We start from the raw sequence: 56,059 nt of genomic DNA on the forward strand, positions 1-56,059 counted from the left end.
ATGTCGGCGGCCATTCCTATGGCTCCATTTATCCAGGGCCGATCGGCGCTGTGCTGACACCGCTCTTGGAAGGCTACGATGACCATAAAGATCTGCCTTATGCTTCGAGTCTTTGTGCCGCCTGTACAGACGCCTGTCCCGTGAAAATCCCGCTGCACGAGCTGTTGATTGAACACCGGAAAGTAATCACCGAACAGGAAAAAATGACGACACTGCCGGAACGATTCGCTATGAAAGGGTTCGGCATGCTTGCCAGTTCTCCGGCGCTTTTCCATATGGCAGAACAGGCCGCTCCGGCGATGATGTCCCCGTTCTCTAAAAATGGAAAAATAGAAAAGGGGCCGGGCCCGTTAAAAGACTGGACGAATGCCAGGGATTTCCCGGTACCGGAAAAAGAAACGTTTCGCAAATGGTTTAAAAGCCGGGAGAAGGAGGAGTCGTAATGGCAAAAGGAACGGTACAGAACCAGGAGACTTTTCTTCAGAACATTGCAGACAAATTGGGCAGGGAACGCCGCTCTACCGGGGTAACGCGTCCTGACTATAAACACAGCCCGCAATACGATATCCTTCGCGGGGCGACGACAAAAGAGATGGTGGACGTGTTAAAAGACCAGTGCCTTGCCATTCATACCGATGTAAAGGAAACGAATAAAGCCGGATTGGAAAAGGCACTCGAAGAAGTAATGGAAGAATATGAAGTGGATAAGGCCGTGGCCTGGGATGACCCCAGGTTTATAGAATACGGCCTGGAAACGTTCCTGCAGCGTCCTAATATGACGATCTGGGGAAGCGGACCGGATGAGGATAATATCCGTATCACCGAACAGGCAGAGGCAGGCATTACTTTTTCAGATTATACGCTGGCGGAATCCGGTACTGTCGTGTTAATGAACGGCGGAGGAAGAGGCCAGTCGGTCAGCCTGCTTCCAACGTATTATATTGCTATTATTCCCTATAGTACGATTGTACCGAGAATAACCCAGGCTGCCGGAGAAATTCACCGGCGTGTAGAAAATGGGGAACGCATCCCTTCCTGTATAAATTTCGTATCGGGACCAAGCAACAGCGCCGATATCGAAATGAATCTTGTCGTTGGCGTCCATGGACCGGTTCGTGCCTGCTATATATTGGTCGATGATATGTAGAACAGCATTTTTTCTGTGATATACTTTTGAGTAACCAACAGAAAAGGGAGTAAGGGCGGATGGCATTTAAGCAGATAGAAACGAAAAAAATATCGGAAATCGTACGGGCGCAGATTGAAGAAATGATCAAGCGCGGCGACGTGCAGCCCGGCGAAAAGCTGGATTCGGTAGTTCAGCTTGCCAGTCAGTTCCAGGTCAGCCGTTCAGCCGTCCGGGAGGCGCTGAGCGCGCTCCGGGCGGTCGGTATTGTAACAATTAAGCAGGGAGACGGCACGTTTGTAAATAAGTATGATTTCTCAGGCGTAGTCGATCCCATGAAAGCAGAGCGCATCATCTCCAAAAAAGAAATGATGGAACTGTTTGAAATTCGCAAGATCATAGAAGTAGGAGCGGCTGAGCTTGCCAGCCTGAATAGAAAAGAAGAACATCTGAAGTCGCTCGAAGCGGCATTGGATGGAATGAAGCGGGCTTCCGGCGGAGAGAATCTCGGCGAAAAAGCAGATATGGCCTTTCATCTGGCCCTTGCTTCCGGTACCGGTAATACGATTATGATAGATATGATGCACCAGCTCTCTGACACGCTTCAAAAAACAATGTTCGAAACCCGTAGAATCTGGCTGTATTCAGAGAAAAAAACATTACAGCGTCTCTATGAAGAGCATGAAAATATTTACGAGGCGGTCAAAAGCGGGGACGCGGCGGCGGCCCGCGAAAAAATGCTGGAGCATTTAACGAATGTAGAATCGACCATGATCCAGGGAATAAAAAAAGAATAAATTAAAGAGCAGGAGTTCTCAGTTGAGGCTCCTGTTTTTATTTAGTGAAATAATTACGTTTTAACGCTGATGGGAGTAGGGAAAAGGACCTGTAGTGAAGAGGTGAAAAGGGATTGTATACTGTATGGAAAGAAATGAAAGACAATGTTACCGCTGTGCTGCCGGTAACCATAGTGGTAATTATCCTGCAGCTGGTAGTATTATCGGTTGATTGGGCAGGAATGATTCAGTTCATGATTGGGGCGGCGATGGTAATCATAGGACTGGGTCTTTTTTTGGCAGGAGCAAAAATTGGCTTAATCCCGATCGGTGAAGACGTTGGAGCTATTCTGCCGGAGAAATTTTCACCGGTATGGATTGTGGTTTCCGGCTTTGTGCTCGGGTTCGTTGTAACGGTGGCTGAGCCGGATGTACGGATTTTAGCTACACAGATCGAAGATGCGGGAGCAGAATTTGTGTCCGAACCCGTATTAATTGGAACGATTGCTTTAGGGGTTGGTTTTTTTGTGGCGCTTGCTTTTTTGCGTAAGCTGCTGCAGATTCCGCTTTTATACATGCTGATTCCCGCTTATATTACGGTATTTATCGTTTCGTTATTTGTACCGGAAGAGTTTATTGCAATCGCATTTGATGCCGGCGGAGTAACAACAGGACCAATTACCGTACCATTTATTATTGCGCTGAGCGTGGGTATTACTGCGGTAGCCCAGGGCGACAAAGAAGGAACAGCTTCAGACAGTTTCGGCCTGGTGGCGATGGCTTCTATAGGTCCAATTCTCTCTGTTCTGCTGTTAGGGGTATTTTTCTATGAATGAGAACATGATGATATTTGATGGATTTTTGGAAGAAATAGTAGAGGTATTGGGAGCATTGGCGCCGCTGCTTGGTATCTTGATTCTTTTTATGATTTTCTTATTGCGAATTGATTTTCGGAAAGTAGTCCGGGTAATGATTGGAATTCTTCTGGCGGTTGTAGGCTTCAGCTTATTTCTGCAGGGGGTTAATATAGCCTTTCTCCCGGCAGGCCAGGACGTTGGTTCTGAAATGGCATCCGGCGATTATAAATACTGGCTGATTCCAACAGGCTTTCTGCTTGGTTTTGTAGCTACTTCCGCGGAACCGGCTGTCCGAGTGCTGACGTATGAAGTAGAAGAGGAGACAGGTGGTTCTATACGTGGAAAAGTCCTCCTGCTTACGCTTTCTATTGGTGTCGGACTTCTTGTGGCAGTAGCCATGACGCAGATTCTGATAGGGTTTCCATTGTGGTGGATACTTCTGCCGGGATATATCCTTGCTTTAGGCCTCGCCTTTGTAACGGATAAACGCTTTGTATCGATTGCTTTTGATTCAGGAGGAGTTGCGACCGGACCGATGACCGTTACTTTTATTCTCGCCATGGCAATCAGCGTTGCCGGTGAACTGGGAGATGGAGAAAGTGCGGTAATGGAAGGATTTGGTTTAGTGGCGCTCGTTGCGCTGGCTCCAATTCTGGCAGTTATTGTATTAGGTATCCTATTTAAACAAAAGAACGGACAGGAGGATAATGAAAATGAATCCAACTAATATGGAGCTTGTAACGGTGATTGTACCGAAAGGCAAAGCATCGAAGGTGATTAAAAGTGCCAAAAAAGCCGGTGCGGAAGGAGCGACCGTTTTTCACGGCAGAGGATCCGGCGTACATGAAGGCACAAAGAGACTCGGTATTAATATCGAGCCTGAAAAAGAAATTGTGCTTATCATCGTGCCTGAATCGATCCGCCGGGATGTGGTGGATTCGGTTACCGAGGCAGTGGATATGAATAAGAATGGTACAGGAATAGGATTTGTCGTGAACGTATCGGAGATGTTTGGGGTAAACCATAAAATTAAAGGCACGGAATAAAAAAGACGAACCCGGTTTATATCGGGTTCGTCTTTTTTATTTAAGAAGCTTCAGCAATTTTGTCTTCTTTTTTCAATTTCTTGTTAGTAACGACAATTTGTTTGATGTACCAGGCCAGGACGAGAAGCGTCAGAGTGCCTCCAATCAGCATGGAAGTCTGGTAAGGCATGCCAAGCCCTTCAGGTGCGTAGAAAATGTAGGTGCAGACAACAGCGGTCATGAACATGGCCGGTATGCCGCAGATCCAGTGAAATTTCCCGGATTTAAGCAGGTACATGCAGGCTGTCCAGAGCATTACCGTAGCGACAAGCTGATTTGTCCATCCTACGTATCTCCATAAAAAGGTGTAGTCGATCAGCGATAAAAAGATAGTAGGGATAACGACGGGAATCGTCAGCAGGATCAATGCCTTTCTTCCTTTTGTCTGGAAAAAGCGGCTTAATAACTCTGCAAGCATCATCCGCGAGGAGCGGAGTGCTGTGTCTCCTGTTGTAATCGGAAGAATGATCACTCCGAGTATGGCAAGAATACCGCCGAGTCCGCCAAGCAGAGAAATGGATATTTCGTTAACGGCCCCTGCAGGACCTCCGTTGGCAAGAGCCGCACCGAGTCCGTCGGTTCCGCCGAAGAAGGTCATACCGGCAGCCGCCCAGATAAGCGCAATAATCCCTTCGGCAATCATCGCACCGAAGAAAATCTTCCTGCCCTCTGATTCCTTTTTCATCGTTCTTGCAATAATCGGGCTCTGCGTACTGTGAAACCCGGAAATGGCGCCGCAGGAAATGGTAACCATAAGCAGCGGCCACAACGGCAGGTTATCCGGATGAAGATTGGAGAAGGTTAGATTCGGAATCGGCTGGCTGGAAAACACAAGAGCGCCGGCTATAGAAACGGCCATAAAGATAAGAATGCCGCCAAGTACAGGATAAATTTTTCCGATAATACGGTTAACCGGAAGCACAGAAGCAAAAAAGAAATAAACAAATATAATAGCAATCGCCATGCCGAATGTAAGCGGAGAAAGCTCAGCAATCAGCTGTGCGGGACCTGCAATAAAAGCAGCTGCTACTAAAATCATTAAACAGATGCTTACGATATTAATGCCCACCTGCATCGGTTTTCCGAGATACTTTCCGACGAGCGTTGGATACTGGGCGCCGTTATTCCGCATCGAAAGCATGCCTGAGAAATAGTCATGCACGGCTCCTGCGAAAATGCATCCGATTACAATCCAGATAAAGGCGACAGGGCCATACAGTGCGCCCAGCAGAGCCCCGAAAATCGGGCCGAGGCCGGCAATATTTAAAAGCTGGATTAAGCTGCCTTTCCACCAGCTGAGCGGTGCATAATCGGAATCATCGGGATTTTCGTAAGCCGGGGTCTGTTTATTATTATCGATCCCGAAGACTTTTTCGACAAATGAAGCATAAAAAATATACCCTGCGATAAGCAAGGCAATAGACACAAAGAATGTAATCATGACGACAAGCCTCCAGACAATAGAATGCACAATTCCTTTGCTTTGATAAAGGATAAAAGTGTTCGTCAAAAATTCTAACAACTTCCCTGTCTCGGCGCAAGGGTATTTTGACAAAAAAATTAGAAAATTCAGGAAAACGCTTCCTTTTTTATTTATAGAAATGCCTGAAACAGGTTTATATTGCTTTAGAATCGTGAATAAATAGTTAATTGGAAAGGCTGCCGGAGCAGACCTCAAGGAAGGAAGTTAAGCGATGGACAGTCTAGTGTTTACCATTATTTCCTGTCTTTTTTTTATGGGAGTTATTGCTGTTTATTCTTACTTAAAAACTAAGAATCAGGTGAATAGTTCCGATGGTTATTTCCTGGCTGGACGAGGATTGACGGGAGGATTTATCGCAGGCTCTCTTTTATTAACTAATCTTTCGGCCGAGCAGCTGATCGGACTGAACGGACAGGCATACAGCGCCAACATGTCCAATATGGCCTGGGAGGTAACGGCGGCATTTTCCGTAGTTATTCTTGCGCTGGTCCTGCTGCCAAGGTATTTAGGCGGGGCTTTCTCCACGCTTCCGGGTTTCCTGAGCAGCCGGTTTGACGACGGAGTCCGCCGCTACGTGGTCGTTTTATTTATGCTCGGGTACGGCTTTGTGACGATTCCTTCGGTGCTGTATTCAGGAGCAATTGCTGTGCTCCAGCTGTTTGATCTGCCTGGTTTAATGGGGATTTCCATTGAGCAGGCTGTATGGATTATGGTCTGGATGATTGGATTAATCGGGGCGGCCTACGCTATTTTTGGAGGATTAAAGGCTGTGGCCATTTCGGATACACTCAATGGCATTGGACTGCTTCTCGTTGGCTTGATCGTTCCTGTTATTGGATTAATCAGTCTCGGCAGCGGTAGTTTTTTAGATGGGATTTATACAATGACGACAACACATCCGGAAAAGCTGAACGCGATCGGTTCAAGTGATGATGCCATTCCGTTTGGGACGATCTTCACCGGGATGATATTTATGAATCTTTTTTATTGGGGGACCAACCAATACGTTATTCAAAGAACGCTTGGAGCCAAAAGCCTGGCAGAAGGGCAGAAAGGGGCGCTTTTAACCGGATTTTATAAGCTGTTGGTGCCCTTGATGATGATGATACCGGGCGTCATTGCCTTTCATTTGTACGGCGCACAGCTGGAGCCGATTGATTTAGCCTACCCGACGATTGTAGCGAACCTGCTGCCGGGCTTTCTTTCTGGCTTTTTCCTGGCTATGCTTCTTGGAGCCGTGTTTTCCAGTTTTAATTCTCTGTTAAACAGCGCCTCCACGATGTTTGCCTATGACATTTATAAAGCGGGTATTAATCCGCAGGCGACAGACACCCAGATGATCCGGGTAAGCAAATGGTTTGGAACCATACTGGCGCTTGTTTCCTTTTTTGTCGCACCGATGCTCATGAATGCACCGGATGGGCTGTGGAATATCATAAGAGAATTCACCGGTTTTTTTAACATCCCTATTATTACGATTGTGCTTGTTGGCATATTTACGAAAAGGGTGCCTGCAATTGGCGCTAAAATTGTTATTATTTTTCATGTGATCGCGTACTATTTTCTTTTGTGGGGGCTGCCGACATTTTTTGGGGTGGTGGTTCCTCTCAATTTTGTTCATATATCTGCGATACTCTTTGTTATTGAAACAGGAATTATGCTGGCGGCGGGTTGGATTCGTCCGTTGGAAAAGGAACACGAATTCTATGCTAACGAAAAAGTAGATATGACTCCCTGGAAGTACAGCCTGCCTGTAACAATTCTTCTTTTCAGTTTGGTTATACTAGCTTATCTTGTGTTTTCGCCGATTGGCGCAGCCTATGCAGGAGGCGTCGTATCCGGCTGGTTTTTCCCTGCGGTTGGGGGGCTGATGCTTGTAACAGTGGTTCTTTACGTGAAGGCTCTGCAGAGCTGGAGGGAAAAGTATGAAGACTTCGTCTATGTGACACACGAAAAGGCGGTCGAGCGGACGCTGGAACGTGAAAAAGAAGAGCGGTTAGGCTGACGGCTGTGATTAGGGCATCGTCAGCGCATTGGCAGCGGCAAGAAGAAAGCAGATGAAGAAAAAAAGGCTGATCTTCTTAAAAAAACGGGCTTCTTTATCCTGGCCGGCTTCTTTCATCCGGCTGGATCGAAATAAATAAGTCAGCGTGAAAAGCAGCGAAACAGAAACGGCAAGCGCCGTAAGGTCCTGTATGATCACAGCAATTAATGAAGCAGCTGCTGCGATGATCATGCCCAGCAGCCAAAGGGTTTCAAGTGATGGATTCATCGACTTTCCTCCTTTTTGAAAGTTTGTGTTTAGCATATCGGGATAGAGGGAATCTGTCTACTACGTGAATAGACTGGACAATTTCCTTTTCTTCGTGTATAATAAAAGATTCTCATATGCGAAGAAAAAATATATAATGTGAAAATATAAAGTTTTATAGATATTTGGCATTCAACCTAAGGTTTATGATAGAAACACCTTAATCACCTGGATCGGCTAAAGAGCCGTAAGAATGTAAGAGAAGGTAGGGCTTACATTGTTTAAGAAGTTTTACTGAACGATAATGGTGAATTTAACCGCGGCAGCACATTATATACAGCAAAGCAGTAATCAACAGCCTTACTGCTTGAGCAACTCTATTTTAAAATGGAAATTTTATTCTATTCGCAGCACAAAGGCGCCCCTACAGTGGATAACCACTCGGGGGCGCCTTTTCCAATGGAGCAAAGACAGGATATATAAATGTGCGGAAACGGCGCGTTTAATCAAGCCGTTTCCGCTTTTTATTGTCCAGCTGCAACGGCTGAACGCTTGGGGATTCTTCCCATTCCTCTTCGGAAGCAGGCTTCCTGCGAGAATGGTCCAGAACCCGGCGCGTTTAATCAAGCCGTTTCCGCTTTTATTTTAATAGTTAACGGATTCTTTTTCGGCTTCTGCGGCTGCCTGCAGAGCATCACGGTCTGTCAGGGACTGTTCGGATTCTTTGTCGAAAAAGTGTACTTTATTCATATCAATCGCGACTTTTAATCTGTCTCCAACGGATACATTGTCTCTGGAGTCGACGCGGGCGATAACTTCCTGGCCGCCCAGGTTGCTGTACAGGATCACGTCTGCTCCGTTCATTTCCGCTACTTCTACAGGAAGGTGGAACGTGGAATCCGGGAAGGAGTCCGTAAACAGAACTTCGGAATGAATGTCTTCCGGACGAATACCGAGTACAAGCTCTTTATCTATAAAGCCACCCTGGCGGATTTTCTTCATGGTGCCTTCCGGAACCGTAAGAACCGTTTCGTCGATGTGGAATTTATTATCCACGAGCTTACCTTCAAGGAAGTTCATCGCAGGAGAGCCGATGAAGCCGGCAACAAACATATTCACCGGGTGATCGTACACGTGCTTTGGTGAACCGACCTGCTGGACAAAGCCGTCTTTCATAATAACGATACGGGTGGCCATCGTCATCGCTTCTGTCTGGTCGTGAGTTACATAAATGGTAGTGGACTGCAGGCGCTTATGAAGCTTGATGATTTCTGCTCTCATCTGTACCCGGAGCTTTGCATCGAGGTTGGAAAGCGGCTCATCCATCAAGAACACTTTCGGATCTCTTACAATGGCACGGCCCAGGGCAACACGCTGGCGCTGACCGCCTGATAACGCTTTTGGTTTTCTTTTTAAGTATTCCTGCAGCCCGAGAATGGATGCCGCGTTTTGAACGCGCTTATCGATTTCTTCTTTTTTGAATTTTTTAAGCTTCAGGCCGAATGCCATATTATCGTATACGCTCATGTGTGGATACAAGGCGTAGTTTTGGAATACCATCGCGATATCGCGGTCTTTCGGAGGCAGGTCGTTTACTTTTACGTCATCTATAACGAGGTCTCCCTCTGAAATGTCCTCAAGTCCGGCAATCATGCGGAGGGTAGTGGACTTTCCACAGCCGGAAGGACCGACAAATACAATAAATTCTTTATCCTCAATATTTAAATTAAAATCCGTTACGGCGTTTGAGTCGCCTCCGTCGTAGCTTTTATAGATATTTTTTAAGTCAATCGTAGCCATGTATATGTTCCCCTTTCGGTTATGTGTGATAGGTTTTATTGTAAGCGTTATCTTTTAGTAAATATACAGGCAACTTTCACAAAAATAAACATAAAGCCTTCGTCATTTTGACGAAGGCTCAACGGATAGCATCAGCGAACATGGTTTTGATAACGTAGTAATAGGCCGCTGCATTAGGGAAATAACGAACATCCACGCCGGTCATAGAAGTAAGTTTATCGATGCGGTACTGCAGCGTGTTGCGGTGAAGGTGCAGGGTCTTTGCAGTAAGACTTATGTTCATATTCGATAAGAAAAAATGATACAGCGTATAAATGGTTTCCGGATCGGCCTCCAACCGTGCAAATAAGTAAGTGGCTGCTATACGCTTGTAGGATTCAGACAATCCGGGAAAGACAAACATTAGATGTTCGGCCATTTTAAATCCCCGGTAGGAAGGAAACAGGCGCTGATAGGCGGAAAATAAATGCGTTTCAAACTCGTACAGCTCGACCAGATTCTCCGTATAGTGGAGGTAGCGCCCTACATACAGCTTCATATCGGTAAGGAGGTCGCTTGTCATAATTTCTGCTAGTTCGACCGGGTGAAACCCGCTGTATTCAAACGGTTCCCGGCTCATAAGAATCACGAGGACCTGCCTGCTGCTGATTTCAAGAATAGTAAACGACTGCTGGAAATAGGAATCGACAATGATATGGATGTCCTGCCGGGACGATGCAATATCTTTTCCTTCTATATGTAGAAATTGAAAATAACTGAACGTTTCCAGATCTTTAGGGAGGCTGGTGCCGGCTCTTTTTAAATAAGATTCCCAGCTGTCTGCAGGAATATCCGGAGCTGCCGGTTCATCCGAAGCAAGAAAAAACTCCAGTATCTCAAGCTCCCGTCTTGTCAGGGAGCCGGGCTCTACCGCAACCCTGTCGCCGTCATCAAGCGTGAAAAATACATAGTCTCCTGCCTGCTCGTGGGGAATATCTGACGTGTGCTGAATGTTGGGAATGATAGATTTTAATTCTGCAAACATAATAGGACTCCTTTATATGTAATACCCTCAGTGTAGCGTATGCAGAAATAAAAGGAAATGTGTGATTACCCCTCTCCATGCGGTACAATAACACATTTCAGCCCATCTTTTCCAAGCGCAGCCTGAAATCCAGCTTTGGTTTCAGAAAGAGGAAATGTGTGGGTGACAAACTTGTCAAAAGGAAGCCGGCGTTCGTTGATCCACTGAACCGCTTCGAAATGACAGGCCCGGGATGCTCCGTGGGTTCCGCATACATTCAGCTCTTTATACAAAATCAGGTTGGTATTCAGCCCGCCCGATGCTCCTTTCGGAAGACCGGCAAAGAACAGCACATTGCCAAGCGTTTTTGCAATCGTGAGCGCTTCCTGCTGCACCGAAGGGGAAGGGGCCGTCACGATGACGGTATCGCAGCCATAGCCGCCGGTTTCTGCATTAATTCGCTGCTCTACATCCTCAGCAGCTGGATCGAGGCAGAGGTCCGCGCCGAGATCCAGCGCGAACCGGCGTCTCGGGGCAGAGCGCTGGACCGCAATAACTCTTTCGGCTCCCATCTTTTTCAACGCCGCAATAAACATACATCCGATGGCGCCGGCGCCGTAAACGACGACGGTCTGTCCGGCGGCGGCTTTCACTTTTTTCAGTCCGCTTAACACACAGGCGAACGGTTCGGACAAGCTGGCTTCTACAAAAGAAATGCCCGGGGCTGTCCGCTGGATCGATCCCCGCTCCACGAAAGCTCTCGGCAGAAGCATATACTCCGCAAATCCCCCGTCTATCTGGTAACCAATCGATTCCCCAAGCCGGCAGTGATGCCCTAAATCCTGAAGGCAGTACAGGCACGTTCCACAGGGGATGTGGGCACCGAGTGTTACGGTATCTCCTTTTTTCCAGAGAGCCGCTTCGCTGCCGTTTTCTATAATTTCCCCGGCTATTTCATGGCCGGTTATACGTGGAAAGCTTACCCGTTTGTCCCCATTTTTATAAATCCGCAGATCTGATCCGCAGATTCCGACGGCACCGACTTTTAACAATACTTCATGCGGCCCGGGCCGGGGGATCTCTGTCTGTCTGTGCGTTAACGTTTCTTTGTCCGTTAAGTATATGGCATTCATCATATCCGGCTGTCCTCCTTTTTGAACTGAAGCGACTCCCGCATAAAGCGGCGGACCGTCTCGATTTCTGCCGAAGTTCTTGCCGGCTCCCAATGAAAACGGCTGGCAAATACCGAAGCTGCGTCTTCCAGCGAAGAAGCTGCTTTATCAGGATCAAACAGCACGAGGCTCGTGCGGCGCTCAAAGAAATCCATAAGCGTACATGCTGATTCATGTTCAATCGTATAAGCGGCTTCCCCTTTGATCAAATGGCCATCTGCTTCCTGAATCGATTGAAGGACTTTTTCGGCGTTCCGACCGTAGCGGTAGAAGTATTCCTCCACTGTCCGGGGGGAAAGGTCTGCTGCGGCATGAGAGGATTTCAACTCCTGCAGGCACGATTCAAAATGAAAGTCACTGCCGAAAGCGCCGCCGGTTAATGGAATATCTGCTGTGCGGGAAGACGACGCCAGCAAATTTCCCTTTTTGCAGATAAATTCAAGCACCCGTTCCGCCATTTTTCGGTATCCGGTTAGTTTGCCGCCGGCAATCGTGACAAGGCCGGAATCGGAATAAAAAATATCGTCATGACGGGATAGTTCCGCCGGCGGCATCCCTTTTTCCCCGATAAGAGGACGGACGCCCGCCCAGCTTGAAATAATATCGTCCACGGATAAAGAAAGGGAAGGAAAGGCAGTATGCAGACAGGACAGCAGATAGTCCACTTCCACCCGCTCCACTAGAATGTGTTCGATGTCCTCTTCATATAAAGATTCCGTGGAGCCGACGTAAGTGCAGCCGTCTCTTGGAATGACGGCAATCATTCGGCCTTTATGCTGAAAATAAATCGACTCTGCCACAGGAAGCCGGTCGTGGGGAAAAACAATATGAATGCCTTTGGCCAGCACCATATGTTTTCCTGTAACGGGCGCATCTTTGATTCTTACCTTATCAACCCAGGGGCCGGCCGCATTCACAATAAAATCCGCATAAATGGTATAAGAGCAGCCGGTTTCCATATCTACAGCTTTTATACCGATCGCTTTTCCTGTTTCATCTTTTATGAGTTCTTCCATTGAAACGTAGTTAGCGGCAAGGGCCCCGTGCTCTGCTGCTGTTTTGACGACTTCCAGCGTCAGGCGGCTGTCATCTGTACGGTATTCCACATAATGGCCGCTTCCTTTCACTAATTTAGGGTTAAGGAGCGGTTCTGTTTTGAGTGTCTTTCGGCGCGGCAGCACCTCATGGCGTTCATCGTCAGATACGCCTGCCAGCTGGTCATAGACGGTAAGGCCTAGCTTCAGGGTAGGCAGCGTGAAAGATTCATTTTTAAGCAGCGGAAACAGCATCCGGATCGGGCGCACGAGATGCCTGGCGTTGCGGTACACAATATCCCGCTCCCTCCCGGTTTCTTTAATAACAGCAAAATCAAGCTGCTGCAGGTATTTTAATCCGCCGTGAATCAGCTTGCCTGACTTGCTGCTCGTTCCGGAAGCAAAGTCTTTTTTTTCGATCAGTCCGGTGCGCAGGCCCCGGGAAGCCGCGTCCAGTGCAATTCCGCTTCCTGTAATTCCTCCTCCGATAATTAAAATATTCAACGGCTTTTCAGCCATGTGCTCCAATAGGGACTGCCGGCTGAGAGCAGAAAAATCAGATGGTGTCATAACGTCCTCCTTTTACAATTGTTCTACCACTGTTCATATGAAAGAAAGTTTACGCTAATAATATAGCGCTTTCATTTTAACGTCAACAATATTTATTTTTAAAAGTAACTTATTAGACAATTGAAATAAGTTTTTGTTGACAAAAAGAGAAAATCTCCTTACGATGTTTACAAACGTAACAATATAGAACAATTGTAATAAAGGAGATGGGTTCAGATGACGGATTGGGCAGCGCAGCAACCGGAAGAGGTATTAAAAGACTGGCTCAGGCAGATGCATCTTATTCGTTTTTTTGATGAAAAAGTAGATGAGTTTTTTGCCAAGGGAATGATTCACGGGACCACTCATCTATGCGTCGGACAGGAAGCGTCAGCGGTAGGGGCCTGTGCTCCGCTGCAGGAAGACGACATGATTACAAGCACGCACCGCGGCCACGGCCACTGCATTGCGAAAGGCGCAGAGCCGGACCGGATGATGGCCGAGCTGTTTGGACGGGTAACCGGCTACTGCAAAGGCAAGGGCGGATCGATGCACATTGCTGATGTGGAGAAAGGAAATCTCGGGGCAAACGGCATTGTCGGCGGAGGTATCCCGCTTGCAGTGGGTGCTGCACTGACGTCGCAGATGAAAAAACAGGGCAAGGTAGCCGTATGTTTCTTCGGGGACGGAGCGACAAATGAAGGAAGCTTTCATGAATCGTTGAATCTTGCTTCCATCTGGAAGCTGCCGGTCGTGTTTGTCTGCGAAAATAATCAGTACGGTATGTCCGGCCCGGTAAAGGACATGGTCAATATTGAAGACATTGCCGAACGCGGCGCATCCTACGGCATTCCCGGAAAAGTAGTGGACGGCAACAACCTGCTCGAAATGGCGAATGTGATGGAAGAAGCCGTCACCCAGGCGAGATCGGGAAGCGGTCCGGTACTGATTGAAGCGAAAACTTACCGCTGGAAAGGCCACTCCAAGAGTGATGCCAAAAAATACCGCACACGGGAAGAAGAAAAAGACTGGCGCATCAATAAAGATCCAATCAAACGCTTTGAAGAATGGCTTCTGGAAGAAGGCAGGCTGACGAAAGAAGAAGCAGATTCGATCAGGCAGTCCGCGCTGGAGGAGATCAACCGGGCAGTTGAATTTGCAGAAAACAGCGAAGAGCCATCCATGGATACGATTCTGGAAGATGTCTACGCTTAATTATAAGGAGGGTGTGTCGTGAGAGAGATAACGTACGCAGAAGCAGTTCGGGAAGGATTAAGCCAGCGCATGCGGGAAGACAGTGACGTCTTTGTGCTTGGAGAGGATATTGGTGTATACGGCGGAGCATTCGGCGTGACGAGGGGAATGATTGAAGAGTTTGGGCCGGAGCGGATCCGCAACACGCCGATTTCGGAGGCGGCGATTACCGGAGCGGCGGTGGGAGCGGCATTAACGGGCATGAAGCCTGTGCTGGAACTGCAGTTTTCCGATTTTATTACGATTGCGATGGATCAGCTCGTAAACCAGGCGGCGAAAGTGCGGTATATGTACGGCGGCAAAGGCCATGTGCCTATGGTCGTGCGGACGCCCTCCGGATCAGGGACAGGTGCTGCGGCCCAGCATTCCCAGAGTCTCGAAGCATGGGTGGCGCATATTCCGGGGCTGAAAGTAGTACAGCCCTCCACTGCCTACGACGCCAAAGGTTTGTTGAAAGCAGCGATGGAAGACCCGAACCCGGTCATTTTTTATGAACATAAAGTGTTGTATAAATCAAAATCGGACGTGCCGGAAGAGGAATATACGATTCCACTTGGAAAAGCGGATATCAAAAAAGAGGGCACGGATGTCACAATTATTGCGACGGCCATTATGGTCCATAAAGCGCTGGAAGCAGCCGAAGAGCTTGAGAACCGGGGAATCAGCGTGGAAGTCGTGGATCCGCGAACGCTCGTGCCGCTTGATGAAGAAACGATTGTGAATTCCGTTTCGAAAACCGGCCGGGTGATTATTGTCCACGAAGCAGTAAAGCGGGGAGGATTCGGCGGCGAAATTGCAGGAGTGATCGCAGAAAGCGAAGCGTTCGACTATCTGGATGCGCCTATCCGGCGGCTCGGAGCCCTTCCGATTCCTGTTCCCTACAATCCCGTATTGGAAAAAGCAATGATTCCTCAGGTGGAGGATATTATTAAAGCCGTGGAAGAAACGATGCGCGGAGCATAAAGGAGGGAATAAAATGGCGAAGGAAATTTTTATGCCGAAGCTGAGCAGCACGATGGAAACAGGCACGCTGCTGCAGTGGTTTAAAGAAGAAGGCGAGCAGGTGGACGTCGGAGATCCGGTATTTGAGATTATGACCGATAAGATAAATATAGAGGTAGAAGCCTATGAAGAAGGCATTCTGCTGAAAAAATATTATGGAGTGGACGACGAAATCCCGGTAAACGGTATTGTCGGCTATATTGGAAAGGCAGGCGAAGAAGTGCCTGAACAGCCCGACGGCCCGGCAGAAACGAATTCAGAGGAAGCCCCTATGGAGGCAGTGATGCCTGGTGAAGCTGAAGCTTCCTCCGGCAGCCGTGTACGGGCAACCCCTGCGGCACGAAAAGCGGCTTTGGAAACGGGCGTGGATCTATCAACGCTTAAGGGGAGCGGTCCGAATGGACGTATTCATAAAAAGGACGCAGCGGCTGCAAAACAACGGACGAAACGAATCACTCCGCTCGCAGAAAAGACAGCCGCCGATACGGGAGTCGATCTGGAAACAATCCAGGGAAGCGGTCCGAACGGGAAAATCTACCGCAAAGATGTAGAACGGCCCGAAGAGCCGGCGCCCGCTGCGGCTTCCGAAGCATACGAAGGCACCCGTCGATTTATCGGAGAGCGCATGCAGCAGAGCAGCAGCGAAATCCCCCACGTCACGCTTAATACAGAAATAGATGCTTCTGCTTTAAAGAAAATGAGGCTGGAGCTGCTGCCGGTAATCGAAAAGAAAACCGGGAAACGTCTGTCCTATAACGATATTCTTGTTAAAGCGCTCGGCGAGGTGCTGATTTCGCATCCGCAGATTAATGCGACATTTGAACAGAACAGTATTACCCGGCATCAAGAGGCGCACATCGGCATAGCGGTTGCAGCTGATATTGGACTGATGGTCCCTGTACTGCGTAATGTAGAAAAGAAAAGCCTGTCGGTTATCGTTCAGGAAAGCAAGGAGCTTGCGGCGAAAGCAAGAGACGGCCGTACCAAGCCGGATGACATGAAACAAGGTACCTTTACGATCAGTAACCTGGGCATGTATGCCGTCGATACTTTTAATCCAATCATTAATCAGCCCCAGGCAGCGATTCTCGGGGTAGGAAGAATGCAGGACAAAGTCATTGCGGTAAACGGCGCAGCGGAAGTGCGGCCGATTCTCTCCCTAAGCCTTTCGTTTGATCACCGTATTGTGGACGGGGCGCCGGCGGCTGCGTTTTTAACGGAGCTGAAAGAAAAGCTCGAATCCCCGTATGAGCTTTTAATATAGGAGGCAGAAACAAATGCAGACATACGATATTGTGATTGTTGGAGGAGGACCCGGCGGCTACACAGCTGCGTCCCGGGCGGCTGCCCTTGGGCAGAGAACCGCGTTGGTGGAAGCGGCGGACCTTGGCGGTACATGCCTGAACAGGGGGTGTATCCCTTCGAAGACGTACCTTCGTCATGCAGAAGCTTACAGGGAAGTGCTCCACGCCGGGCAGTTCGGGATTGAAACAGGTGATGTTCAGTTTTCCTATGCCTCCATGCTGGAGCGGAAAAATAACGTTATTAATACGCTTCGTAAAGGCGTGGCCTCGCTGATGAAAGCCGGAAAAATTGATGTGATTCGGGGCAGGGGCACAATTCACCCGGACTTAACCGTCAGCGTGGATGATGGCGGCACAGAAACAGTCATTCAGGGAAAGAAAATTGTTGCCGCTATGGGTTCTACTCCAGCTGTACCCCCAATTAAAGGCATCGAGCAGTCTGCTTATCATACGAGTGACACGATTTTTGAAATGGACCGCATGCCGGAGCGCCTGACGATTATCGGGGCGGGTTATATTGGTGTGGAATTTGCCAGTATTTATGCTGCATTTGGCGTTGAAGTTACGCTCGTTGAGATGGCCGACCGGATTATTCCGCTCGAAGACAGCGATGCCGGTGATGAGTTAAAGCGGACGCTGTTGGAGCAGAACGTAACGATCCTCACAAATACGGCAGTAGAAGAAATTAAAGACGGAAGCCGCACAGTGATCAATAAAGACGGCAGCCGGTCCTTGCTCGAAGCAGACGTACTGCTCGTTTCCACGGGGAGGCGCGCCAATCTGGAGGCACTGGCCGAATTGAATCTAAAAAAAGACGGCCCCTATATCCATACCAATAAAATGATGCAGACGAGCCATCCGGATATTTATGCGATTGGCGATCTGGCAGGAGGGTGGCAGCTGGCGCATGCAGCAAGTGCAGAAGGCACGATTGCAGCCGAGCACGCCTCCGGTGAAACCCCGAATATTAATATGCAGCTTATACCGAGATGTATTTATACGTATCCGGAAGTCGCTTCAGTCGGATTCAGCGAAGCGGAACTGCAAAAAGACGGACGTGTCTACAAAACGAGCAAAACACCGCTGCGAATCAATGGGAAATCGTTGACGGCCGGCAATACAAAAGGATTTATGAAGCTTTTTTCCGATGAAAAATATGGGGAGATTCTGGGTGCCGTGTTAGTTGGGCCGCACGTGACGGAAATGATTGCCGAGCCGGAAGCTTTTATGCAGCTGGAAGGAACGCTTGAAGAATGGAAGGCGATGGTTCATCCGCATCCTACACTATCAGAAAGTCTGCACGAGACGGCAGTTTCTCTGCTGAATAAACGATAAATAGAGACCAGAGTTTATTTTTGTTTTTTATTGGAACATATGTAACCAAGATGCCCAGGCTAATGATATACTGGGAAAAAGTTTGATATGTCTAATGAAAAAAGGAAGAACAACATGCTGAATTGGGAAGAACGCAGAATGATCGTGAAAGCAGCAAAGCTTTACTACGCAGAGGGGTGGACACAGGCCCAGATTGCAAAAAAAAACGGCGTGTCCCGGCCGGTCATATCAAAATTGTTGAACCGGGCAAAAGAAGAAGGAATTGTGGAAGTCTATATTAAAGATAAAACCGTACAGACAGTAGAGCTTGAGCAGAAGCTTGAAAAAAAATACGGACTGAAAGAAGTCATTGTTACAGCCGGCGCGGGATATACGCCGGAAATGGTGCTGCGCCAGCTCGGCAAAGCCGGCGCTTCCTACTTATCAAAACGTTTAACAGGTAACAAAAAAATCGGTATCTCCTGGGGGGCTTCCGTTCATGCGCTGATTTCGGAATATCCTTACGAGCGCAGGGAGAAGGCGCATGTCGTACCGCTTATTGGAGGCATGGGAAGTAATTTTGTACACCTGCACTCCAATCAGCTGAGCTTTCATTTCGCACAGAAGCTGAACACGAGCTGTTCGTATTTATACGCCCCGGCGATGGTGGAGTCCGATGACCTGAAGAACCGGCTCACCGCTTCAAAAGACATAGCAGAAGTATTGGAAGAAGGAAGAAATGTTGATATAGCAGTAGTTGGGATTGGAAATCCGGTCGTGCAGTCGACGATGGAAAAGATGGGCTACATTCACGAAAATGATATTGCCTCGTTGAAAAAATCACAGGCGGTAGGCGATATTAACTCCAGTTTTTTCGATTCACTCGGCCATAAAGTCGACCACCCGTTAAATGATCGTGTGATCGGCTTGAATTTAGAAGAAATTAAACAGATTCCTGAAGTAGTGGCCATCGTCGAAGGGGCGCATAAAATCAACAGTGTCCATGCGGCTTTAACAGGCGGCTATATTGACGTATTAATCATTGACGACAGTATGGCACAGGCTCTGGCGGAAGAATAATAAACGTCCGGTGCCTGTGGAACGGAGATTATTTTTTTAATTTTCAAAAAACCACTTGACTTAAAATTGAAAGCGCTTTATTATATTTACAAACGTAACTAACCATTACAAATGTAAATGAGGTGGCAGTATGTGGGGAACATTTATTTTCATTTTTGCCGGCATGTGGACGCTGCAGTTTTTAATGACGCAATGGCAGGTGAAGCAGTATAAGGCGAAGGTAAATAGACTGAGCGGTAAAAAAACAGGATTTCTTGGCACGGGCTACTACAAAAAGCGTTTCGGTTTTGGAGCGGTAGCCATTTTAATCAGTGATACAGAAGGGTTCATCAAAGAAGCCCACGTAATGAGAGGATTAACTATTTTTGCAAAATTCAAAGAAAAGCCGGAATGGGAAGGGCTGTCACTGGAAGAATGCCGCTTTTACCAGGGTGGAAAAGAAAAAGAACGCTTTGCCATCCAGAATGCACTTGAACTGATTATTAAAGAAAAAGCAAACAGAGACAAGGAGGAGAGAGTATGGATTTCTTAATTGCAGCAGCAGAGGGTTTTATCGGCATGTTTCAGGCCGGCGGGGATACATTTATCGGACTCGTTACAGGGATTATACCGCTTCTGATCTGCTTAATTACCGCCGTTAATGCCCTTATCAAATTTATCGGGGAAGAAAGGGTGTTCTCTTTCGCACAGAAGTGTACGAAAAATATCATCCTTCGCTACACGATCTTTCCACTGATGGCTGTATTCTTTTTAACAAACCCGATGTGCTACACATTCGGACGCTTTCTCCCGGAGCGCCAGAAGCCGGCTTTCTACGACTCATCGGTTTCCTTCGTTCATCCGATTACCGGACTCTTCCCTCACGCCAATCCAGCTGAACTGTTTGTTTATACAGGAATTGCAGCCGGCATTACACAGCTTGGATTGTCGCTTGGGCCGCTCGCGATTCGTTTTTTCATCGTTGGGATCATTGTAATGCTGCTTCGCGGCATTGTAACGGAAATTATTTCAAACAGAATGTTTAAAAACAAAGAGCGGGAAGCGGCAGAAGCACAAGCCGCCTCTTCATAATCGGAGGGATAAATCATGGCAGAATATAAAGCAGTTAAAGTATCCAAAGGACCTACAGGATGGGGAAAAGGCCTGATTATTCATCCCTCGGATGAAAAGAAATATGTTATTTCCGTTACCGGCGGCGGCATTCACCCCGTTGCCCAGGAAATAGCGGACAGAACAGGAGCAACACCGATAGACAGTTTTGCTACTTCTGTTCCAAAAGAAGAAATCGCCTGCGCCGTTATTGACTGCGGCGGTACGGCCCGAAGCGGCGTTTATCCAAGAATGGGAGTTAAAACCGTTAACACCTACGGGAACTCTCCTTCCGGCCCGCTGATGAAATTCATTAATGAAGACAATTTTGTATCGGGTGTCGGAATAAAAAACATATCCGACCTGGAAGGCTCTGAAGAAGACGCAGTTGAAGCAGATAATGAAAGAATAGAAGAGAAAGAGTCGCTTCTTAATAAAGACGTAGCAAAAAAGATAAAAGAAGAAGCAAAACAGAAGGCGGCGGTTGAACACCCGCGGAAACAAAACAAAATCAATTCCATGATTCAAAAGCTCGGCGGCGCGATGGGGAATGTAATCAGTATTTTTTATCAGGCCGGCCGGGACACGATCGACACCGTTATCAAAAATATTCTACCCTTCATGGCTTTTGTCAGTACATTAATCGGAATTATTACATTCACAGGTATTGGTGATCTGATCGCGAACTTTGTAACGCCTCTGGCCAGCAGCTTGACCGGTATGCTGATTCTATCGCTTTTGTGCTCGATTCCGCTCATTTCGCCGATGCTTGCGCCAGGGGCCGTTATTGCCCAGGTTGTTGGTGTGTTAATCGGTGTGGAAATCGGACGCGGCAATATTCCACCGGAAATGGCACTGCCTGCACTATTTGCCATTAATCCGCAGGTTGGTACAGACTTTGTCCCCGTTGGTTTAACGCTCGGAGAAGCAGAAACCGAAACAATCGAAGTCGGAGTGCCGGCTGTACTATTCTCCCGCTTAATTACGGGTCCGATTGCTGTAGTAATTGCTTACTTCTTTAGTATTGGAATGTATTGATCGAAAATAGAGGAGGAATTTAAATGAAGGAGACGGTTACGATGTCTGATTATTTTAAAGTGAAAGTAGAATATGTAGGAGAAGAAGCAGACATGATGTGGGAGGAGAAAATGGTCATTCTCTTTAACAATACCGTTCCGCAGGATTTGAAGGATATTGCCATTGTACACGATGGAGGCAGCCTGGCTGCCCCAATTGAAGAAGGCGATGTGATGATGATCGGCGACACCTCCTTTACCCTTTTGTTTGTAGGAGACAAAGCGAACGAAACGATGACCGATCTTGGTCACGCCACGTTTCATTTCAATGGTGCTGATTCTGCCGACCAGCCGGGGACCATCTGCCTGGAAGACAAAGAAATTCCTGCAATTGAGCCTGGAATGATCATTTCATTTCGAAAAAAATAAATAGAACATAAGGAGTGGACAGCAATGCTCGGAACGAATAGAAAGCTGATTGCATTAGAGCAGCAGGGGAAATCCATACGCGTAGGATTGGTCGGGGCCGGCCAGATGGGACGGGGAATGATCGCCCAGATTGAAAAAATGAAAGGCATGAAAGTAGTAATCACGGCTGATATTGCTGTCGAAAATGTTGTCAACGCCTACGAAAATGCCGGTATTAAAAAGACGAGCCTGATTGTAACCGATAACAAAAGCGAGGCAGCGGAAGCTATCCGTTCCGGACTTGTAGTGGCTACAGCGGATGCTTCGCTTGTGAGCGGGCTCGCCGACGTGGATGTCGTCGTCGATGCGACCGGCGTACCGAACGTAGGCGCGGAAATTGCCTGGAAATCGATCACAAACAAAAAGCACATTGTCATGCTGAACGTAGAAGCAGATATTACGGTAGGGCCTATCTTAAAGCAGATGGCAGATGCCGCAGGGGTAGTTTACACCGGGTCGGCAGGAGATGAACCCGGCGCGATCATGGAGCTGTTTGATTTCTCGGAAGCGCTCGGTTTTGAAACCGTCGCCCTCGGCAAAGGCAAGAACAACCCATTAAACGTGGAAGCTAATCCGGATACGGCTGCCAAAGAAGCGGCCGAGAAGAAGTCGAGCCCGAAAATGCTCGCCTCGTTCCAGGACGGCACGAAAACGATGGTGGAAATGAACGCGGTAGCCAACGCGACCGGATTTCTTCCGGATAAGCCGGGAATGCACGGCTTTCAGGGAGAAGTGAAGGACCTGCCGGCGTTTTTTGAAACAAAAGAAAACGGCGGAAAAGTATCAAAAGAAAAAGTAGTGGAATACATTAATGGCATTGCGCCCGGCGTGTTTGCAATCATCCGCTCCGAGCAGGAGGAAGTAAACGCAGAGCTGACCTATTTAAAAATGGGAGACGGCCCGAACTACGTATTGTACCGGCCGTATCACCTGACGAGCCTGGAGACACCGCTTTCGATTGCGAAAGCCTATCTCGATCACGTACCGACGATTGCTCCTTACAAAGGACGGATCGCAGAGACGGCAACCGTGGCGAAAAAAGATCTGGCGGAAGGCGATTACCTGGACTCCATTGGAGGATTTACCGTGTACGGCACGATATTGGCAGCAGATGAGTCTGATGCCATGGAAGCCCTTCCGATCGGCCTGGTGGATCGACACATAAAAATGAGAAAAGCGGTAAAAAAAGGCGAAATTATCCGTATGAGTGACATCATCCATGAAAAAGACACGACAATCTGGAAACTTCGCGAACTGCAGAATACGTTCGGCACGGTTTCTGCAGAAGAAGATGGTATAATCAAAGAAGCACCGGTAGTATAAATAAAGAGGGGATCGTCATGAAAAAGAATGTTATGATTGGTGATCTATTTTGTGAAAGCTGTAAAGAAGAAGTGCCTCACAGAATTGAATATGTGAACAATGAAATTTCGACCATAACGTGCGAAGTCTGCGACCGCAATATTCAAATTAACCGGGACATGATGAAAGAATTTTACGAAGAAATTTATGAGCGTGTGTCTTCCAAGCCTCATCGGATCACAGAAGAATACAAAGAAGACTTAAATCATTTCATTACAAGCTTTCCATTCCGCGTAGTCAGCAAACCGTACCGTTTGATTAAAGATATGAACCAGACGCACCAGATTTTAAAAGAGCACCGGGACAAGCATCCCCGCCACTGATAAAATGGGAAGCCTTTTTTCTACTATAGAAAAGAAGGCTTTTTCTTTTTGGAGAAAATGGGAACAGCATTCACATACAGCCCTGGATAGGTATATAATAAAATAGTGAAATCAAGCAGAGGAGACGATAACGCATGAGTATGCAGAAAAACGAGGAACGCCTCGAATCGCTTCAAAAAAGCTATGAACAATACAAAAGCGAAAACCTGAATTTAAATATGGCCCGGGGCAAGCCATGTCCGGAGCAGCTCGACTTGTCCAATGGCATGATGGACATTCTTTCTGCCGGCAGCAGTCTGAAAAGTACCGATGGAACAGATCTTCGAAACTATGGGGGCATTGACGGCCTGCCGGAAGCCAAAGAACTGTTCTCGCAGATTCTCGAAGTTGGGACAGATGAAATAGTAATCGGCGGCAACTCGAGTCTTGCACTGATGCATGACTCGATTGCACAGGCGATGCTGCACGGCGTGCCGGGAGGAAACGGACCCTGGTCAAAGCAGGAAAAGGTAAAATTCCTCTGTCCGAGTCCGGGGTATGACCGGCACTTTGCCATTTGTGAGCTATTTAATATAGAAATGATTATTGTTGATATGAAAGAAGGCGGCCCGGATATGGACCAGGTGGAAAAACTTGTCCGTGAAGATGAGGCAGTAAAAGGAATCTGGTGCGTGCCGAAATACAGCAACCCGACCGGTATTGTCTATTCAGATGAAGTTGTGGATCGTTTGGCTTCGATGGAAACAAAAGCCGCAGACTTCCGGATTTTCTGGGACAACGCGTATGCGATTCATCATTTAACCGATGAGCCGAAAGAAATTAAAAATCTGCTCGATGAGTGTAAAAAGCAGGGCAGCCCGAACCGGGTGCTGATGTTCAGCTCGACATCGAAAGTCACGTTTCCGGGCTCAGGCGTAGCGATGCTTGCAGCAAGCGGAGAGAATTTGGACAAGTTCCGGAAGAATATTTCTTTTCAGACGATTGGTCCGGACAAATTGAACCAAAAGCGCCATGTAGAATTCTTTAAAAACATGGATGGCCTGAAAGAGCACATGAAAAAACATGCAGCGATTATTGAGCCGAAGTTTCGCGCGGTTATAGAAATTCTCGATCAGAAGCTGGGTGGCAAAGGCATTGCATCATGGGATCGTCCGGACGGAGGTTACTTCATCAGTCTGGATACGCCGGAAGGCTGTGCAAAAGAAGTGGTAGGAATGGCTTCCGACCTTGGTGTGACGCTGACCGGAGCGGGCGCTACGTTCCCTTATAATAACGACCCGAAGGACCGGAATATCCGCATTGCACCGACGTTTCCTTCCGAAGCGGAGCTGCGTAAAGCGATTGAAGTTCTCTGCGTATGTATTGAACTGGCCAGCCTGAAAAAAACCGGTCAGGCATCGTAACTAAACCTTTTTTCCTGTTTCCAAGAGAGCGGTTGCTTTCAGCGTATGTTTACGTTACGATAATAAATATACATGAGCGGTACATCTTTTTAAACTTAATAATAGGCAGCAATAAATAGACTACAGAGCTATTTTATGAGCCGGAAAACGAGTAAATCCTACCCGTTTTCTGGCTTTTTTTCGTCTTAATGCAGAAAAGAACCCGGCTCATATTGAGGCAGCCGGGCTTCACCGCTTTTTCAGAACATAGAGGAGGAGGCAGGGACAGGATGAATTACATGATTGACCATAAGAACCAAATGATTCATAACGGCCGTTTTGCAGGGGATTACTGCGGCCTGTCGCAGATTGAAGAGGGCGACAAGGAGCATGTGAATAATCAAAAAGTAGCAGACATGCTTGTAGACGATAAAGGCTACGAGAAATGCTCGTACTGCTGTGGTTCTTTTATTCCGGGATTTATCCAGCATTCAATCGAGTCAAAAACAGAATAAAAGCATTCTGCCGGCCGTCGAGGCTGGTTTTTTTATGGAGAAAAACCAAGTTGGGATTTGCTATAATGAAAGAAAAGGAGACGGAGACATGCTCACAAACCAGCGGATACAGGAATATTTAAAAGCGTATATGCTTGATGACAGGCGCTGGATCCATCAGTGGCAGGAGCTGCCGGAAACCGAAACCGTTCCTTCCTTATTTGTTCAGAGCTTTGCGCCGGCTTCTTATGAGCGAACCGTACTGATGATCCACGGTTATTTTGACCATAGTGCGACGAACCGGCTGTTTCTTTTTTATCTGCTGGAAAAGGGATACCGTGTCCTTCTTTTCGATCTGCCGGGGCACGGCCTTTCCGGAGGAAAACGGCACGAGGTGGAGAGCTTTTCTGTCTATCAGGCTGCTTTAAGCCGGGTAATTGATACCGAAAGTGCACCTTTGTATGCCCTCGGACACAGTACAGGAGGCGGGCTGCTGGCCGAATATGTGCTGAGAGGAGGGCGGAAGCTGGAGCGGGCAGCGCTTGTGGCACCGCTCCTCCGCTCCAGTCCCTGGTGGCCGAGCCGGGCCGGTGCGCTTGTGCTGGGTCCCTTTAAACAAACACATCCCCGTAGGTTTAGAATGCACGTAGGATTTCCGGGGTTTATGGAAGAACTGGCGCAGGATCCGCTCCAGGGGGCGGCGGTCTCGTTTACGTGGGCGAGAGCATTAGTTCAATGGGAACGGTATATGCGAAGCCTTACTCCTCTGTTAAGTGAAAATGTACAGATCCTGCAGGGCAATAAGGACGAAACGATCGACTGGACGTTTAATATGCAGGCCTATCACCGGCTGTTTCCGCAGGCGGAAAAGATATTTATAGAAAAGGGAAGCCATGCTCTTTTAAATGAGCGGGAGCATATCCGTCCGATCGTCTTTCACCTGCTGCTTCGTTTTTTCGGACGGACTGTTTAATATAGTGACTATCTGCTTTTATATAGCAATAGATACAAAGAGGAGGCCGAACAGAATGCAGGAACCAGTAGGGAGCTGCTGTCAGTGCGGACGGACCGTCTATTGTATGGATGGGTTTTTAAATGGTGTTTATATAGATAACGACCTATACTGCTTTACATGCAAAAAAGAACAACCTCTCTAATGAGAAGTTGTTTAGGCTGTTGAAAAAAACAAAAAATACGTATTTTTATACAAAAACCTGGACAGGGGTGCTTTCCGCAGGCCATGCCTCAGCTAAAGAGGAAAAGAACGACCTCTTTATCTTCACCTATGGCTGTTCTGCAGGAGTCACCCCTGTTTATTTTTTCTTCTCTCCTTCTCAACAAAGTATTAACAGAATTCGAGATCATGTATAGGTATACAAGGTGAAATAGTTTCTCGATAATCTGAACAACCTCTCTAATGAGAAGTTGTTTTTTTTTGCTATGCGTTGGCGAGCTCACTTGTTTTGCCGGCTTTCATTACCATGCCGTCGAGTGTTTTCCCCATCCAGTATTCCACCTGACGGGCGAGGGCAATCATTTTATCCAAATCCACTCCGGTCGTTACTCCCATTTCTTCAAACATATGAATCATATCTTCCGAGGAGACATTTCCGACCGCTTTCGGTGCAAACGGACAGCCCCCGAGGCCGCCGACAGATGCATCAAACCGGGTGATCCCGGCTTCGTATCCGGCCAGGACATTGGCGAGGCCGAGACCGCGTGTATTATGAAAATGAAGGCCGAGCGGAATATCCTGTCCTACCGCCTTCTGAACGGAAGCGACGCGTTCTTTAACGGAAACCGGGTTAGCCATGCCGGTCGTGTCGGCAAGCACTACGCTGTCCGCGCCGGCCTTCACAAACGTCTGGGCGGCCTGAATTACCTGTTTCTCCGGTACTTCTCCTTCATAGGGACATCCAAATGAAGTGGCCAGCACGGCTGTGAAAGGACGTTCTCCCTGTATCGCTTGAAGCGCTTGGGTAAGCTCTGTTATCCCCTCTTTTGTCGTGCGTCTGGCATTTTTTTTGTTAAACGTATCGCTGACGGCAAGCGTTGCATGCAGTCGGTCAATAGACGTCTCCATAGCCCGGTCGATGCCGGAGGAGCTGAGAACCAGCCCCGCAATTTCCGTTCCTTCGCGTTTTTCCAGCTGATCGACCACCGTTTCAGCATCGGCCATCTGCGGAACCACTTTGGGATTTACAAAAGAAACAGCTTCTACCTTTCTTACACCGGCTCCGATAGCCCGTTCAATCATCTCCACTTTCTGCCCGGTAGTGAGCAGCACTTTTTCGTTTTGAATGCCGTCCCGGGGTCCGACTTCGCATAATTCAATCATCTGATCCGCCTCCTTCATAGTAGTGAAGCACGTAGTCCCTGCCGCGGAAAATGTGCTCGGTCATCGCCGCCTTTGCCCGCTCGACGTCACCGGATTCCACCGCCCGCAGGATTGTATGATGATTCTGCAGGGAGAAAAAAAGATTTTCCTCATCAAACCAGTAAAACGAACGGAACACAAGGGGCAGCACAACCACTTTGGAAATCAGCTCCCGGACGTGGTCGTTGCGGCTTGCTTCAAAAACAGCATCGTGGAATACGTGATTGGCTTTCACGATAGCATCAATCCGTGCCACGTGCTCCTGCCCTTGTTTTTCCAACGCCTTTTCATAAGCATCATTGGCCTGTTTCATTTTCTCCAGGTGGTCGTTCGTCCGGTGAATCGATGCCTGGCCGGCCGCGTAGCTTTCCAGCATGGCCCGCAGGTCATATACCTGGCGGACATCCTCTTTGGAAAACACTCTTACGCTGAAACCGCGCTTTAAAGGAGTGATCAGACCGTCAAACTCGAGCTGCTTTAACGCCTCCCGTATCGGGGTCCGGCTTACGTCCCAATCCTTTGTTAAACTTTCTTCGGTCAGCCTGTGTCCCGGCTCATACACCCCGGTCACGACAGCCTGCTTTATTTTTTCATAGACGTTCATACGCAGCACCTCTATTCCCATTGTATACAAGCGGGTAGAGAAAACCAAATATCGGCTTATTGTATACAGTGATAATAAAAAACCCTGATGCTTTATTTATACCAGTAAATAAAAGCTTGTCAATATAGGATAAATGTATTGATTTTAAATAGTTTGACAATTTAACTTGCTAGTTTGTATACAAAATGCTAGTTTATAAGAAAGAAAGCGGCTTTTGCTTGTTGTTTTTTGTAAAGGTTTACATTAAAAAAGAAGGCGGGTGCGCAGCATGGCGCAAATAGATGAAAAGACAAAATCAGAACCGCGCGGCAGTGAAGAAGCAGTACTTCCTCTGGAGGGAATCCGCGTACTGGAAATGGGAACACTGCTGGCAGGACCGTTTGCCGGCCGGCTGCTTGCCGATTTTGGCGCAGAAGTGATTAAGATTGAGCCGCCGGACAAAGCAGATCCTATGCGCAGCTGGGGAAAGAGCAAAGATGGGACAGGGCTGTGGTGGCCGATTCAGTCACGAAACAAAAAATCGATTACGCTAAATATGAGAGAAGAGGAAGGACAGAAGCTGTTCCGGCAGCTGGCAGCAGAGTCGGACATTGTAATAGAAAACTTCCGGCCCGGTACGATGGAAAAGTGGGGTGCCTCCTACGAAGAGCTGTCGGCTGAGAATCCCGGATTGATTATGATGAGAACGTCCGGATTTGGACAGACCGGTCCTTATAAAAAACGGGCAGGATTTGGCAGCGTCGGCGAAGCGATGGGAGGTCTCCGCCATGTAACCGGGTTTGAAGACCGGCCGCCTTCCCGTATCGGAATATCGATCGGTGATACGCTCGCAGCCCTTTTTGCAACAATTGGCTGCCTGACAGCGGTTCATGAGCGCCATACATCCGGTAAAGGCCAGGTGATTGATACGGCTATTTATGAGTCGGTTTTTTCTGTGATGGAGAGTATTATCCCGGATTATCTGCTGGCCGATTATGTGCGGGAGCGGATGGGTAATATTCTGCCGGGGGTAGCCCCGTCCAACATTTATTTTACAAAAGATGATACCTACATTGTCATCGGAGCGAATGCGGACGGCGTCTTCCGGCGTCTCTGTGAAGCCATGGGGGAGCCGGAACTGGCGGACCATCCCGATTATCATACACATGACGGGCGCGGCAGAAATATGAAAGCGCTGGATCTTCGGATCGAAGAGTGGACCAAGTCGCTTCCGGCGGAAGAGGCGCTGGCGGTACTTGAAGAAAAAGGCGTGCCTTCCGGAAAAATATTTTCGGCTGAAGATATTGTAGAAGATCCGCATTACAAGGCAAGAGAGATGATCGTGCCGGTGGAGCATCCGGAGCTGGGAAGCTTTCCGATGCCGGGTGTGGTTCCGAAATTAAGCCGTACCCCGGGCAAAATAAAAAAGCCCGGCGCCAGCACAATGGGAGCCGACAACGAGGAAGTATACGGCACGATTCTGGAAATAAACGAAGCAAAGCTCAAGCAGTTAAAAGACAACCGCATTATTTAATCAGCCGGGAACCGCATCCGGCTTTTGTTTTCCATATGCATGTAAGCGCTTTTATATGAGAGGAGTTAAAGACGATGCAAAAAAAGGTGAAAGAGCCGATCCGCAAGCCGTGGATCTGGATTACGATGGGACTGCTTGTCGTGTTTAATGCGCCGTGGTATCTGCCGGTAGGAAGCATGGAACCTTATATACTGGGCGTCCCTTACTGGGTGCTGATTTCCACCGCCCTTTCCCTGATACTCTGCGGCTTTTTGAGCTGGCTCTGTCTGCATGAGTGAAACATTGTCGAAGATTTGGAGGAGGAAGGCAGAGAGAGGAGCGGGCATAAATGAATCTGACGTTTTCAGGCGCGGATGGGATTATCATTCTTGTTGTCTATGCTGTGATCATGCTTTTGGTCGGCTACCTTGCCGGGCGGGGAAAGAAGCTGAATGAATCGCTCAATGATTATTATCTGGCCGGTAAAAATCTTGGGATTATCGCTCTATTTTTCACCTTGTATGCTACGCAGTACAGCGGCAACACCGTTGTTGGGTACGCGCCGAATGCGTACCGGGAAGGGTTTTCCTGGCTGCAGTCGATTCCTTTTATGACGATTATTGTCGGGGTCTACCTGATGTTTGCGCCGCGGCTGTACGCAATCTCCAAACGGGCTAACTTTATTACACCGACTGATTGGGTCACATACCGTTTCCGCAATAAGGCAGTAACGATTCTTGCTATTATTCTTATGCTCTGGGGATTGGGAAACTACTTACTTGAACAGCTTGTCGCCATCGGGCAGGCCGTGGCCGGGCTTACCGGAGGTACGATTCCCTATGAATATGCTGTTATCGGCTTTGTGTTTGTCATGCTTACGTATGAATGGCTGGGTGGAATGAAAGCCGTGGCCTTTACTGACGTTATGCAGGGCATTGTATTAATGATCGGGATTATTGTGCTGCTGGTAGGGGCGCTGACGCTTACAGGAGGCGGCTTTACGAATCTTACATCAGATATTGCGACAACAGCGCCGGAGAAAATAGGTGTCCCTGATACGATTACTTCGGTAAACTGGCTCAGCATGATTCTGCTCGTTGGATTTGGGGCCGCTATTTATCCGCACGCGGTACAGCGGATTTATTCCTCGCAGAGCGAGCGGACGCTGAAGCGTTCTTTGTCCCGAATTGCATTAATGCCGCCAATTACTACAGGATTTGTGCTGATTATTGGTATTATTGGCATTCAGCTGTTTCCAAACCTGGATACTGCGGCGTCGGAACAGCTTATCGGTCTCATGGCCAATGAAGTGGCGGCTATTAACGGCTTTTACTACTGGACGATGGTTATCTTATTCGGCGGTATTGTTGCCGCCATTGTCTCCACCGCTGACTCGGCGCTGTTAAGTTTTTCATCAATGGTATCCAACGATATTTATGGCAAATACATTAACCCGGATGCGCCGGAAAAGAAAAAAGTAAAAGTCGGAAAATTAGCAGGAATAGGCGTCATTGCCCTGCTCTTATGGATTGCCTGGAATCCGCCCGGCACATTGTACCAGATTTTTGTATTGAAATTCGAACTGCTGGTGCAGGTATTCCCGGCTTTTGTGCTGGGGCTTTACTGGAAAAGGCTCGCCGCTGTTCCGGTTTTCTGGGGCATGCTCACAGGCGCCATTATTGCGGCAGCCATGACGCTGACAGGAAACAGTACCTTTATAGGGGTGCACGGCGGCGTCATTGGACTTGCAGCTAACTTCTTTATCTGCACGGTCGGTTCCCTTCTTATACCGGCTAATCAGGCGAAACAGGATGAAGCAGAAGAAAGAAGCTCGATGAAACTGGAGGAAATCAAGTATAATGAAAAAACAGGTTCATTAGGATAGAGCCTTTCTGCTTTTAAACTGCTGTAAAGAAGGTCCTGTTTATGACATTATCACCGCTTACCGACACATCAAATGAACTCATAGGAAAAAAACCATGGATTATGCTTGGCTGGCTGCTGTTCGCGCAGATATTGGTTGCTTTTGTAGGGAGAAGTTTGTCCCCGCTCGGTGTGTTTATAGGCGAAAGCTTGTCGCTTACGAATGCCCAGATCGGTATGCTGCCGGCCGCCTTGTTTTTCGGGCAGTTTGCGGCCGCTATTCCTGCGGGAATCTATGTGGACCGGATCGGCACGAGGCCGCTTCTCCTTGCGCTGTCGCTATGCCTGGGCATCAGCCTGTTTTTAGCCTCGATGACAACGAATTTTATGATGCTGCTGCTTCTTATTGTGATCGGCGGCTTTGGCTATGGTGCGATGCACCCGACGTCCAACCGCGGCATTATTTACTGGTTTGAGCATAAAAGCCGCGGCACCGCGATGGGCATTAAGCAGATGGGGGTAACGGCAGGCTCAGGGCTGGCCGCACTTCTGCTTGTGCCGCTGGCCGGCTGGTACGGCTGGCGTCCGGTCGTTATGCTTGCGGCCCTGCTTTTGATTGGGGCCGGCCTGCTCAGCTTCTGGAAATATCGTGATACGAAAGAAGCAACAGAGATTCGAAGTAGCCCGCCGGAAAAAGGAGCAACCTTCAAGCGGCTGAAAGCGATGGGACGCAACCGTCCGCTGCTGCTCATGAGTGGAGGGGCGATGGGCATTAACGGCGCCCAGATGTGCCTGAATACGTATATGATTATTTATGCGATTCAAGTGATCGGGCTTCCGATTTACCAGGCGGGGCTGTTGCTTGTTGTCTCGGAGATTGCAGGATCGATTGGACGCATCGGTTGGGGAACGGTCAGCGACCGTTTGTTCAACGGCAACCGCCTGATCATTTTAAGTATTATTGCGGTAGTGTCTGCCGTCTGCTCGATTATTATGGCAGGATTTTCTCCCGGCACGTCGTTTTTTGCGATGGCAGTTCTTGCCTTTTTCTTTGGCAGCTGCGTATCCGGCTTTAACGGCTTATGGATGAATGCAGCCACAGAGCTTGTGCCTGCCAAAGAAGCAGGGCTTGCCAGCGGATTCAGCATCAGCGTCGGTTCGTGGGGCGTGATTATCGGTCCGCCGCTGTTTGGACTTGTAACGGATATTACCGGCGCTTTCACGGCCGGGTGGTACAGCCTGGCCGGCCTGCTTGGATTAATAGGCTGCTTGTTTATATACCTTCATATTTCAACAAGAAAGGACGAAGCCCATGCCCAGTCATGATGCGTTATCGTTTGTACCGGAAGAATTAAAAGACAAAGATATGTATAAGCTGTTAATCGGTTCCATTGTGCCAAGGCCCATTGCCTGGATCAGCTCAAAAGATAAAGACGGAGTACTTAATCTGGCGCCGTTCAGCTTTTTTACCGTCGCTTCCAGAAAGCCGCCGACCCTGCTTGTATCCATCGGTCCCGGCGTGAAAGAACGGGAAGGAACCGTGAAAGATACGCTGGAGAATATACGGGCAACAGAAGAATATGTCATTAACATTGTGCCGGAACGCCTGGGCAGCAAAATGCATCATTCATCGGAGAGTGTGGCATCATCGGTCGATGAATTTGAGTTGACCGGATTAACAAAAGAGCCGTCCCGGGTAATCGATGTGCCGTCTGTGAAAGAATCCCCGATCGCGTTTGAATGCCGGCTGTCGCAGATTATCCCTGTAGGCGGGGACCATCTGGTACTGGGGGAAGTAAAGCACGTCCGTATGGAAAAAGATGTGTATTTAGGCAACTACAAAACAAATATTGATTATTGGAAGCCGCTCGGACGTCTGGCTGGAGATTATGCCGGCCTGACCGATTCCTATCCGCTTCCGCAGGATGACTGATCCGGGTGTTTTATAAAAAGCGCCATCCGGTAATATAAATAGGAAATAAGACAAAGCATGCAGTGGAAGCAAAAGTTGTCAGGTGGAAAGCGCCGCCTGAAAATATAACACCCCGGCCCCTCTACTTGAGGGGTCTTTTTGTGCACTTGTGAAATTTTATTGACAATTTTTTACTGGAGCACTGGAAAAACAGGATACCCTGCCGATATTAAGAAAGACAATTCGAGACGTTTATTATATAGAAAAAGGGGCCAACTATGCTAAGTCAACTAATCACCTCTAAAACGAGGCTTCGTCTGCTTCTCAAGTTCTTCGTCAGAACTGAAAATGAAGCTTACCTCCGCCAGCTGGCGAAAGAATTCAATGACTCCGCCAATGCAGTACGCGTGGAATTAATGCGTTTAACGAACGAAGAACTCCTGCTTACAAGAGATGCCGGCAATACAATAATGTACCGGGCGAATACGGAGCATGAATATTTCGGAGACCTCCAGCGCCTTGTATGGCGGTTCACGAAATGGGAAGAAATGAAACACATCTGTGAATCACCGGCTGTAAAAGAAATATACCTTGGAGAAGTGAATGAAGCCAAATCTTTTGAATACATAATTGTTCATGATCTTGATAATGCAGGGGCCCAGCATTTGTTTTTTCCGAAAGAGGGGACGCCGGTAACCATCATGAATCCCGACCAGTTTGCGGAACAAAAAAAAAGCAGGAAATCCTGCTTTAAAATCTGGGACTATTCTTATCTCAGCCAGTTAATAAAATGAATAATCTGCACAGCTGTAAAAGCAATAAATAGAGTAAACGCTGCAGCAGAAGAATTTAGAATTACATCGCTGACAGCAGCACTGCGTCCGTCTATGAAAAATTGGTGAACTTCATCGAGCAGCCCTACAAAGCTTGCGCCAACCCAGCCAATCACATACGACCATTTTGATTTAGAAAAAGTGCGCCATAAAATAAGAGCGATTACACTGAAAACCATAACGTGAGCCGTTTTTCGAACAGCGAAATTCAGTGGTTCTGCCGGAATAAGCGGAACGATCGAAAGGATGCGTTCGGTGTTCTGTCCGGTAGCCACCGAAGAAGATGTCAGTGCGTATAATGCTATTACAAGAGCTGCACCAATCAACAGCCAGTGCCATCGTACCATGGCCATAATAAGTGCCTCCCTTTTTGTTTGCTGCAGAATCAATCAGTATATAATGCTTTTTACCGAAAGTCCACTTCCTCTTATACCCTGTCATATGTTTCCACTAACGGCTGTTTACGTAAACAGCCGTTTTTTGCTTCGTTTGCGGGTGAAAAACAATAACCCCCATACAGCAACTAGCGCAGCGGCAGCTCCGGCCGCATTAATCAGGACATCGGTAAACAAGGCGGTCCGTTCCGGTACAAAGGACTGATGCCATTCATCCACCAGCCCGTACCCGGAAGCGAGAGCCCACGCTTTAACAAAGCGAAGCGATGCCCCGCGCAGCGTCAGCCAGAACAAAAAGGCAAGCAGACCGAACGCCGCCAGATGCACGGACTTTCTAAGAAAAAAATTCACGACAGCTGCATCGAGAAACGGATTGGTAAACATCCGTTCCGTAGAGCTGCCGGTAAAAATAGTCAAGCGGGTGGCTATTGCGATCATAAGACACCAGCTGATCGCTGCCATTCCCCAAATATATCGTGTATCCAACATGTCTGCATCACCTGTAGAAAAGTATAAAGCAGGGAAAAAAGAAAGTCACGAAAATCCGGGCAGATAGGGTAGGGTGATGGACAATAGGGAAAGCAGCAAAAAAGCAGGAGGAGCCGCTGGCTGCGGCATTCTCCTGCTTTTTTATTTATTATTTAACGGAATCTCCGCTGTAAATACCATGCTCCCGCGGATACTCATCCAATGAAGGGTCATAGCACGATACCTGTTCACTGTTGTCTTCGAGAGCCATGGACTGACTCGAAGGCGGGGTGGTTTCTCCTTCCGCGTCCCGGCCTTCCGGACTTCTGATGCCATATTCACTGCGCGTTTCTTCTTCCACACGGTCGGTCAGCTCCATGCCAAGATCCAGGCTTTCCAGCAGCCGCTGGTTTACATAACTAGTAACAAACTCCCCAGCTTCTTCCGTCTCACCAGCTTCAAGCATCCGGGCTGCTTCATGCTCCAGGCTTGCCTGGCCGTCGAGCATCTTTTTTTCAAACTGCTCGATTTCTCCGGTGACATCATGTAGAAAGGCCTCAGGATTGTCGCATGTGTAATACATAAGCCGTTTAAATTCTCTTACAGCAGAACGGGAAGCTTCCTGGGCCGCATAGTCAGAAGAAAGAAAGTGCGAATCCCCATCTTTCGTTAAATAGCGGTGCTGCAGAAACTCCGGCGGCACTTCTTCTGTGGCAATAGGAATAGGGACATAAGGAGTAGTGACAGCTCCGGTAGTAGCAAGCCAGAGGGTCTGGAGTTGATCATCGACCTCCGGACGGAGCTGGGCGACCTGGCCGTAACCGGAAAAGTCATTGGACCATCTTGGATCCCTTACAAGGGCGAGCATATCTTCAAGGCTTACAGGGGCCATCTGCTCGAGCTCATCTTCCCGGTCATAAGGAAGACGGGAAGCGGTGTAATGGTCTTCAGCTTTATCGACTCCTTCCCCGGGAAACGGTTCCCCGTACACTTCCTGCAGATCCATTACAGAGCTTGCATCCTCGGGATCCCTCCAGCCTTGTTCTTCGGCAAAAGTAATGAGATTGTCGGAAGCCATGAAATCCTCGCTTTCTTCAAAATCCACCGGGAAATCATTAATATAGCCGGGATAAGACACTCTGACTTCATCTGACCCCAGGCGTTCGGCAGCCCAAAGGCCCTGGCCGCCGGCATAATTTATAAAGACCCATCCTTCTTCTTCGTCAGCGAATAAATGCGAATTTCCACCATAAGTAGAATAGCCGTGCTCATCAATTAAGCCGCCAATGATTTCCACCGCTTCTCTGGCTGAACCTGCCCGCTCCATAGCAATTCTGGAAAGGTCACTGTAATTTGGTCCCTGCTGGGGTTCAGGAGTCATTTCCACTAATTCTTCCCGGGAAGGGGACCAGATATCCCTTGCGGCTAATCCTTTGTCATTCAATCCTCCGTTTGTTAAAGGAGGAGGAAACCCTGCGAATTCCGAATAAGTAGAGCTGATGTATTTATTCGTATGTGCGGCCTGTGGTATTTCGATAAGCTCTCCTTCAATACTCGCTTCATCGGTTACTCCTACTTCCATCATGGCGCCGTCCGGATGGCTCTGCGCCGGGACAATGTCAATCCAATGGCTGGACGGTTCATGGCCGAAGCCGCCAATTAAAGTGGAGCCATCTTCTGTAAGTTCGCTTCCTACGTAAAATCCGATGCTTTTTTCTTTCGTTGGATAGTTCTTTTTTTCTTCCGCTGGTTCATGCACTTCCTCTGCCTCTGCTTCCTTTTCGATACCGTTACTCAGTAGATATCCGGATGTTCCCGTCAGGCCCAGGACAAGCGCCAGGCTGCCGGCTAATCTTTTTTTCATCGTCGATCTCCTCCTTTTAAATGGTGGTGTGCAAGAGTATATACTTAAAAGAGTAATGGATTGTCATCGGTAAAGCAAATTAATTACAGAATATTTAGAATTTAAAGAAATTTCCCAGTACAAGCGGAAAATGGAATTGACTTTCATAAAAAAAGACAATACCGTAAAGAATGATAGAACCTATTTCTATGTGTAAGTAGACTGCATTTACAAAAAAAGGACGTGAAGGCATGAATCCAAGAATCGTGATCGCCGGCACAGGAAGCGGAAGCGGCAAAACAACCGTTACCGTCGGCCTGCTCCAGGCTTTTCAAAATAAAGGACTGCAGGCTCAGGGGTTCAAGTGCGGGCCTGATTATATTGACCCGAGCTATCATACAGCGGTGACCGGCCGGTCTTCAAGAAACACAGACAGCTGGATGCTCGGGGAAGAAGGAATGAAGGATGTGTTCCGCCGCGGGAGCGGAGATGCGGATATTTCGGTGATTGAAGGCGTGATGGGCATGTATGACGGGAAAAGCCCAACATCTGACCACGGAAGTACAGCGGAAATCAGCCAAATGCTAGAAGCACCGGTTATTTTAGTTGTTAATATTTCAAGTATGGCAAGAAGCGCGGCCGCTGTTGTTAAAGGCTTTCAGTCGTTGTCTGATTCCAACATTGCCGGCGTGCTGCTTAATATGGCGGGAAGTGAAGGCCATGCGAAGCTCTGCCAAACAGCGATTGAGCAGGAATGTCACGTGCCCGTCGTCGGCTTTCTGCTGAAAGGGGACGCACCGACTATTCCGGAACGGCATTTAGGACTGATCCCTGCCATTGAGCGGGGAGAACTGGACAGCTTTTTTGCTGAGCTGGGCACGGTGATGGCAGAGCGGATTGATCTGGATCTGCTTTATGACATTGCCGCTTCTGCTCCTGATAGAGTGTGGCCGGTTCGGACACCTATCGAAGCGGAACATAAAGCTGTGATTGCTGTAGCGTATGATGCGGCGTTTAACTTTTATTATCCGGAAAACCTGGAGCTGCTGGAGGAAAGCGGAGCCGAGCTTGCCTATTTCAAGCCGCTTGAAAATGAACCGCTGCCTTCTCATGCAGACGGTCTTTACATTGGCGGCGGCTTTCCGGAGGAATTTGCAGAAGAACTTTCTGGAAATCAAACAACAAAAACGTCGATCCGTGAAGCGTTAAAAGAAAAGCTCCCTGTGTATGCGGAGTGCGGAGGCTATATGTATCTGGCGGACACGTTGACGACAACGGACGGCACAGCACATGAGATGCTCGGCATAATACCGGTGGATGTTACGATGCAGACGAAACTTGCTTCCCTTGGCTACAGGGAGATAACCGCTTTGGACGATTCTGTTATTATGCGCCGGGGAACGGTGGCGAAGGGCCATGAATTTCATTATTCTACCGCACAGGCAAAAATAGACTGGCCTCCTCATCACGAAGTAAAAGCGATGAGAGGCACGGAGCAGGAAGGGTATTATACGGACCATATCACAGCGGGTTACACGCATCTTCACTTTGGATCGAATCCATCCATACCGGCCCGATTTGTCCAAAAAGCCGCCGCCTGGCGGGAAAAACAAGAGACTGCCGCGCAAAACTGATTTTCATTAAAAAGGTGGAACATACGTATTTTTAGGGGGTCGCTTTCCGCAGGCCATGCCTCAGCTAAAGAGGGAAAGAACACCCTCTTTATCTTCACCTATGGCTGGTCTGCCGGAGTCTCCCCTGTTTTTTTCTGTTATTGTTGACAGACTTTCTAAAGAATTCAAGATCTTAATCAAGTGACTTCTCGATCATTTAGAAAAGAGTATTCTTTCTGCTTCTTTTAATATTTTTCATTTTGTGTACATTTTCTAACATTAAAATTCTGATTTTTCTGATATAAAATGAGGATTATAGGGAATAATATCTAAACTATGCAAAAGGAGGAATAAAATATGCCCGAAAAGTTATTCAAGGTGGATTTGTCAAAGTCAATGGATAAACAGGATGTTCCCGGTCACAACAGGTGGCACCCGGATATTCCTGCCGCTTTTTCTGTTGATCCCGGCCAGTCGTTTCGGATGGAGTGTCTGGATTGGACGGACGGCCAGATCAAAAACAATGACGACCCGTCCGACATCCGTGACGTCAACCTGAACCGCGTACACGTACTGAGCGGTCCGGTTCATGTGAATGGGGTGGAACCCGGCGATCTGCTCGTAGTAGACATTCTTAACGTAGGCGCTCTGCAGGAACAGGAATGGGGATTTAACGGCGTATTTTCGAAAGAAAACGGAGGAAGCTTCCTGGTGGAACATTTTCCGGAAGCCCAGAAATCGATTTGGGACTTTCACGGTATCTATACGACGTCCCGGCATATTCCGGGCGTGAAGTTTGCCGGCATTATCCACCCCGGGCTGATCGGAGTGGCACCGTCGCATGAGCTTCTGGCAGAATGGAACAGGCGCGAAGAAGAGCTTGTGAAAACGGATCCGGACCGGGTTCCGCCGCTTGCGAACCTGCCGGACAAAGACAGCGTCGTGTTAGGAACATTAAAAGGAGAAGCATTCGATAAAGTAGCAAAAGAAGGAGCCCGAACCGTTCCGCCCCGGGAAAACGGCGGCAACTGCGATATTAAAAACCTCTCGCTCGGTTCGAGAATATATTTTCCGGTCTTCGTGGATGGAGCAAAGCTTTCTGTCGGCGATCTTCATTTCTCCCAGGGGGACGGGGAAATTACGTTCTGCGGCGGCATTGAAATGCCGGGCTGGATTGATCTTCATGTAGACGTCATTAAAGGCGGCATGGAGAAAAACCACATCCAGAAAAATCCGGTGTTCCAGCCTGGTCCAATGGATCCACAGTACAGCGAATACCTTGTATTTGAAGGAATATCAGTCAACGAATCCAATGGAAAGCAGAGCTACCTGGATTCCAACATCGCCTATCAGAATGCCTGCCTGAACGCGATTGAATATTTGAAAACAAAAGGATATACCGCAGAACAGGCGTATATGCTGCTGGGAACGGCACCGGTGGAAGGCCATATCGCGGGTATTGTAGATATTCCAAATGCCTGCTGCACCGTGTCCATTCCGAAAGCCATCTTTGACAAATCGATGGATCCAACAGAATAAGGAGGGAAAGCCTGTGCCTGTGTACACATTTGAATGCGGAGAAGGGGACAGATTCGACGAGTTTCATTCTTCAACAAAAGGGGATAAAAGCCGGGCAGTCTGCCCTTCCTGCGGCGGAGAGGCAAAACGTTTGTTCTTTGCTCCGTCTATTTACAAAATGAACAGCACCGTAAAGCAGAAAATCGACAGCGGGGCCGAGCCGCGCCTTCGAAAAAAAGGCGAACCGGCCGGTACACCGATTCGCAAAAAACGTCCCCCGGTTTCCCGTCCGTGGCAGATTGGCGGATAGGGACTGTCTCAAAACTTACTCTGTAGATTGGGTTCTTCGTTTTACCAATAATAAGAGAAGCCGGACGAAACCCCTCATATTCCTTTTGGAAGCAATACGAGGGGTTTTACATACAGCGATAGTCCTCTCTTTTGACAATAGGGTAAAACAAAACCATAAAAAGGACCAGGCGGTGACTCAGGCAGACCAGCCATCGGTGAAGAGTAAGAGAGCGTTCTTCTCCTCTTTAGCTGAAGCATGGCCTGCCGAAAGCTTCCGCCTGGATAAACCCCCTATCTATTTTTTCAGAATCGGATGGGGATGTTTCTTTTTTCAACTGTACGTTTGGGACAGTCCCTTTATTAAAACAAACGAAGCTGTTCGTAGCGCGTCGTTTTGTATACTTTGCCTCTGCCGCCGGCCGCATCACCGGCTCCGTGGAAGTCAGAAGTGGTTACGCCGAGCAGCCGGACTTCCCGGCCGAGTGAGGCGATATGCTCAAGCTGCGCGCCTAAGGCAGCAAGCAGAATTTCCTGGTCATCGGTCGGGTCATCAAGCGTTGTCCGCCGGGTAATCTGCTTAAAATCGTAGAATTTTACTTTCAAGACGACGCATTTCACGCGGATGCGGTCTGCCTGCAGACGGCTGAGGACCTGCTGCAGAAGGTCTTTTATGATCGGAAGCATGTCCTCGTATTCGCTGATGTTATGCGGCAGCGTCGTTTCCCGTCCCATCGATTTGCGCTCCCGGTACGGATTGACTTCCCGCTCGTCGATTCCCCGGGAATTGTTGTAAAACGTATGGCCCCGCTTGTGAAAAATACGGACCAGTTCTTCTTCGCTCCATTTCAGCAGATCAGCACCTGTCTGCACTCCCATGTCGAGAAACGTTTCTTTCGTGGACTTTCCGACGCCGCGGAAGTCGCCGATAGGGAGTTCGTGAATAAAGGCCGGCGCCTTTTCGGGGGTTACGACGGTCAGGCCGTCCGGCTTTTCGTAGTCGGAGGCGATTTTTGCGAGAAATTTATTATAGGACACGCCGGCAGACGCGTTCAGGCCGGTTTTTTCCTTGATTCTCTTTTTGATTTCTCTCGCTACATACGTGGCCGAAGGGTAGCCCAGCTTGTTTTCCGTTACATCCAAATAAGCCTCATCGAGCGAAAGAGGCTCTACCAGATCGGTGATGTCATAAAATATATCCATAATTTCTTTGGAAACATCCCGGTATTTCTGCATGTTCACCCGCACAAACACTGCCTGGGGACAGCGCTTATACGCTTCGTGGGAAGCCATGGCGGAATGGATGCCAAAAGGCCTGGCTTCATAGGAGCAGGTAGCCACTACCCCTCTGGAATGGGGGCTTCCGCCTACAACAACTGGTTTTCCACGGAGCTCGGGACGGTCCCGCTGTTCGATGGACGCATAAAAGGCATCCATATCGATATGAATTATTTTTCGAATAGGGGTTTTATCCATCTGTTGTCACCCTTTTCCTCATTTCCGTTTCATTTCCTTCATTATATAGAGAGAACGTTAGAAAAACAAACGCACGTTCGTTTGGCTCTTTTAAAAGGGAAATATTTCCTTTGTTCTTTATATAGTTCTTTGAATTTGCCATTTTTTTAGGTAAGATAGGGGAAGTGGCAGTTTCATTATTATGAAAATTGGGGCGTAAGTATGAAAAAAATGGGTTTTGCAGCATTGATTGTCGTATTTATAGCTGTAATGGTATATGGGAAAATTCACTACGATCAGAAAATAGCTTCGACGGTACAGCCGGACGAAGAACATACAGAAGACTCATCTGTATCCGGTGCAGAAACATCCTCTTCTAATGGAACGCCTCTGGAAGGCGCCCAGGAAGAATTTGGACAGAGGCTGCAGGAAAGCATGGATGCAGGAGAAGAGCTTACCATCGTCTTATCCGGGTCCGGGGCTTTGGAGTCGGCAGAGGAGAATGTGCCTTTCCTGCTTCAGGAAAAACTGCGCAGCTTTTATGATACAGATGATATCATAGTGCAGGCTTCTACGTTTGGCGACAGTACATCGCTTGAAGTCATGGCAGCAGATGGAGATGTAACGGCGGCCGGACTGGAGCCGGATGTGCTCGTTTTTGAACCATTTGTTTTAAATGATAACGGACAGGTAAGTGTAGAGGATACGCTCTTTAACACGAATGCTTTTGTGAATACGGTGGAGGCCGCCAATCCGGAAACCGCTGTGTTCATACAGCCGCCGCAGCCGGTGTATGAAGCAAGGTACTATATTGAGCAGGTGGACGCCCTTCAGGCAGATGCCGGAGAGAACAACTTGAATTATATTAATCACTGGGAAGCATGGCCGGATACAGACGATGCTGCCCTGGAAGAAGAGTACTTAGAAGAAAACGGTGATCCGTCCGCCGAAGGACATGAGCTGTGGGCGCAGGCGCTTGCAGATTATTTCACGGGAGAAGAGGCTTTATAAATAAGCCGAATCTCCTGAAGGCAGTATGGTACACTAGAAGCATTGAAAATAAGATACATAATAGATAGCAGGAGTGTGTATAATGGCAAAACGCAAGAAGGATCAAACCGGGCAGAACAGCCGTAAGCTGGTTACCTGGTTCAACAGCAAGTCGCCGGTAGCCGAGCAGTACCGGACGATCCGGACTAATCTTCAGTATGCATCGGTCGATAATAATGTCCAGACAATTGCAATCACGTCAGCAGGCCCGGGTGAAGGAAAGTCTACTACTGTGGCAAACCTTGCCGTCACGATGGCCCAGCAGGGAAAGAAAACGATTCTCGTTGACGCTGACTTACGGAAACCGACGGTACACTATACGTTCCGCCGTACGAACACAAATGGACTTATTAACGTGCTCGCCAATAAAGAGCCGTTTCACACGTTTACCCAGAAAACCGAAGTGCCGGACCTGGATATTCTTCCAAGCGGCCCAATTCCACCGAACCCGGCCGAAATACTCGGAACAACGGCTATGGAAAACCTCGTAAATGACTTAAAGAAAGAATATGATATTATTTTATTTGATGCGCCGCCGGTACTTGCCGTAACGGATGTGCAGGTTATTTCTAAATACTGTGACGGCACCATTCTTGTGATCAAGAGCGGCGGCACAGAGAAAGATTCTGCCATCAAGGCGAAAGAACTGCTTGAAGTAACAGGCATCCCGGTCCTTGGCTGTATTTTGAACCAGGTTAAAGGAATGGATCAGCGCTATTATTATTATTACGGAGAATCTTAATAACAGCTGTTGACAACAAGCCTGCAGTAAGATAATATTTAACCAATCAACGCGTTTCTCTAATAGAGAAGCGCGTTTTTCTACGTCTCAGGACGTATTTATAGAAAATACGCGTGAAGGCGTGAAAAAAAGGGTAAAGACAGACAGGTATCATAAATAGAAAAGGCAGTGTGATGAAAATGATGAAAAGTCCCGGTTTAGCCGCCGTATTAAGTTTTTTAATCCCCGGCTTAGGACAGATTTATAATGGACAAATTTTTAAAGGGCTGATAATAATTGCCATCCAGGCCGTGAATATTCTACTCATGACTATTCTTATCGGTTATGTCACGTACTTTATCTTCTGGGTATATGCCATCTATGATGCGTATCGTAAGGCGGACAGGCACAACAAAAGAGCCAGTGTCAGACGATAAGATACAAAGAAATCTCCCCTTCTGCTTTATCAGCAGAGGGGAGATTTTTTTACTGCTCAATCAATTCATTTTCTTCCAGAAACTGTTGAACGACGAGTTCCACACTTTCTCCTTCAATATCTACCTGATAATTAAGAGCGCGCATTGTTTCACTGTCAAGAATGTCTTCGAGCGGGGCGAAGATCTCCTCGATTTCCGGGTACTCTTCATAGACGTCCTCTGTCATCGAAACGGCGGCGCTGTATGACGGGAAAAATCCTTGATCGTCTTCGAGTACGCGGAAGCCGAAATCGTCAATACGGGCGTCGGTGGAAAACCCGACAGAGGCATTTACTTCATTATTGTTCAGGGCATTGTAGTACAGGCCCGTTTCCAGCTCTGTTACGCTTCCTTCCAGGGAAAAATCATAAAATTCTTCCATACCGGGCAGTCCGTCCGCGCGATTGGCGAACTCAGCGTCCGTCGCAAAATTAATTTCCCCCGGGTTGTCATTAATGTAGGAAGCGAAATCGCTGATTGTTACGATCCCGAGCTCTTCAGCTTCCTCTTCCTGCATCATAACGGCATACGTATTATTCGCTTCCGTCAGGTTCCGCCAGACGATGTCGTTTTCGGCATCGAGGCGGTTTACTTCCGCGAACGCTTCATCGGCATCGACGATCGGCGGCTGGTCCAAATAAGTCACCAGCCCCGTGCCTACATAATCCCATGTAATATCAATCTGTTCGGTTTCCAGAGCCTGGCGCAGTGCCGTGCTTCCTAATTCCGATATTTCATCTACTTGAAAGCCGTTATCTTCCAGCAGGAAGACCGACATTTTAGCTAAAATAGCCTGCTCGGTAAAGTTTTTGGCGCCTACTTTCACGGATTTCCCGCCTGCCGAACAGGAAGAGAGCACAAGCACCAGGGCCAGCATACTAATCCCAATTAATCGTTTCATGATTCAGCCTCCTATGCTTCATTTGCTTCCCGTGCCAGAATGAGGCCTTTAGGGGTAAGAACACGCTCCAGGTAGCGGAACAGCAGGTCTACGGTAATTGCCAGCAGCGTAACCGGAACAGCACCTGAAATGAGATATGAATTATCAAACAGGCGGATGCCGGTAAAAATCCATACGCCAAGGCCGCCGGCACCGACAAGGTACGCAAGAGCTGCCGTACCGATATTAATAACAAGCGCCGTGCGGATTCCGGCAATAATGGATACAACCGCATTGGGCAGCTCCACTTTCCATAGAATCTGTGTGTTAGTCAGGCCCATGCCGCGGGCCGCATCTTTCGTATTTTCATCAACCGAGTCAAGGCCGGCAATTGTATTCTGCAGTATAGGCAGAAGCGAATAAACAAACAAAGCAAGGATTGCAGCTTCAATTCCAATACCCAGAAAACCCATGGCCAGTGCGAGCACTGCCAGACTCGGAATCGTCTGGCCGAGGTTGGCAACCGTGACGATAAACCACTCCGTACGACGAAAGGCCGGACGGGTCACGAAAATGCCGAGCGGTACGGCAATAAGCACAGCCGCTAATCCGGAAGCGAAAATAATGAGAACATGCTGGCCGAGAAGTTCAAGAAACAGAGCGGGCTGTTCGTAAATCTGGCGGAACATGCCCTGCGAGAATCCCCAGATAAAGAAAGCCGCAATAACGGTCCAGAGAAGAATTTTTACAATCAGGGCTATGCGCTTGTTAACCGTGTCCATGTTCAGCCCTCCTGTCCCTTAATTTCTTTATGAAGAAATTGTTCCAGAAGATCCATTGTCAGGCTGCCGTGGTTGTTGCCATCGTTGTCTTCAATAACAAGCTGATCGGCTTCCTGGTTTAAAATCATTGAAATGGCGACACGGAGCGAGGTGTTTTCATTAATGGTCCGGATATCCTTGGACTCGAAGTTAGGCTTTAACGTAAACGCCCGATACAGGTCTTTTACCGTATACAGGCTCATGCTTTTAAGAACGCGGTCCGAGCCGACGAACTCATTGACGAATTCGTTTTTCGGATGATTTAGAATCTCCGCCGGGGTATCGTACTGCATCACTTCCCCGTCGCGGAGAAGTACAATTTTGTCTCCCATTTTTACCGCTTCATCAATATCGTGGCTGACAAATAGAATCGTTTTCTTAACCTCACGCTGAATCTGCAGGAATTCCTCCTGAAGCCGGGCGCGGATAATCGGGTCGAGGGCACCGAACGGCTCATCCATCAGCATAACGGGCGGATCGGCTGCAAGTGCACGGGCCACGCCGATACGCTGCTGCTGCCCACCGGACAATTCATGGGGGTAGCGTTTTCTGTACTCATCCGGGTTCAGGCCGATCAGGTCCATTAAATAGTTAAAGCGGTCCCGCTTTTTCGCGCGGTCCCAGCTAAGAAGCTGAGGAACGATCATCATATTCTGCTCGATGGTCATGTTTGGAAACAAACCATTGCTTTGAATGACATAGCCGATTTTACGGCGCATTTCAATTTTATTAAGGGTGGTTACATCTTCCCCATTTAATAGAATGGACCCGCCGGATATCGTTTCGAGCTGGTTTACCATACGAAGCAGCGTCGTTTTCCCGCAGCCGGACGGGCCGATCAGAATAACCATATCTCCGTCTTCAACGGTTAAATTGACATCGTTGATCGCTTTTACATCGCCTTCATATACCTTATTTACATGGTCGAACTGTATCATATCGTCACCCTCTAATTAGTTAGCGCCTTTAGGCGTCAGTTTCTTTTGAATCAGCTTTAAAACAAAGTCAGCCAGTATAGCAACAACAGCAACAGAAATGGCTCCGGCAAGTACCATAGTGGTGTTCGCCCGGACGATTCCCTGATAAATCACAACGCCGAGGCCGCCGGCACCAATAAATGCGGCGATGGCCCCAATACCGATGTTAAGCACGGTCGCCGTGCGTACGCCAGCCATAATGAGTGGCATGGCGTTGGGGATTTCCACTTTCCATAAGCGCTGCATCGTCGTCATGCCAAGCCCGTTCGCTGCATCACGAAGCTGGGGATTGACGTTTTGAATGCCTGTGTACGTATTGCGGATAATCGGAAGCTGGGAATAAAGCACGAGCGCAAGAAAAGCCGGCAGGAATCCAACTCCCTGATTAATAATGGATAGAACGGGAATCATGACACCAAAGAGGGCAATACTTGGAATCGTCATAAAAATGGAAGCCAATTGCAGAATAGTGCCGGCCAGGTATTTGTTAGTCGTTAAATAAATACCGATCGGCACCCCGATCAAAATAGCAGTAATCGTAGCCAGCCCGACAATTTCCAGATGATCAAGCATGTAACCCCAAAGAAATGGATAGTTTTTTACAAAATATTCGATTAATTCGTTCATCGCGGTTTCTCCTTTACTTAAAATAAAGCCTGTTTCTGCCATAGCGGCACGATACAGACTTTTGCCGTTTCTGTAGTTACGAGCTTGTTTGAATAATTTTATCATATCACTATAGTAATTTTAAGACAAACCCTGTCATAGAGGGATATAACGACTTAATAGGCGATAGCTGTGGCTCACAACAATTAAACCGCTTAGAAGAGAAATCATTTTTTAATAAAGAGCCGGATCACTAATAGAAAATACAGTCTATTCAGTGTATAATATGACTATAAAGTCATATTTTTGACTTATTGGTCAACAACCGATAGAAACGGGGGATCATTTATGAAACAAGACCAGCCTTTATTAACAGCAAAAGAACTAAAGGCACTCAAAACGGAACTAACGCGCTTTATGATGGCCTATAAATTTGCGTTGGATGAAGTAAATACAAAAATAGATATATTAAAACAGGAATTTCATTATGTTCATGACTACAACCCGATAGAAAGCGTGAAATCCAGGCTCAAATCGCCGGAAAGCATTCTTAAAAAAATATACAAAAAAGATATTTCTCCTTCGCTGCCGGCTATTGAAAAACATATTAAGGATATTGCTGGAATCCGCATCACCTGCTCCTTTATTTCCGATATATATAAATTAAGCGATATGCTGCAGAAGCAGAAGGATGTCTGCGTGCTGGAAGTGAAGGACTACATTGAGTCACCCAAGCCCAACGGCTACCAGAGTCTGCATTTGTTGTTGGAAGTACCTGTGTTCATGTCTGACAGGGAACAGAACATGTGTGTCGAAGTACAGATCCGTACAATAGCGATGGACTTCTGGGCGAGTCTGGAACACAAAATATACTATAAATACAATAAAACAGTGCCGGAGAGGCTTAAAGCAGAATTAAAAGAAGCGGCAGACTCTGCTGCCCATTTGGACAGAAAGATGGAAGCTCTTCATCAGGAAATGAATAAACTGAAAGCAGAATCGGATGAAGAAGAAGATCTGCATGAATTAATCATTAATGACAGCCGATTTCCTATTCCCACTGATTTTCTGAAACCTTATCTACTTAATGGAAACCACAAAACGGATCAGAATCATAATGAATAAAGAAAAGCTGATTCTGGAACAGGCGGTGCAGTTATTTTCGGAAAAAGGGTATGCGTCCGTCTCCATCCAGGAGATTGCGAACGCCTCCGGCATAGCCAAAGGATCCCTGTATTCTTATTATCCATCCAAAGATATGCTGCTTCTGGCTGCTTTAAATTATTATTTTGAGCAGGTTATGGAAGAAGTGAATGCGGAACCGCAGCAGCAAGGAAAAGAAAGAGAAATATTCATCAGGCAGCTTACGATTTTTTTTGAATCGATTCTGGCCCACAAGGAGTTTATGGATTTATCGATGTACAGCCAAAGCTCCACGCTTCACCATTCAATTCAGGAAATGGCCGCCGAAAAGCAGGAGGAGGTATATGCCTTTTACTCAAACGGCCTGGCCGCCGTTTACGGAGATAAGGCTGTGCCCTATATTTATGATCTATCTGTAATGCTGGAGGGGATTCTTCGTTCTTATATACGTGTGTCCTCCTTTTCCAACGACCCCGAGGGTCCGGCTTCCTTTATAGCGTTTCTTATGAGACGGATGGATGATATCACAGACGGGCTGGCTGCCAAAAAAGAAGTGCCGGTTGTAACAGAAATTCATGTGCAGTCCCTTCACCGGAAGCGGGAAAAAAGCAGAGCAGGCAAAAAAGAAAAGCTCGACGCAGAAATAGAGGCGATAAGAAAAGTGCTTCAGGGAACCGCCGATAAAGAATATTTTATGGTCAGTTTGAATGTGCTGGAAGAAGAACTCGCTGCCAGCCACCCCCGTCTCCCGGTAATAGATGGCATGCTGGCAAACTTTATGAGGCTTAAACAGGTAAATCGGCATGTAAAAGAAATAAAATCCCTCCTGAAAGAAAAATAAACAAGCACAGTTTCGCGGAAGCGGAGCTGTGTTTTTGCTAAACTAATAGAATAGATTCAAAAGGGGAGACGCATATGGAAACAGAAAAGCGGCTGATGAGCGTTATCAATGCAGTAAAGGTCCTGAGCTCTACCAGAGACCTGCCGGAAGTGCTGAATCAGCTGATTAAAGAAGTATTGAATGTGATCGGCGGCGCCAATGCGGCCGTTTTGTTTCTATATGACAGCCGGTCGGACACGCTCTATGCCCAAAGCGCCATGGGATTTGATATGGAGCAGCTCAAGCATGTCCGCCTCGCGCCTGGAGAGGGAATGAGCGGCAAAACGTTTGTATCTCAAAAAGGAAATATTTTCTCGTCGCCTGACCATACGACCCGGGGAATGGAAAACCTTACCGGAAATTCGGAGCATTACTACGCCCGGTCCCTTGGAGAAATGGCCTATCCGGTAAGCGCTATCTGCGTGCCGATTATGTCCGCTGAGGAGAAATGCCTTGGCGTCCTGACGGTAGATATATTTGAAAAAGACAGGCAGTTTGATGCATCAGATCTGCAGCTGTTGGAAACATTTGCCGGACAGGCGTCTATTGCTGTTGAAAATGCGCGGCTGTTTTCGCAGAATAAACGAACTAAACTGATCCACGAAGAACTCTCCAAAGTATCCCTGGCCAAAGGCGGCCTTGGTGATATTACCAAAGCGCTGTCGGGGCTGATTGAAGAGGAAGTGGTTGTATTTAATGAACGGATTGATGTGCTGGCAGTGTCGGGACCAGCGGCAGCAGAGAAAGGGGAAGCCCTCCAAACCGAGGCCGAACCGCTGTTGAAATATGCGATCAGCCGAAACAGTTCTTCCACGAGCGAAGCATTATTGGACGGGGACTCCTACCTGACGTATTTTCTTCCCATTCAGGCAGATGGGCTCGTACTCGGCCTGCTGGCGATTATTGTAGAAAAAAATACCGTATTTGATCCGCTTGATCAGTTTGCGATTGAGCAGGCTATTACTATTTTTGCGATGGAGATGAACCGGCGGGACCGCTTTCTGGCAGAAGACTTTCATTATTCCGGCGCTGTGCTCGAGCAGCTGATCCATGAGCCGTACAATGAGTTTTCTTCCGATGCCCTGGCACGGCTGAATTTTCCGGAGCTCGCTCGTCATCATTATGCAGTAGTGCATTTATATGTAAGAGATCCGCTGCTTCCTTTTCAGGAGGTCGGGGAAAAGAAAAAGCAGCTGATGCGCGTGATCTATAGAGAAATAGAAAGCATCCCGATAAAAACGCTCGTATACGAACGAAACATGGAAGTCACATTTATGTTTACGGTAGCCGCTTCCTCCTCAGAGGAAAGCGTGTTTGATTCACTCGAACCGCTGTTTTCTTCTATTATCCACTATGCCGGTCGGGAATGTGAGCTCAAAGGCCTTGCCGGATTCGGGCAGGTTGTCGGTAAACTTCAGGATGTTCATCTGTCCTATAAAGATGCGAAACGCTGTGTACAGTATCTGCAGGCCGGGGAGGGAAGCCGGAATCTGATGACGTACCGGCAGCTCGGTCCGTACCGCTTGTTTTTAAAAATGGAGCGCGGAGAGCTGCAGGATTATGCAGATGAAGTGCTCGGCCGGGTGGCGGAGCATGATAGAAAGCATGAAACCGAACTGCTGAAAACGCTGAAAGTGTACGTGGAGTCCAATCAGAACATGGCGGCAAGCGCAAAGAAATTATATGTACATGTGAATACGATTAAGTACCGTCTGCAGTCCATCTATCAACTGCTGCACACCGAGAAGCTGGATGGCCGGGAGTTGTTTGAACTACAGCTCGGTCTGCATATTATGGAATATTTGAATACCAAATAATCCGTTGGGGGTAACCGACAAACAAAAGCCAGAATGTTTGTTGGTTACCTCTATTTTATATTTATTTGAATTATCTTATAGTTTTAACATTCAGACTTATGAAGGAGGAACCGACATGGAGCCCATTTTTATTGCGGTCATATTAATCGCTATTATTGCCCTTGGAGAAGTGCTTTCTTTATCTTCGCGGGCAAAAATCCCCACCCTGCTTGTGGTGGTCGCTTCTGTTTTTATACTGCTCCAGACAGGGATCCTGCCGGAATCCTATATAGAAGCCTCCAATCTGGTGGCATTTGGCGGCATGCTTGTGCCTGTCCTTATTGTTCACCTCGGAACGATGATTCCCCTGACCGTTATTATTAAACAGTACAAAGCCGTCTCCATCACGCTGATTGGACTGGTTATTTCGGTAGCGGCGATGCTTGCTATTATTACGCCGCTGTTTGGCTACGGGACGGCGGTCGCTGGTGCCGGGCCGCTGACAGGCGGTATCATTGCCTATATCGTTACATCGGAAGGACTGGCGGAAGCAGGACTTGTAACGCTTGCGGCTATTCCGGTTGTCGTGTTTACGCTTCAGAATTTAGTCGGTATGCCGCTGACGTCGGTACTGCTGAGCAAATACGCACATACAATCCGTGAGGATATTTATAACGAGGAATACTTAACGGAAGGCGACGAAGCGCTGAAGGAAAGCGCACTGTCTTCCGAACAGCCGAAGAAAATGCTGTTTCCGGAAAAGTACATGAAAAGCAATTTCTTTCTATTATTTCTACTGTTTGTCGGCGGTGCTCTTGCCGTCTGGCTGGACGGACTGACCGGTATTAATAACAGTATTTGGGCGCTTGCGATAGGGATTACGGGAGCGGCGTTTCGTTTTTATCCGGAGCGTACGATGGATAAGGCAAACAGCTCTGGTATTACAATGGTCGCGCTGATTGTCGTCGTTGTTAATTCACTCGTCGGCGTCACGTGGGATCAGGTCGTTGCTTCCCTGCTGCCCGTTCTCTGCATTATTCTCATTGGTACAACCGGCCTGATCCTGGGCGCTTTAATCGGCGGGAAACTGTTTAAATGGAAGCCGACCAAATCGATTCCTGTTGTCCTGACGGCACTTTACGGATTTCCGGGTGATTATTTAATCGTGGAGGAAGTCAGCCGCAGCGTCGGTCGCAACGAAGCAGAAGAAAAACGCATCATGAATGAACTCGTCGCCCCCATGCTGATCGGTGGATTTACTTCTGTTACCGTAGGTTCAATCGTTATTGCGAGTATTCTCATTCAAACTATTTAAAGGAGCGGATTACACATGGCATATACGCTTATTAAAAACGGAACATTAATCGACGGAACGGGAGCGGAACCGGTCCGGGACGTTTCTGTATTAATCAAAGACAACCACATCGAACAATTAGGTGAAATCATTACAGCACCGGAAGACACAGCGGTTGTTGATGCCGATGGAAAATACATTCTGCCTGGTCTGATTGATACCCACGTCCATATGGCCCTGCAGATTAAAAACGTACAGGAATCCATTTTAACGCCGTTTTCCTACCGGTTTTACGAAAGTATTCATTACCTGCAGCGCACGCTCAATACAGGCATTACCTCTGTCCGCGATGCGGGTTTTGCAGATACGGGGATGAAGAAAGCCGTTCAGGACGGGCTTGTCAAAGGACCGCGGATGCAGGTAAGCATCAACCCGCTTACTATTACCGGCGGTCACGGCGATAACTGGAATCATTCCGGCGTGGATACGACTCCGCAGACGTATCCGGGCATGCCAAGCGGTATCTGTGATGGAAAAGAAGAAGTACGTAAAGCGGTCCGGGAAATGCTCCGTGCCGGAGCGGATGTCATTAAAGTACATGCGACCGGAGGCGTGACGAGTCCGACCGACCATCCGGAATTTACGCAGTTTTCCCAGGAAGAGCTGGAAGTGATGGTAGAGGAAGCGCACTTCCGAAAAGGGATCAAGGTGATGGCCCACGCCCAGGGTGCCGAAGGAATTAAGAATGCGATCCGGGCCGGTATTTATTCGATTGAACACGGCATTTATATTGATGACGAAGTGATAGAGCTGATGCTTGAGAACGGTACGTTTCTCGTGCCGACACTGCTGGCCCCGCTGTCCGTGCTCGAAGCCGGGGAAACGGACGATTCCATGGCCCCTTACGCGGTGGAAAAATCAAAAGAAGTATTTGAAACACATAAAGCAAGTATCGCTAAAGCGTATAAAGCAGGCGTGAAAATTGCAATGGGAACGGATGCCGGCGTTATGGCGCACGGAACCAACCTGCGTGAGCTCGGGCTGATGTGCGACATCGGCATGACGGAAATGGAAGCCATCACGGCTACGACAAAAACCGCTGCTGAATGTCTTGGCTGGGAAAAAGAATTGGGTACAATAGAAACAGGAAAGCTCGCGGATGTGATTATGAGCAGAACGAACCCGCTGGAAAATATCCGATCGCTGGAACAGAGCGAAACGATCTGCTTTGTTATGAAAGACGGAGCCATTTACAAAAATCAAAAATAGCAGGTGAGCGCATGCATACAGACAACTGGAATTTATACGAAACGCTGCTTAAGAATTACCGTACAGATTATTCCTATGACGGTATCAGCGGAGAGCGAATCGCCTCCCGTCTGCACGCCCTCTCTGAAATTGGTCTGACGGAAAGCGGAGGCAGCTATCGGCTTGGGTTTTCCAACGAAGAACGACAGGCGAAAGATCTGGTTATCGGCTGGATGAAGGACGCCGGGCTGTCGGTAACCGAAGATGCGGCCGGCAATGTATTCGGCCGCCTTGAGGGAAGCAATCCGGATCTTCCTGCGCTGCTAAGCGGATCCCATGTAGACAGCGTGCCGGAGGGAGGCCATTTTGACGGTCCGCTCGGGGTGCTGTCATCGCTTGAAGTGGCAGAGGCCTGGAAAGAAACCGGGTACGTGCCGAAACGAAGCTATGAAGTAGTGATTTTTACAGATGAAGAAGGCGCCAGGTTTAATAACGGATTAACCGGCAGCCGGGCGATGACGGGTGAAATAGATCCATCCATACAAAGCGGTCTGGCCGATCAGGAAGGCAGGGGATTTGCGGAAGTGCTCCCGGATGTAGGCCTGACGGAAGAAGGCTTTTATCAGTCGGAACGCAGTCTTTCCGACATCGCCGCTTTTGTAGAAGTGCATATCGAACAGGGCACCCGGCTGGAACAGGAAGATCTTCCGGTCGGCATTGTGTCCGGTATCGCCGGCCCGAGCTGGCTGGAAATTTCCTTTACAGGAAGCGCGGGGCATGCCGGGAATACCCCTATGGGGGAACGACGGGATGCACTTGTCGCGGCCGGAGAGTTTGTACGGAGTGTACCGGACATTCCCGGTACGGTGAGCGCGACAGCAGTTGCTACCGTTGGAAAGCTGAACGTATTTCCGAACGGAGCCAATGTCATCCCGGGCCGGGTCGAGCTGGTGGTGGATATTCGTGATATTGAAGAAGAAACGAGAGACAATGTCGTCCGGCTCGTTATGGAAGCCGCCGGGAAAGCAGCAGCTTCCTGCAATGTTGACTGCGAGCAGCAGCAGATACTAAAAGTAAAGCCGGTGCCGATTGCCGACACCGAAAAGCAGATGCTGGGGGATGCACTAAAAGCATGCGGCCTGCGGGCAGTGGAAATACCGAGCGGAGCCGGCCATGACGCAATGATCGTCGGCCACCATATTCCAGCGGCGATGCTGTTTGTAAGGAGCAAAGATGGCATCAGCCACAACCCGGCTGAATGGACCTCGTTAAACGACGGGGTGCAGGGTGTGCATGTATTAAAAAAGTATATCGAATCGATGGATCAATAAAACAGGCTGTCCCGCTTTCCATGGGACAGCCTGTTTTATTGATATGTCTTTTTAGTCAAACTGGCTTTTTTAAATACAACAGCCAGCAGCAGAAACGTAATCGGAAAAATAACGGCGTAGTCAATGATGCCGATATTTCTCAGCTGCATACTGCCCGTTACAGGTCCGGAGAGGCCGGTATTCATCGGTTTCTTTATTTACTAACATTCCATTTAAAAAGAACATTCCCTCTCTAAAAAAGCAGCTTTAATAAAAACATCCCGCGGCCAAATAGGCCGCGGGATGTTTAAAGCAACTGGAAATACTATTTTAATTCTTAGTGGTATAGTTTAGTCACGCCTTGAGCTTCTCTTAGTTTATCGGGAGTAACATCATTTCCAAGCGGATCTTTCACCGTGGTTTGAAGCAGGGTCGCGTCACAGGCACCTCGGACGGCTTGAAGGTACTCTTCACGCAACTGCCTCTGCTCGGCTTTTTCTTCCGCGCTGAGTCCCGTCCTTTTGGATTTGTTGGCTAACTCGTTGATTCTCGGTAAAACAGCAATCATGTGAATTCCCCTTCCTTTAGTAATTGATACCCTTACTGGGTATGTGTTTATTATAATAGATAAATCCGCAGAATGCAATACATAGGAAGCGGCTGAGATTTTTGCTATACTATCCGTATAAAAACAAAGGAGGCAGGCATATGGAAACGCTGACAAAGGAAAACATGTTCTACAGCTTCTCAAAGGACCGGGAAGCGGCTGTAACCGTTCCTTCAGGCACAACGCTTACTCTGGAAACGTATGACTGTTTTGAAAATCAGGTAACAGAAGAAGGGGACAATTACGGAGAGATTGACTGGGACCGCATCAACCCCGCTACAGGACCAGTTTACATAGAAGAGGCGGAACCCGGTGACTGCCTCAAGGTGACAATTGATAAAATTGAGCTCGCGGACTACGGCATG

Annotated in this window: 59 protein-coding genes (2 of these 59 only partly in view); 41 read left to right on the forward strand and 18 right to left on the reverse strand. The window is 48.1% G+C overall.

Features of this window, described 5'->3' with window-relative positions; genetic code table 11:
* The 6 genes from AC5W14_RS11165 to AC5W14_RS11190 form a co-directional block, all read left to right on the forward strand.
* Positions 1–443: the end of a LutB/LldF family L-lactate oxidation iron-sulfur protein gene (locus AC5W14_RS11165; RefSeq protein ID WP_496194426.1), read on the forward strand. Its footprint begins 982 nt before the window's first position; the window shows 443 of its 1,425 coding nt (coding positions 983–1,425); the start codon falls outside the window, past its left edge; its stop codon occupies positions 441–443.
* On the forward strand, positions 443–1,147 hold the full coding sequence (locus AC5W14_RS11170; RefSeq protein WP_496194427.1) for a LutC/YkgG family protein: 705 nt from the start codon (positions 443–445) through the stop codon (positions 1,145–1,147). Before AC5W14_RS11165 ends, AC5W14_RS11170 begins: the two co-directional genes overlap by 1 nt.
* A gap of 59 nt (positions 1,148–1,206) precedes the next feature.
* Positions 1,207–1,923 (forward strand): FadR/GntR family transcriptional regulator, encoded by a 717-nt coding sequence (locus AC5W14_RS11175; RefSeq protein ID WP_496057833.1) that lies wholly within the window; start codon positions 1,207–1,209, stop codon positions 1,921–1,923.
* A gap of 134 nt (positions 1,924–2,057) precedes the next feature.
* Entirely contained in the window at positions 2,058–2,738 is a 681-nt protein-coding gene (locus AC5W14_RS11180) for a DUF1538 domain-containing protein (RefSeq protein WP_496194428.1), read from the forward strand.
* Entirely contained in the window at positions 2,731–3,486 is a 756-nt protein-coding gene (locus AC5W14_RS11185; RefSeq protein ID WP_496194429.1) for a DUF1538 domain-containing protein, read from the forward strand. The genes AC5W14_RS11180 and AC5W14_RS11185 overlap by 8 nt, the downstream gene beginning before the upstream one ends.
* Positions 3,473–3,805 (forward strand): P-II family nitrogen regulator, encoded by a 333-nt coding sequence (locus tag AC5W14_RS11190; RefSeq protein ID WP_496057830.1) that lies wholly within the window; start codon positions 3,473–3,475, stop codon positions 3,803–3,805. Before AC5W14_RS11185 ends, AC5W14_RS11190 begins: the two co-directional genes overlap by 14 nt.
* Positions 3,806–3,845: 40 nt before the next feature.
* Here the strand turns inward: AC5W14_RS11190 and AC5W14_RS11195 are convergent, their stop codons facing one another.
* Positions 3,846–5,285 carry a carbon starvation CstA family protein gene (locus AC5W14_RS11195; RefSeq protein ID WP_496194430.1) on the reverse strand — a complete coding sequence of 480 codons (1,440 nt, stop codon included), beginning with the start codon at positions 5,283–5,285 and terminating at the stop codon, positions 3,846–3,848.
* A 253-nt stretch (positions 5,286–5,538) separates the two neighbouring features.
* On the opposite strand from AC5W14_RS11195, the gene AC5W14_RS11200 reads away from it, so the two are divergent.
* The gene (locus AC5W14_RS11200) at positions 5,539–7,332 is read left to right on the forward strand and encodes a solute:sodium symporter family transporter (RefSeq protein WP_496194431.1); all 1,794 of its coding nucleotides are present in this window, start codon (positions 5,539–5,541) and stop codon (positions 7,330–7,332) included.
* Between the two features lie 9 nt (positions 7,333–7,341).
* Here the strand turns inward: AC5W14_RS11200 and AC5W14_RS11205 are convergent, their stop codons facing one another.
* The 5 genes from AC5W14_RS11205 to AC5W14_RS11225 form a co-directional block, all read right to left on the reverse strand.
* Complete coding sequence (locus AC5W14_RS11205; RefSeq protein WP_496057827.1) at positions 7,342–7,599, reverse strand: hypothetical protein; 258 nt, start codon at positions 7,597–7,599, stop codon at positions 7,342–7,344.
* Positions 7,600–8,223: 624 nt separating this feature from the next.
* Complete coding sequence (locus AC5W14_RS11210) at positions 8,224–9,378, reverse strand: ABC transporter ATP-binding protein (RefSeq protein ID WP_496057825.1); 1,155 nt, start codon at positions 9,376–9,378, stop codon at positions 8,224–8,226.
* 118 nt (positions 9,379–9,496) lie between these two features.
* The gene (locus tag AC5W14_RS11215) at positions 9,497–10,402 is read right to left on the reverse strand and encodes a helix-turn-helix domain-containing protein (RefSeq protein ID WP_496057824.1); all 906 of its coding nucleotides are present in this window, start codon (positions 10,400–10,402) and stop codon (positions 9,497–9,499) included.
* A gap of 65 nt (positions 10,403–10,467) precedes the next feature.
* Positions 10,468–11,517: an alcohol dehydrogenase catalytic domain-containing protein gene (locus AC5W14_RS11220; protein ID WP_496194432.1), complete on the reverse strand. Its 1,050-nt coding sequence runs from the start codon at positions 11,515–11,517 to the stop codon at positions 10,468–10,470.
* A complete protein-coding gene (locus tag AC5W14_RS11225) occupies positions 11,514–13,157 on the reverse strand; it encodes a glycerol-3-phosphate dehydrogenase/oxidase (protein ID WP_496194433.1) in 1,644 nt (547 codons plus the stop codon). Before AC5W14_RS11225 ends, AC5W14_RS11220 begins: the two co-directional genes overlap by 4 nt.
* Before the next feature lie 216 nt (positions 13,158–13,373).
* Here AC5W14_RS11225 and AC5W14_RS11230 point away from each other — a divergent pair, with 216 nt between their 5' ends.
* From AC5W14_RS11230 to AC5W14_RS11300, 15 genes are all read left to right on the forward strand, one after another.
* Positions 13,374–14,351, forward strand: coding sequence for a thiamine pyrophosphate-dependent dehydrogenase E1 component subunit alpha (locus AC5W14_RS11230; RefSeq protein ID WP_496194434.1), 978 nt, complete (start codon positions 13,374–13,376; stop codon positions 14,349–14,351).
* A gap of 18 nt (positions 14,352–14,369) precedes the next feature.
* Positions 14,370–15,353 (forward strand): alpha-ketoacid dehydrogenase subunit beta, encoded by a 984-nt coding sequence (locus tag AC5W14_RS11235; RefSeq protein ID WP_496057810.1) that lies wholly within the window; start codon positions 14,370–14,372, stop codon positions 15,351–15,353.
* Between the two features lie 13 nt (positions 15,354–15,366).
* Positions 15,367–16,656 (forward strand): dihydrolipoamide acetyltransferase family protein, encoded by a 1,290-nt coding sequence (locus AC5W14_RS11240; protein ID WP_496194435.1) that lies wholly within the window; start codon positions 15,367–15,369, stop codon positions 16,654–16,656.
* Positions 16,657–16,669: 13 nt separating this feature from the next.
* Entirely contained in the window at positions 16,670–18,031 is a 1,362-nt protein-coding gene (gene lpdA / locus AC5W14_RS11245) for a dihydrolipoyl dehydrogenase (RefSeq protein ID WP_496057808.1), read from the forward strand.
* 114 nt (positions 18,032–18,145) lie between these two features.
* Positions 18,146–19,090 carry a sugar-binding transcriptional regulator gene (locus tag AC5W14_RS11250; RefSeq protein WP_496194436.1) on the forward strand — a complete coding sequence of 315 codons (945 nt, stop codon included), beginning with the start codon at positions 18,146–18,148 and terminating at the stop codon, positions 19,088–19,090.
* Positions 19,091–19,220: 130 nt separating this feature from the next.
* Positions 19,221–19,622: a transcriptional regulator GutM gene (locus AC5W14_RS11255; protein WP_496057806.1), complete on the forward strand. Its 402-nt coding sequence runs from the start codon at positions 19,221–19,223 to the stop codon at positions 19,620–19,622.
* On the forward strand, positions 19,610–20,161 hold the full coding sequence (gene srlA, locus AC5W14_RS11260; protein ID WP_496057805.1) for a PTS glucitol/sorbitol transporter subunit IIC: 552 nt from the start codon (positions 19,610–19,612) through the stop codon (positions 20,159–20,161). The genes AC5W14_RS11255 and srlA overlap by 13 nt, the downstream gene beginning before the upstream one ends.
* Before the next feature lie 15 nt (positions 20,162–20,176).
* Positions 20,177–21,217 carry a PTS glucitol/sorbitol transporter subunit IIB gene (gene srlE, locus AC5W14_RS11265; RefSeq protein WP_496057804.1) on the forward strand — a complete coding sequence of 347 codons (1,041 nt, stop codon included), beginning with the start codon at positions 20,177–20,179 and terminating at the stop codon, positions 21,215–21,217.
* 23 nt (positions 21,218–21,240) lie between these two features.
* On the forward strand, positions 21,241–21,624 hold the full coding sequence (locus AC5W14_RS11270) for a PTS glucitol/sorbitol transporter subunit IIA (RefSeq protein ID WP_496057803.1): 384 nt from the start codon (positions 21,241–21,243) through the stop codon (positions 21,622–21,624).
* Positions 21,625–21,648: 24 nt separating this feature from the next.
* On the forward strand, positions 21,649–22,986 hold the full coding sequence (locus AC5W14_RS11275; RefSeq protein WP_496057802.1) for an NAD(P)H-dependent oxidoreductase: 1,338 nt from the start codon (positions 21,649–21,651) through the stop codon (positions 22,984–22,986).
* Positions 22,987–23,003: 17 nt separating this feature from the next.
* Positions 23,004–23,348 (forward strand): bh protein, encoded by a 345-nt coding sequence (locus AC5W14_RS11280; protein WP_496057801.1) that lies wholly within the window; start codon positions 23,004–23,006, stop codon positions 23,346–23,348.
* 134 nt (positions 23,349–23,482) lie between these two features.
* Positions 23,483–24,751: an aspartate aminotransferase type Ic gene (locus AC5W14_RS11285; protein ID WP_496194437.1), complete on the forward strand. Its 1,269-nt coding sequence runs from the start codon at positions 23,483–23,485 to the stop codon at positions 24,749–24,751.
* A gap of 269 nt (positions 24,752–25,020) precedes the next feature.
* The gene (locus tag AC5W14_RS11290) at positions 25,021–25,245 is read left to right on the forward strand and encodes a hypothetical protein (protein ID WP_496194438.1); all 225 of its coding nucleotides are present in this window, start codon (positions 25,021–25,023) and stop codon (positions 25,243–25,245) included.
* A gap of 88 nt (positions 25,246–25,333) precedes the next feature.
* Positions 25,334–26,197 (forward strand): alpha/beta hydrolase, encoded by an 864-nt coding sequence (locus AC5W14_RS11295; RefSeq protein ID WP_496194439.1) that lies wholly within the window; start codon positions 25,334–25,336, stop codon positions 26,195–26,197.
* 203 nt (positions 26,198–26,400) lie between these two features.
* Positions 26,401–26,595 carry a hypothetical protein gene (locus AC5W14_RS11300; RefSeq protein ID WP_496194440.1) on the forward strand — a complete coding sequence of 65 codons (195 nt, stop codon included), beginning with the start codon at positions 26,401–26,403 and terminating at the stop codon, positions 26,593–26,595.
* Positions 26,596–26,662: 67 nt separating this feature from the next.
* Here the strand turns inward: AC5W14_RS11300 and AC5W14_RS11305 are convergent, their stop codons facing one another.
* Entirely contained in the window at positions 26,663–27,562 is a 900-nt protein-coding gene (locus AC5W14_RS11305) for a hydroxymethylglutaryl-CoA lyase (RefSeq protein ID WP_496057797.1), read from the reverse strand.
* The gene (locus AC5W14_RS11310; protein WP_496194441.1) at positions 27,555–28,205 is read right to left on the reverse strand and encodes a GntR family transcriptional regulator; all 651 of its coding nucleotides are present in this window, start codon (positions 28,203–28,205) and stop codon (positions 27,555–27,557) included. Before AC5W14_RS11310 ends, AC5W14_RS11305 begins: the two co-directional genes overlap by 8 nt.
* Before the next feature lie 268 nt (positions 28,206–28,473).
* Between AC5W14_RS11310 and AC5W14_RS11315 the strand changes: the two genes are divergently transcribed.
* The 6 genes from AC5W14_RS11315 to AC5W14_RS11340 all read left to right on the forward strand — a co-directional run bounded on the left by AC5W14_RS11315 (position 28,474) and on the right by AC5W14_RS11340 (position 34,266).
* Positions 28,474–29,718, forward strand: coding sequence for a CaiB/BaiF CoA transferase family protein (locus tag AC5W14_RS11315; protein ID WP_496194442.1), 1,245 nt, complete (start codon positions 28,474–28,476; stop codon positions 29,716–29,718).
* Positions 29,719–29,792: 74 nt separating this feature from the next.
* Positions 29,793–29,996, forward strand: a complete 204-nt coding sequence (locus tag AC5W14_RS11320; RefSeq protein WP_496194443.1) for a hypothetical protein — start codon at positions 29,793–29,795, stop codon at positions 29,994–29,996.
* 50 nt (positions 29,997–30,046) lie between these two features.
* Positions 30,047–31,582, forward strand: coding sequence for a sodium:solute symporter family protein (locus AC5W14_RS11325; protein ID WP_496057793.1), 1,536 nt, complete (start codon positions 30,047–30,049; stop codon positions 31,580–31,582).
* 41 nt (positions 31,583–31,623) lie between these two features.
* Positions 31,624–32,886: an MFS transporter gene (locus tag AC5W14_RS11330; RefSeq protein ID WP_496194444.1), complete on the forward strand. Its 1,263-nt coding sequence runs from the start codon at positions 31,624–31,626 to the stop codon at positions 32,884–32,886.
* Positions 32,873–33,493: a flavin reductase family protein gene (locus AC5W14_RS11335; RefSeq protein WP_496057791.1), complete on the forward strand. Its 621-nt coding sequence runs from the start codon at positions 32,873–32,875 to the stop codon at positions 33,491–33,493. Before AC5W14_RS11330 ends, AC5W14_RS11335 begins: the two co-directional genes overlap by 14 nt.
* Before the next feature lie 257 nt (positions 33,494–33,750).
* Positions 33,751–34,266 (forward strand): hypothetical protein, encoded by a 516-nt coding sequence (locus AC5W14_RS11340; protein WP_496057790.1) that lies wholly within the window; start codon positions 33,751–33,753, stop codon positions 34,264–34,266.
* Here AC5W14_RS11340 and AC5W14_RS11345 read toward each other — a convergent pair.
* From AC5W14_RS11345 to AC5W14_RS11355, 3 genes are all read right to left on the reverse strand, one after another.
* Complete coding sequence (locus AC5W14_RS11345) at positions 34,242–34,658, reverse strand: VanZ family protein (protein WP_496194445.1); 417 nt, start codon at positions 34,656–34,658, stop codon at positions 34,242–34,244. The genes AC5W14_RS11340 and AC5W14_RS11345 overlap by 25 nt on opposite strands.
* 108 nt (positions 34,659–34,766) lie before the next feature.
* Positions 34,767–35,189 (reverse strand): VanZ family protein, encoded by a 423-nt coding sequence (locus AC5W14_RS11350; RefSeq protein ID WP_496194446.1) that lies wholly within the window; start codon positions 35,187–35,189, stop codon positions 34,767–34,769.
* Positions 35,190–35,337: 148 nt separating this feature from the next.
* A complete protein-coding gene (locus AC5W14_RS11355) occupies positions 35,338–37,032 on the reverse strand; it encodes a C69 family dipeptidase (RefSeq protein ID WP_496194447.1) in 1,695 nt (564 codons plus the stop codon).
* A gap of 230 nt (positions 37,033–37,262) precedes the next feature.
* Between AC5W14_RS11355 and AC5W14_RS11360 the strand changes: the two genes are divergently transcribed.
* From AC5W14_RS11360 to AC5W14_RS11370, 3 genes are all read left to right on the forward strand, one after another.
* Positions 37,263–38,645, forward strand: a complete 1,383-nt coding sequence (locus tag AC5W14_RS11360; RefSeq protein ID WP_496194448.1) for a cobyrinic acid a,c-diamide synthase CobB — start codon at positions 37,263–37,265, stop codon at positions 38,643–38,645.
* 336 nt (positions 38,646–38,981) lie between these two features.
* Positions 38,982–40,163, forward strand: a complete 1,182-nt coding sequence (gene fmdA / locus AC5W14_RS11365; RefSeq protein WP_496194449.1) for a formamidase — start codon at positions 38,982–38,984, stop codon at positions 40,161–40,163.
* Between the two features lie 13 nt (positions 40,164–40,176).
* On the forward strand, positions 40,177–40,452 hold the full coding sequence (locus AC5W14_RS11370) for an FmdB family zinc ribbon protein (protein ID WP_496057784.1): 276 nt from the start codon (positions 40,177–40,179) through the stop codon (positions 40,450–40,452).
* A 341-nt stretch (positions 40,453–40,793) separates the two neighbouring features.
* On the opposite strand, the gene dinB is transcribed toward AC5W14_RS11370, so the two are convergent.
* On the reverse strand, positions 40,794–41,906 hold the full coding sequence (gene dinB, locus AC5W14_RS11375) for a DNA polymerase IV (RefSeq protein WP_496057783.1): 1,113 nt from the start codon (positions 41,904–41,906) through the stop codon (positions 40,794–40,796).
* A gap of 201 nt (positions 41,907–42,107) precedes the next feature.
* Here dinB and AC5W14_RS11380 point away from each other — a divergent pair, with 201 nt between their 5' ends.
* From AC5W14_RS11380 to AC5W14_RS11390, 3 genes are all read left to right on the forward strand, one after another.
* Complete coding sequence (locus AC5W14_RS11380; protein ID WP_496194450.1) at positions 42,108–42,896, forward strand: SGNH/GDSL hydrolase family protein; 789 nt, start codon at positions 42,108–42,110, stop codon at positions 42,894–42,896.
* Positions 42,897–42,978: 82 nt separating this feature from the next.
* The gene (locus AC5W14_RS11385) at positions 42,979–43,677 is read left to right on the forward strand and encodes a CpsD/CapB family tyrosine-protein kinase (protein ID WP_496057781.1); all 699 of its coding nucleotides are present in this window, start codon (positions 42,979–42,981) and stop codon (positions 43,675–43,677) included.
* Positions 43,678–43,850: 173 nt separating this feature from the next.
* Positions 43,851–44,093 carry a DUF5683 domain-containing protein gene (locus AC5W14_RS11390; RefSeq protein WP_496194451.1) on the forward strand — a complete coding sequence of 81 codons (243 nt, stop codon included), beginning with the start codon at positions 43,851–43,853 and terminating at the stop codon, positions 44,091–44,093.
* A 49-nt stretch (positions 44,094–44,142) separates the two neighbouring features.
* On the opposite strand, the gene AC5W14_RS11395 is transcribed toward AC5W14_RS11390, so the two are convergent.
* From AC5W14_RS11395 to AC5W14_RS11410, 4 genes are read right to left on the reverse strand one after another with little or no spacing between them, the layout of a single operon-like run.
* A complete protein-coding gene (locus AC5W14_RS11395; RefSeq protein ID WP_496057779.1) occupies positions 44,143–45,033 on the reverse strand; it encodes an ABC transporter substrate-binding protein in 891 nt (296 codons plus the stop codon).
* Between the two features lie 11 nt (positions 45,034–45,044).
* Entirely contained in the window at positions 45,045–45,794 is a 750-nt protein-coding gene (locus tag AC5W14_RS11400) for an ABC transporter permease (RefSeq protein WP_496057778.1), read from the reverse strand.
* 2 nt (positions 45,795–45,796) lie between these two features.
* On the reverse strand, positions 45,797–46,771 hold the full coding sequence (locus AC5W14_RS11405; RefSeq protein ID WP_496194452.1) for an ABC transporter ATP-binding protein: 975 nt from the start codon (positions 46,769–46,771) through the stop codon (positions 45,797–45,799).
* A 15-nt stretch (positions 46,772–46,786) separates the two neighbouring features.
* Positions 46,787–47,383, reverse strand: a complete 597-nt coding sequence (locus AC5W14_RS11410) for an ABC transporter permease (RefSeq protein ID WP_496058214.1) — start codon at positions 47,381–47,383, stop codon at positions 46,787–46,789.
* Between the two features lie 381 nt (positions 47,384–47,764).
* Here AC5W14_RS11410 and AC5W14_RS11415 point away from each other — a divergent pair, with 381 nt between their 5' ends.
* From AC5W14_RS11415 to AC5W14_RS11440, 6 genes are all read left to right on the forward strand, one after another.
* Positions 47,765–48,541 (forward strand): GTP pyrophosphokinase, encoded by a 777-nt coding sequence (locus tag AC5W14_RS11415; RefSeq protein ID WP_496057776.1) that lies wholly within the window; start codon positions 47,765–47,767, stop codon positions 48,539–48,541.
* A complete protein-coding gene (locus AC5W14_RS11420; protein ID WP_496194453.1) occupies positions 48,534–49,400 on the forward strand; it encodes a TetR/AcrR family transcriptional regulator in 867 nt (288 codons plus the stop codon). Before AC5W14_RS11415 ends, AC5W14_RS11420 begins: the two co-directional genes overlap by 8 nt.
* A 74-nt stretch (positions 49,401–49,474) precedes the next feature.
* On the forward strand, positions 49,475–51,256 hold the full coding sequence (locus tag AC5W14_RS11425; RefSeq protein ID WP_496194454.1) for a helix-turn-helix domain-containing protein: 1,782 nt from the start codon (positions 49,475–49,477) through the stop codon (positions 51,254–51,256).
* Between the two features lie 115 nt (positions 51,257–51,371).
* Complete coding sequence (locus AC5W14_RS11430; protein WP_496194455.1) at positions 51,372–52,550, forward strand: hypothetical protein; 1,179 nt, start codon at positions 51,372–51,374, stop codon at positions 52,548–52,550.
* A 15-nt stretch (positions 52,551–52,565) separates the two neighbouring features.
* Positions 52,566–53,798 carry a metal-dependent hydrolase family protein gene (locus AC5W14_RS11435; protein ID WP_496194456.1) on the forward strand — a complete coding sequence of 411 codons (1,233 nt, stop codon included), beginning with the start codon at positions 52,566–52,568 and terminating at the stop codon, positions 53,796–53,798.
* Positions 53,799–53,809: 11 nt separating this feature from the next.
* Positions 53,810–55,108, forward strand: coding sequence for a M20 family metallo-hydrolase (locus AC5W14_RS11440; protein ID WP_496194457.1), 1,299 nt, complete (start codon positions 53,810–53,812; stop codon positions 55,106–55,108).
* A 35-nt stretch (positions 55,109–55,143) separates the two neighbouring features.
* Here AC5W14_RS11440 and AC5W14_RS11445 read toward each other — a convergent pair whose 3' ends face one another.
* Together AC5W14_RS11445 and AC5W14_RS11450 are read right to left on the reverse strand one after the other, a co-directional pair.
* The gene (locus tag AC5W14_RS11445) at positions 55,144–55,293 is read right to left on the reverse strand and encodes a hypothetical protein (protein ID WP_496194458.1); all 150 of its coding nucleotides are present in this window, start codon (positions 55,291–55,293) and stop codon (positions 55,144–55,146) included.
* A 131-nt stretch (positions 55,294–55,424) separates the two neighbouring features.
* On the reverse strand, positions 55,425–55,655 hold the full coding sequence (locus tag AC5W14_RS11450) for a DUF896 domain-containing protein (protein ID WP_120191636.1): 231 nt from the start codon (positions 55,653–55,655) through the stop codon (positions 55,425–55,427).
* A 140-nt stretch (positions 55,656–55,795) separates the two neighbouring features.
* Between AC5W14_RS11450 and AC5W14_RS11455 the strand changes: the two genes are divergently transcribed.
* Positions 55,796–56,059 carry the start of an acetamidase/formamidase family protein gene (locus AC5W14_RS11455; protein WP_496194459.1) on the forward strand. It continues 636 nt past the right edge of the window, so only the first 264 of its 900 coding nucleotides appear in the window; the start codon lies at positions 55,796–55,798; its stop codon lies beyond the right edge, outside the window.

This window comes from Sinobaca sp. TMA16-18 (assembly GCF_059510535.1).

What these genes read in the sequence shown, in the direction of transcription:
- AC5W14_RS11170 (WP_496194427.1), top strand. Translation starts at nt 443, where the DNA reads ATGGCAAAAGGAACGGTACAGAACCAGGAGACTTTTCTTCAGAACATT.
- AC5W14_RS11175 (WP_496057833.1), top strand. Translation starts at nt 1,207, where the DNA reads ATGGCATTTAAGCAGATAGAAACGAAAAAAATATCGGAAATCGTACGG.
- AC5W14_RS11180 (WP_496194428.1), top strand. Translation starts at nt 2,058, where the DNA reads ATGAAAGACAATGTTACCGCTGTGCTGCCGGTAACCATAGTGGTAATT.
- AC5W14_RS11185 (WP_496194429.1), top strand. Translation starts at nt 2,731, where the DNA reads ATGAATGAGAACATGATGATATTTGATGGATTTTTGGAAGAAATAGTA.
- AC5W14_RS11190 (WP_496057830.1), top strand. Translation starts at nt 3,473, where the DNA reads ATGAATCCAACTAATATGGAGCTTGTAACGGTGATTGTACCGAAAGGC.
- AC5W14_RS11195 (WP_496194430.1), bottom strand. Translation starts at nt 5,285, where the DNA reads ATGATTACATTCTTTGTGTCTATTGCCTTGCTTATCGCAGGGTATATT.
- AC5W14_RS11200 (WP_496194431.1), top strand. Translation starts at nt 5,539, where the DNA reads ATGGACAGTCTAGTGTTTACCATTATTTCCTGTCTTTTTTTTATGGGA.
- AC5W14_RS11205 (WP_496057827.1), bottom strand. Translation starts at nt 7,599, where the DNA reads ATGAATCCATCACTTGAAACCCTTTGGCTGCTGGGCATGATCATCGCA.
- AC5W14_RS11210 (WP_496057825.1), bottom strand. Translation starts at nt 9,378, where the DNA reads ATGGCTACGATTGACTTAAAAAATATCTATAAAAGCTACGACGGAGGC.
- AC5W14_RS11215 (WP_496057824.1), bottom strand. Translation starts at nt 10,402, where the DNA reads ATGTTTGCAGAATTAAAATCTATCATTCCCAACATTCAGCACACGTCA.
- AC5W14_RS11220 (WP_496194432.1), bottom strand. Translation starts at nt 11,517, where the DNA reads ATGATGAATGCCATATACTTAACGGACAAAGAAACGTTAACGCACAGA.
- AC5W14_RS11225 (WP_496194433.1), bottom strand. Translation starts at nt 13,157, where the DNA reads ATGACACCATCTGATTTTTCTGCTCTCAGCCGGCAGTCCCTATTGGAG.
- AC5W14_RS11230 (WP_496194434.1), top strand. Translation starts at nt 13,374, where the DNA reads ATGACGGATTGGGCAGCGCAGCAACCGGAAGAGGTATTAAAAGACTGG.
- AC5W14_RS11240 (WP_496194435.1), top strand. Translation starts at nt 15,367, where the DNA reads ATGGCGAAGGAAATTTTTATGCCGAAGCTGAGCAGCACGATGGAAACA.
- lpdA (WP_496057808.1), top strand. Translation starts at nt 16,670, where the DNA reads ATGCAGACATACGATATTGTGATTGTTGGAGGAGGACCCGGCGGCTAC.
- AC5W14_RS11250 (WP_496194436.1), top strand. Translation starts at nt 18,146, where the DNA reads ATGCTGAATTGGGAAGAACGCAGAATGATCGTGAAAGCAGCAAAGCTT.
- AC5W14_RS11255 (WP_496057806.1), top strand. Translation starts at nt 19,221, where the DNA reads ATGTGGGGAACATTTATTTTCATTTTTGCCGGCATGTGGACGCTGCAG.
- srlA (WP_496057805.1), top strand. Translation starts at nt 19,610, where the DNA reads ATGGATTTCTTAATTGCAGCAGCAGAGGGTTTTATCGGCATGTTTCAG.
- srlE (WP_496057804.1), top strand. Translation starts at nt 20,177, where the DNA reads ATGGCAGAATATAAAGCAGTTAAAGTATCCAAAGGACCTACAGGATGG.
- AC5W14_RS11270 (WP_496057803.1), top strand. Translation starts at nt 21,241, where the DNA reads ATGAAGGAGACGGTTACGATGTCTGATTATTTTAAAGTGAAAGTAGAA.
- AC5W14_RS11275 (WP_496057802.1), top strand. Translation starts at nt 21,649, where the DNA reads ATGCTCGGAACGAATAGAAAGCTGATTGCATTAGAGCAGCAGGGGAAA.
- AC5W14_RS11280 (WP_496057801.1), top strand. Translation starts at nt 23,004, where the DNA reads ATGAAAAAGAATGTTATGATTGGTGATCTATTTTGTGAAAGCTGTAAA.
- AC5W14_RS11285 (WP_496194437.1), top strand. Translation starts at nt 23,483, where the DNA reads ATGAGTATGCAGAAAAACGAGGAACGCCTCGAATCGCTTCAAAAAAGC.
- AC5W14_RS11290 (WP_496194438.1), top strand. Translation starts at nt 25,021, where the DNA reads ATGAATTACATGATTGACCATAAGAACCAAATGATTCATAACGGCCGT.
- AC5W14_RS11295 (WP_496194439.1), top strand. Translation starts at nt 25,334, where the DNA reads ATGCTCACAAACCAGCGGATACAGGAATATTTAAAAGCGTATATGCTT.
- AC5W14_RS11305 (WP_496057797.1), bottom strand. Translation starts at nt 27,562, where the DNA reads ATGATTGAATTATGCGAAGTCGGACCCCGGGACGGCATTCAAAACGAA.
- AC5W14_RS11310 (WP_496194441.1), bottom strand. Translation starts at nt 28,205, where the DNA reads ATGAACGTCTATGAAAAAATAAAGCAGGCTGTCGTGACCGGGGTGTAT.
- AC5W14_RS11315 (WP_496194442.1), top strand. Translation starts at nt 28,474, where the DNA reads ATGGCGCAAATAGATGAAAAGACAAAATCAGAACCGCGCGGCAGTGAA.
- AC5W14_RS11320 (WP_496194443.1), top strand. Translation starts at nt 29,793, where the DNA reads ATGCAAAAAAAGGTGAAAGAGCCGATCCGCAAGCCGTGGATCTGGATT.
- AC5W14_RS11325 (WP_496057793.1), top strand. Translation starts at nt 30,047, where the DNA reads ATGAATCTGACGTTTTCAGGCGCGGATGGGATTATCATTCTTGTTGTC.
- AC5W14_RS11330 (WP_496194444.1), top strand. Translation starts at nt 31,624, where the DNA reads ATGACATTATCACCGCTTACCGACACATCAAATGAACTCATAGGAAAA.
- AC5W14_RS11335 (WP_496057791.1), top strand. Translation starts at nt 32,873, where the DNA reads ATGCCCAGTCATGATGCGTTATCGTTTGTACCGGAAGAATTAAAAGAC.
- AC5W14_RS11340 (WP_496057790.1), top strand. Translation starts at nt 33,751, where the DNA reads ATGCTAAGTCAACTAATCACCTCTAAAACGAGGCTTCGTCTGCTTCTC.
- AC5W14_RS11345 (WP_496194445.1), bottom strand. Translation starts at nt 34,658, where the DNA reads ATGGCCATGGTACGATGGCACTGGCTGTTGATTGGTGCAGCTCTTGTA.
- AC5W14_RS11350 (WP_496194446.1), bottom strand. Translation starts at nt 35,189, where the DNA reads ATGTTGGATACACGATATATTTGGGGAATGGCAGCGATCAGCTGGTGT.
- AC5W14_RS11355 (WP_496194447.1), bottom strand. Translation starts at nt 37,032, where the DNA reads ATGAAAAAAAGATTAGCCGGCAGCCTGGCGCTTGTCCTGGGCCTGACG.
- AC5W14_RS11360 (WP_496194448.1), top strand. Translation starts at nt 37,263, where the DNA reads ATGAATCCAAGAATCGTGATCGCCGGCACAGGAAGCGGAAGCGGCAAA.
- fmdA (WP_496194449.1), top strand. Translation starts at nt 38,982, where the DNA reads ATGCCCGAAAAGTTATTCAAGGTGGATTTGTCAAAGTCAATGGATAAA.
- dinB (WP_496057783.1), bottom strand. Translation starts at nt 41,906, where the DNA reads ATGGATAAAACCCCTATTCGAAAAATAATTCATATCGATATGGATGCC.
- AC5W14_RS11380 (WP_496194450.1), top strand. Translation starts at nt 42,108, where the DNA reads ATGAAAAAAATGGGTTTTGCAGCATTGATTGTCGTATTTATAGCTGTA.
- AC5W14_RS11385 (WP_496057781.1), top strand. Translation starts at nt 42,979, where the DNA reads ATGGCAAAACGCAAGAAGGATCAAACCGGGCAGAACAGCCGTAAGCTG.
- AC5W14_RS11390 (WP_496194451.1), top strand. Translation starts at nt 43,851, where the DNA reads ATGAAAATGATGAAAAGTCCCGGTTTAGCCGCCGTATTAAGTTTTTTA.
- AC5W14_RS11395 (WP_496057779.1), bottom strand. Translation starts at nt 45,033, where the DNA reads ATGAAACGATTAATTGGGATTAGTATGCTGGCCCTGGTGCTTGTGCTC.
- AC5W14_RS11400 (WP_496057778.1), bottom strand. Translation starts at nt 45,794, where the DNA reads ATGGACACGGTTAACAAGCGCATAGCCCTGATTGTAAAAATTCTTCTC.
- AC5W14_RS11405 (WP_496194452.1), bottom strand. Translation starts at nt 46,771, where the DNA reads ATGATACAGTTCGACCATGTAAATAAGGTATATGAAGGCGATGTAAAA.
- AC5W14_RS11410 (WP_496058214.1), bottom strand. Translation starts at nt 47,383, where the DNA reads ATGCTTGATCATCTGGAAATTGTCGGGCTGGCTACGATTACTGCTATT.
- AC5W14_RS11415 (WP_496057776.1), top strand. Translation starts at nt 47,765, where the DNA reads ATGAAACAAGACCAGCCTTTATTAACAGCAAAAGAACTAAAGGCACTC.
- AC5W14_RS11420 (WP_496194453.1), top strand. Translation starts at nt 48,534, where the DNA reads ATGAATAAAGAAAAGCTGATTCTGGAACAGGCGGTGCAGTTATTTTCG.
- AC5W14_RS11425 (WP_496194454.1), top strand. Translation starts at nt 49,475, where the DNA reads ATGGAAACAGAAAAGCGGCTGATGAGCGTTATCAATGCAGTAAAGGTC.
- AC5W14_RS11430 (WP_496194455.1), top strand. Translation starts at nt 51,372, where the DNA reads ATGGAGCCCATTTTTATTGCGGTCATATTAATCGCTATTATTGCCCTT.
- AC5W14_RS11435 (WP_496194456.1), top strand. Translation starts at nt 52,566, where the DNA reads ATGGCATATACGCTTATTAAAAACGGAACATTAATCGACGGAACGGGA.
- AC5W14_RS11440 (WP_496194457.1), top strand. Translation starts at nt 53,810, where the DNA reads ATGCATACAGACAACTGGAATTTATACGAAACGCTGCTTAAGAATTAC.
- AC5W14_RS11445 (WP_496194458.1), bottom strand. Translation starts at nt 55,293, where the DNA reads ATGAATACCGGCCTCTCCGGACCTGTAACGGGCAGTATGCAGCTGAGA.
- AC5W14_RS11450 (WP_120191636.1), bottom strand. Translation starts at nt 55,655, where the DNA reads ATGATTGCTGTTTTACCGAGAATCAACGAGTTAGCCAACAAATCCAAA.